This is a genomic window from Pseudomonas sp. AP42 (genome assembly GCF_001728935.1).
Classification (GTDB): Bacteria; Pseudomonadota; Gammaproteobacteria; order Pseudomonadales; family Pseudomonadaceae; genus Aquipseudomonas; species Aquipseudomonas lactis.
On record NZ_LYSO01000010.1, the window covers coordinates 55,779 to 108,515 of the forward strand.

General features: G+C 55.8%; 48 protein-coding genes and 1 pseudogene (1 of these 49 cut by a window edge). 40 read left to right on the forward strand and 9 right to left on the reverse strand.

All coding sequences use genetic code 11. From position 1 onward, the window contains the following. Positions 1-750 carry the 5' portion of a nucleoside-binding outer membrane protein gene (locus tag A7K61_RS06040; protein WP_047710354.1) on the reverse strand. 84 nt of this gene lie to the left of the window's left edge, so 750 of the gene's 834 nt are visible here — the first part of the coding sequence; it begins with the start codon at positions 748-750; the stop codon falls past the left edge of the window. A gap of 157 nt (positions 751-907) precedes the next feature. On the opposite strand from A7K61_RS06040, the gene A7K61_RS06045 reads away from it, so the two are divergent. Beyond that, on the forward strand, positions 908-2,410 hold the full coding sequence (locus A7K61_RS06045) for a nucleobase:cation symporter-2 family protein (protein ID WP_044272949.1): 1,503 nt from the start codon (positions 908-910) through the stop codon (positions 2,408-2,410). 96 nt (positions 2,411-2,506) lie between these two features. Here the strand turns inward: A7K61_RS06045 and A7K61_RS06050 are convergent, their stop codons facing one another. Together A7K61_RS06050 and A7K61_RS06055 are read right to left on the reverse strand one after the other, a co-directional pair. Next, positions 2,507-3,439, reverse strand: coding sequence for a proline iminopeptidase-family hydrolase (locus tag A7K61_RS06050; protein WP_069557158.1), 933 nt, complete (start codon positions 3,437-3,439; stop codon positions 2,507-2,509). A gap of 95 nt (positions 3,440-3,534) precedes the next feature. Beyond that, a complete protein-coding gene (locus tag A7K61_RS06055; protein ID WP_044272951.1) occupies positions 3,535-4,299 on the reverse strand; it encodes a LuxR family transcriptional regulator in 765 nt (254 codons plus the stop codon). 183 nt (positions 4,300-4,482) lie between these two features. Here A7K61_RS06055 and A7K61_RS06060 point away from each other — a divergent pair, with 183 nt between their 5' ends. Genes A7K61_RS06060 through A7K61_RS06085 form a run of 6 tightly spaced genes read left to right on the forward strand, consistent with a single transcriptional unit; the run spans position 4,483 to position 10,643 of the window. Further along, positions 4,483-5,370 (forward strand): proline iminopeptidase-family hydrolase, encoded by an 888-nt coding sequence (locus A7K61_RS06060; RefSeq protein ID WP_003189751.1) that lies wholly within the window; start codon positions 4,483-4,485, stop codon positions 5,368-5,370. Positions 5,371-5,373: 3 nt separating this feature from the next. Beyond that, on the forward strand, positions 5,374-6,321 hold the full coding sequence (locus A7K61_RS06065; protein WP_034135121.1) for an ABC transporter permease: 948 nt from the start codon (positions 5,374-5,376) through the stop codon (positions 6,319-6,321). Then, on the forward strand, positions 6,318-7,175 hold the full coding sequence (locus A7K61_RS06070; RefSeq protein ID WP_034135122.1) for an ABC transporter permease: 858 nt from the start codon (positions 6,318-6,320) through the stop codon (positions 7,173-7,175). Before A7K61_RS06065 ends, A7K61_RS06070 begins: the two co-directional genes overlap by 4 nt. Next, positions 7,172-8,128, forward strand: coding sequence for an ABC transporter ATP-binding protein (locus A7K61_RS06075; protein WP_069557159.1), 957 nt, complete (start codon positions 7,172-7,174; stop codon positions 8,126-8,128). Before A7K61_RS06070 ends, A7K61_RS06075 begins: the two co-directional genes overlap by 4 nt. Next, on the forward strand, positions 8,125-9,096 hold the full coding sequence (locus A7K61_RS06080; RefSeq protein WP_069557160.1) for an ABC transporter ATP-binding protein: 972 nt from the start codon (positions 8,125-8,127) through the stop codon (positions 9,094-9,096). The genes A7K61_RS06075 and A7K61_RS06080 overlap by 4 nt, the downstream gene beginning before the upstream one ends. A gap of 32 nt (positions 9,097-9,128) precedes the next feature. After that, positions 9,129-10,643 carry an ABC transporter substrate-binding protein gene (locus A7K61_RS06085; protein WP_069557161.1) on the forward strand — a complete coding sequence of 505 codons (1,515 nt, stop codon included), beginning with the start codon at positions 9,129-9,131 and terminating at the stop codon, positions 10,641-10,643. A 134-nt stretch (positions 10,644-10,777) separates the two neighbouring features. Here A7K61_RS06085 and A7K61_RS06090 read toward each other — a convergent pair whose 3' ends face one another. The 4 genes from A7K61_RS06090 to A7K61_RS06105 all read right to left on the reverse strand — a co-directional run bounded on the left by A7K61_RS06090 (position 10,778) and on the right by A7K61_RS06105 (position 14,466). Further along, positions 10,778-11,518, reverse strand: coding sequence for a YciK family oxidoreductase (locus A7K61_RS06090; RefSeq protein WP_003189758.1), 741 nt, complete (start codon positions 11,516-11,518; stop codon positions 10,778-10,780). A 177-nt stretch (positions 11,519-11,695) separates the two neighbouring features. Continuing rightward, positions 11,696-12,367 (reverse strand): N-acetylmuramic acid 6-phosphate phosphatase MupP, encoded by a 672-nt coding sequence (gene mupP / locus A7K61_RS06095; protein WP_044272956.1) that lies wholly within the window; start codon positions 12,365-12,367, stop codon positions 11,696-11,698. 4 nt (positions 12,368-12,371) lie between these two features. Then, positions 12,372-13,070 carry a bifunctional 2-polyprenyl-6-hydroxyphenol methylase/3-demethylubiquinol 3-O-methyltransferase UbiG gene (ubiG, locus tag A7K61_RS06100; protein ID WP_003189760.1) on the reverse strand — a complete coding sequence of 233 codons (699 nt, stop codon included), beginning with the start codon at positions 13,068-13,070 and terminating at the stop codon, positions 12,372-12,374. Positions 13,071-13,134: 64 nt separating this feature from the next. After that, positions 13,135-14,466 carry a TRZ/ATZ family hydrolase gene (locus A7K61_RS06105; RefSeq protein ID WP_069557162.1) on the reverse strand — a complete coding sequence of 444 codons (1,332 nt, stop codon included), beginning with the start codon at positions 14,464-14,466 and terminating at the stop codon, positions 13,135-13,137. Positions 14,467-14,575: 109 nt separating this feature from the next. Here A7K61_RS06105 and mtnA point away from each other — a divergent pair, with 109 nt between their 5' ends. From mtnA to A7K61_RS06265, 33 genes and pseudogenes are all read left to right on the forward strand, one after another. Next, positions 14,576-15,646, forward strand: coding sequence for an S-methyl-5-thioribose-1-phosphate isomerase (mtnA, locus tag A7K61_RS06110; RefSeq protein WP_069557163.1), 1,071 nt, complete (start codon positions 14,576-14,578; stop codon positions 15,644-15,646). A gap of 424 nt (positions 15,647-16,070) precedes the next feature. After that, the gene (gene gyrA / locus A7K61_RS06115) at positions 16,071-18,725 is read left to right on the forward strand and encodes a DNA gyrase subunit A (protein ID WP_032892792.1); all 2,655 of its coding nucleotides are present in this window, start codon (positions 16,071-16,073) and stop codon (positions 18,723-18,725) included. A gap of 242 nt (positions 18,726-18,967) precedes the next feature. Beyond that, positions 18,968-20,053: a 3-phosphoserine/phosphohydroxythreonine transaminase gene (gene serC, locus A7K61_RS06120; protein ID WP_069557164.1), complete on the forward strand. Its 1,086-nt coding sequence runs from the start codon at positions 18,968-18,970 to the stop codon at positions 20,051-20,053. Then, entirely contained in the window at positions 20,053-21,147 is a 1,095-nt protein-coding gene (gene pheA, locus A7K61_RS06125) for a prephenate dehydratase (protein WP_003172650.1), read from the forward strand. Before serC ends, pheA begins: the two co-directional genes overlap by 1 nt. Positions 21,148-21,156: 9 nt before the next feature. Continuing rightward, entirely contained in the window at positions 21,157-22,269 is a 1,113-nt protein-coding gene (gene hisC / locus A7K61_RS06130) for a histidinol-phosphate transaminase (protein ID WP_032892789.1), read from the forward strand. Positions 22,270-22,297: 28 nt separating this feature from the next. Continuing rightward, complete coding sequence (locus A7K61_RS06135; RefSeq protein WP_069557165.1) at positions 22,298-24,508, forward strand: bifunctional prephenate dehydrogenase/3-phosphoshikimate 1-carboxyvinyltransferase; 2,211 nt, start codon at positions 22,298-22,300, stop codon at positions 24,506-24,508. Next, positions 24,505-25,194 (forward strand): (d)CMP kinase, encoded by a 690-nt coding sequence (cmk, locus tag A7K61_RS06140; RefSeq protein ID WP_003189772.1) that lies wholly within the window; start codon positions 24,505-24,507, stop codon positions 25,192-25,194. The genes A7K61_RS06135 and cmk overlap by 4 nt, the downstream gene beginning before the upstream one ends. Positions 25,195-25,314: 120 nt before the next feature. Beyond that, complete coding sequence (rpsA, locus tag A7K61_RS06145; RefSeq protein ID WP_003189774.1) at positions 25,315-27,000, forward strand: 30S ribosomal protein S1; 1,686 nt, start codon at positions 25,315-25,317, stop codon at positions 26,998-27,000. Positions 27,001-27,160: 160 nt separating this feature from the next. Then, the gene (locus A7K61_RS06150) at positions 27,161-27,445 is read left to right on the forward strand and encodes a hypothetical protein (protein WP_014717621.1); all 285 of its coding nucleotides are present in this window, start codon (positions 27,161-27,163) and stop codon (positions 27,443-27,445) included. A gap of 130 nt (positions 27,446-27,575) precedes the next feature. Beyond that, positions 27,576-27,872, forward strand: coding sequence for an integration host factor subunit beta (ihfB, locus tag A7K61_RS06155; protein WP_003189779.1), 297 nt, complete (start codon positions 27,576-27,578; stop codon positions 27,870-27,872). A gap of 24 nt (positions 27,873-27,896) precedes the next feature. Further along, positions 27,897-28,127 (forward strand): lipopolysaccharide assembly protein LapA domain-containing protein, encoded by a 231-nt coding sequence (locus tag A7K61_RS06160; protein ID WP_069557166.1) that lies wholly within the window; start codon positions 27,897-27,899, stop codon positions 28,125-28,127. Between the two features lie 321 nt (positions 28,128-28,448). After that, entirely contained in the window at positions 28,449-29,801 is a 1,353-nt protein-coding gene (locus tag A7K61_RS06165) for a Wzz/FepE/Etk N-terminal domain-containing protein (protein WP_069557167.1), read from the forward strand. Positions 29,802-30,235: 434 nt separating this feature from the next. Next, on the forward strand, positions 30,236-31,126 hold the full coding sequence (gene rfbA, locus A7K61_RS06170) for a glucose-1-phosphate thymidylyltransferase RfbA (protein WP_069557168.1): 891 nt from the start codon (positions 30,236-30,238) through the stop codon (positions 31,124-31,126). Beyond that, positions 31,126-31,671 (forward strand): annotated as a pseudogene (gene rfbC / locus A7K61_RS33550) (dTDP-4-dehydrorhamnose 3,5-epimerase); the annotation flags it as partial. The gene rfbA and the pseudogene rfbC, both read left to right, overlap by 1 nt. Before the next feature lie 33 nt (positions 31,672-31,704). Then, the gene (locus A7K61_RS33555) at positions 31,705-32,103 is read left to right on the forward strand and encodes an FdtA/QdtA family cupin domain-containing protein (RefSeq protein ID WP_256557711.1); all 399 of its coding nucleotides are present in this window, start codon (positions 31,705-31,707) and stop codon (positions 32,101-32,103) included. Between the two features lie 143 nt (positions 32,104-32,246). Beyond that, on the forward strand, positions 32,247-33,377 hold the full coding sequence (locus A7K61_RS06180; RefSeq protein WP_069557170.1) for a DegT/DnrJ/EryC1/StrS aminotransferase family protein: 1,131 nt from the start codon (positions 32,247-32,249) through the stop codon (positions 33,375-33,377). Between the two features lies 1 nt (position 33,378). Continuing rightward, positions 33,379-34,638 carry an O-antigen translocase gene (locus A7K61_RS06185; protein WP_069557171.1) on the forward strand — a complete coding sequence of 420 codons (1,260 nt, stop codon included), beginning with the start codon at positions 33,379-33,381 and terminating at the stop codon, positions 34,636-34,638. A gap of 13 nt (positions 34,639-34,651) precedes the next feature. Next, complete coding sequence (locus A7K61_RS06190) at positions 34,652-36,100, forward strand: hypothetical protein (protein ID WP_069557184.1); 1,449 nt, start codon at positions 34,652-34,654, stop codon at positions 36,098-36,100. Positions 36,101-36,156: 56 nt separating this feature from the next. Next, positions 36,157-37,332 carry a hypothetical protein gene (locus A7K61_RS06195; RefSeq protein WP_138762132.1) on the forward strand — a complete coding sequence of 392 codons (1,176 nt, stop codon included), beginning with the start codon at positions 36,157-36,159 and terminating at the stop codon, positions 37,330-37,332. Next, positions 37,307-38,182, forward strand: coding sequence for a hypothetical protein (locus A7K61_RS06200; protein ID WP_069557173.1), 876 nt, complete (start codon positions 37,307-37,309; stop codon positions 38,180-38,182). Before A7K61_RS06195 ends, A7K61_RS06200 begins: the two co-directional genes overlap by 26 nt. After that, positions 38,182-38,871 carry a DapH/DapD/GlmU-related protein gene (locus A7K61_RS06205; protein WP_069557174.1) on the forward strand — a complete coding sequence of 230 codons (690 nt, stop codon included), beginning with the start codon at positions 38,182-38,184 and terminating at the stop codon, positions 38,869-38,871. Before A7K61_RS06200 ends, A7K61_RS06205 begins: the two co-directional genes overlap by 1 nt. An 11-nt stretch (positions 38,872-38,882) precedes the next feature. Beyond that, positions 38,883-39,977: a glycosyltransferase family 4 protein gene (locus A7K61_RS32245; RefSeq protein ID WP_069557175.1), complete on the forward strand. Its 1,095-nt coding sequence runs from the start codon at positions 38,883-38,885 to the stop codon at positions 39,975-39,977. Then, on the forward strand, positions 39,967-41,073 hold the full coding sequence (locus tag A7K61_RS06215; RefSeq protein ID WP_069557176.1) for a DUF1972 domain-containing protein: 1,107 nt from the start codon (positions 39,967-39,969) through the stop codon (positions 41,071-41,073). Before A7K61_RS32245 ends, A7K61_RS06215 begins: the two co-directional genes overlap by 11 nt. Before the next feature lie 2 nt (positions 41,074-41,075). Further along, positions 41,076-42,086, forward strand: coding sequence for an NAD-dependent epimerase/dehydratase family protein (locus tag A7K61_RS06220; protein ID WP_256557710.1), 1,011 nt, complete (start codon positions 41,076-41,078; stop codon positions 42,084-42,086). After that, positions 42,079-43,185 (forward strand): acyltransferase, encoded by a 1,107-nt coding sequence (locus A7K61_RS06225; protein ID WP_069557177.1) that lies wholly within the window; start codon positions 42,079-42,081, stop codon positions 43,183-43,185. The genes A7K61_RS06220 and A7K61_RS06225 overlap by 8 nt, the downstream gene beginning before the upstream one ends. 27 nt (positions 43,186-43,212) lie before the next feature. Continuing rightward, entirely contained in the window at positions 43,213-43,773 is a 561-nt protein-coding gene (locus tag A7K61_RS06230) for a sugar transferase (protein ID WP_069557178.1), read from the forward strand. A gap of 119 nt (positions 43,774-43,892) precedes the next feature. Beyond that, a complete protein-coding gene (locus tag A7K61_RS06235; RefSeq protein WP_171905460.1) occupies positions 43,893-45,890 on the forward strand; it encodes a nucleoside-diphosphate sugar epimerase/dehydratase in 1,998 nt (665 codons plus the stop codon). 195 nt (positions 45,891-46,085) lie between these two features. After that, complete coding sequence (locus A7K61_RS06240) at positions 46,086-47,153, forward strand: carboxylate--amine ligase (protein ID WP_069557179.1); 1,068 nt, start codon at positions 46,086-46,088, stop codon at positions 47,151-47,153. Next, on the forward strand, positions 47,150-48,046 hold the full coding sequence (locus A7K61_RS06245) for an NAD(P)-dependent oxidoreductase (protein WP_069557180.1): 897 nt from the start codon (positions 47,150-47,152) through the stop codon (positions 48,044-48,046). Before A7K61_RS06240 ends, A7K61_RS06245 begins: the two co-directional genes overlap by 4 nt. Continuing rightward, on the forward strand, positions 48,043-48,651 hold the full coding sequence (locus tag A7K61_RS06250; RefSeq protein ID WP_069557181.1) for an HAD family hydrolase: 609 nt from the start codon (positions 48,043-48,045) through the stop codon (positions 48,649-48,651). Before A7K61_RS06245 ends, A7K61_RS06250 begins: the two co-directional genes overlap by 4 nt. 163 nt (positions 48,652-48,814) lie before the next feature. Further along, a complete protein-coding gene (locus tag A7K61_RS06255) occupies positions 48,815-49,147 on the forward strand; it encodes a ComEA family DNA-binding protein (RefSeq protein ID WP_044272981.1) in 333 nt (110 codons plus the stop codon). Positions 49,148-49,290: 143 nt separating this feature from the next. After that, entirely contained in the window at positions 49,291-49,935 is a 645-nt protein-coding gene (locus tag A7K61_RS06260) for a GntR family transcriptional regulator (RefSeq protein ID WP_069557182.1), read from the forward strand. 14 nt (positions 49,936-49,949) lie between these two features. Beyond that, entirely contained in the window at positions 49,950-50,798 is an 849-nt protein-coding gene (locus tag A7K61_RS06265) for a DUF1989 domain-containing protein (protein ID WP_069557183.1), read from the forward strand. An 8-nt stretch (positions 50,799-50,806) separates the two neighbouring features. Here A7K61_RS06265 and A7K61_RS06270 read toward each other — a convergent pair whose 3' ends face one another. Both A7K61_RS06270 and eat read right to left on the reverse strand, forming a co-directional pair. Beyond that, entirely contained in the window at positions 50,807-50,974 is a 168-nt protein-coding gene (locus tag A7K61_RS06270; RefSeq protein ID WP_003172675.1) for a DUF2897 family protein, read from the reverse strand. Positions 50,975-51,085: 111 nt separating this feature from the next. Continuing rightward, a complete protein-coding gene (gene eat / locus A7K61_RS06275; RefSeq protein WP_034135140.1) occupies positions 51,086-52,450 on the reverse strand; it encodes an ethanolamine permease in 1,365 nt (454 codons plus the stop codon). Positions 52,451-52,737 lie beyond the last annotated feature (287 nt).

The following is a 52,737-nucleotide window of genomic DNA, read 5'->3' on the forward strand; positions in this document are numbered from 1 at the left end:
CTCATACCCCACCCCCAGGTACAAGTTCGGCTTGACGCTTTTACCCGGTCGCACCGCCACCATCAGCGCTGTACGCATCAGCGCTTCCGCTGCGGTATCGCGGCCATGGTAATCCTCGCCTTTCTCTCCGACGTAGTTAATGAACCCCTGAAATTTCGCCGCATGGTTACCGATTTCGAACGGTCGCATCCACGTCAGATTGAGCATGTAGGTGTCGTCGAAGGTGTGGTTCGACTCCTGCGCGCCGGGAATGCCGGTGTGGTTCTTTTCCTTGTAATACATCAGGCTCAGGTCCAGTACGCCCACAGTGTTGAACTTCAACGTGGGGCCAATCACCAGGGCGCGCTTCTTGGCGGAAGCGAAGTTGTTGTTGCGGTTGGCGTCGAAGCCCAGGGTCAGCGCGTAATCCTTGATCAGCCCCGTGCCTGGCGGCAGGTCGAACACGCGTGAGGCGTACAGCTGATGCCGGTACACGGCGTACACCTCGCTGCCACCGTGGTCGGTGCCCTTGCGCGGGTCGCTGCTGTCGGACAGGAACACATCGAGGTTGAGGAAATTGCTGCCGTAACGGTAGCCGCTGGCGTGGGTAAAACTGTAGATGCGCTTGCTGAAGTCGTCGGGGTTGTTCGGGTTGGTGAAGTGCTGCCCGTAGCGAAACCCGACGCTGTTGTTCATCCACTCCACCGCAACAGCCTCCCCGCCGCCGAGAAGGGTTAGTGCGACGGTTGCGCCCTGTAGTGCCTTTTTCATTCTTTTTGTCCTTTGGCGTTCTGGCTCGTGACGGCCGGATTGTTTTTGTAACGCCGTTGGAGGGTATCTTGTTCGATTGATTGTATACAACTCTATGGACATACAGTCTGAACATTGCATACAGTGAGCGCACAACAAAAACAGAGAACCCCTCACCATGACTATCCCGAAGGCGTCACCGCAGCGGCCCGAAGATGAAAATCTGGGCGTCGCCGCCAACATGGCTTACGGCCTGCAGCATGTGCTCACCATGTATGGCGGCATCGTCGCCGTGCCGTTGATCGTCGGCCAGGCCGCCGGGTTGTCGCCGGCGGATATCGGTCTGCTGATCGCTGCATCGCTGTTTGCCGGTGGCCTGGCCACGCTTTTGCAAACCCTGGGCCTGCCGTTCTTCGGCTGTCAGTTGCCGCTGGTGCAGGGCGTGTCGTTCGCGGGTGTGGCGACCATGGTGGCGATTGTCGGCAGCGACGGTGCCGGTGGTGTGCCAGCGATTCTCGGGGCGGTGATGGCCGCGTCCTTTATCGGTTTGTTGATTACCCCGGTGTTCTCAAGGATCACCAAGTTTTTTCCGCCGCTGGTGACGGGCATTGTGATTACCACTATCGGCCTGACCCTGATGCCTGTAGCGGCGCGCTGGGCCATGGGTGGCAACAGCCGGGCGGCAGATTTTGGCAGCATGTCCAACATCGGCCTGGCCGCCCTGACCCTGGTGCTGGTGCTGCTGCTGAGCAAAATCGGCAGCGCAACCATCTCTCGCTTGTCGATCCTGCTGGCGATGGTGATTGGCACGGTGATCGCGGTGCTGCTCGGCATGGCGGACTTCTCCGGTGTGATGCAGGGGCCGATGTTCGGTTTCCCCACGCCGTTTCACTTCGGCATGCCCACCTTCCATGTAGCGGCGATTATTTCCATGTGCATCGTGGTGATGGTGACGCTGGTGGAAACCTCGGCGGACATCCTGGCGGTGGGCGAGATCATCGATACCAAGGTCGACTCCAAGCGCCTGGGCAACGGCTTGCGTGCCGACATGCTGTCGAGCATGTTCGCGCCGATCTTCGGTTCGTTTACCCAGAGCGCATTCGCCCAGAACGTCGGCCTGGTGGCGGTGACCGGGGTCAAGAGTCGGTTTGTGGTGGCCACTGGCGGGGTATTCCTAGTAGTGCTCGGCCTGCTGCCATTCATGGGCCGGGTGATCGCGGCCGTGCCCACCTCTGTGTTGGGTGGCGCCGGGATTGTGTTGTTCGGCACGGTGGCGGCCAGCGGGATTCGCACGCTGTCCAAGGTGGATTACCGCAACAACATGAACCTGATCATCGTCGCCACGTCCATCGGCTTCGGCATGATCCCCATCGCCGCGCCGAGCTTCTACGATCAGTTTCCAAGCTGGTTCGCGACCATCTTCCACTCGGGCATCAGCTCGTCGGCGATCATGGCGATTCTGCTGAACCTGGCGTTCAACCACTTCACCGCCGGCAACTCCGACCAGCAGTCAGTGTTCGTGGCGGGGACTGAGCGCAGCTTGTGCTTTCGCGACGTGGCCGCGTTGCGCGATGGGGATTACTACCGGGGCGGGAAGTTGTTTGATGCAGAGGGCAAGGAAATTCCTCTGGTAGCGGATACCTTGAGGAAAACATCCAAGCCTGAGACCAGCGAGGTTTAGCGAGCGACGCCGTATACCCTGTGGGAGCTGGCTTGCCTGCGATAGCGATGGTGAATTCACCGGTGTTATCGCAGGCAAGCCAGCTCCCACGGGGATTCAGCCGGCCTTGAGGGCTTTGTGCGGCAACGAACACGCCTCATCCAGAAACTTCACCACTGTCCCCATGCACGCCTGGCGTTCTTCCACGTGGGGCATGTGGCTGGAGTCTTCAAACAGTGCCCAGCGCACGTTCTCTATCTCATCCAGGAACGGCTTGACCACCAACGGTGTGGCTTCGTCGTGCCGGCCGGAAATCACCAGGGTTGGCACCTTGATCGCTGACAGGCGACCGATCACGTTCCAGTCCTTCAAGCTGCCGATCACGTGGAATTCGGTCGGGCCGCTCATGGCGTGGTACACCGTCGGGTCGGTATCCACCTGGGCGAAGGTGCGTGCCACTTCTTCGGGCCACGGGTTGACCCGGCACACGTGCTGGTCATAGAAAATCCGTGAGGCCGCCAGGTATTCCGGGTCTTGGTAGGTGCCGGCCTGCTCGTGCTTGAGCAGGGTTTCGTGCACGCCTTCAGGCAACAGCTTGCGCAGGCGGTTGGCTTCGCTGACCCAGGTACGCATGCAGGTGGGCGAGTTGGCAGGAATAAACGCGCGCAGGCCCTTGGGTTGCAAGATCGCGTGTTCGCTGCCGAGCATGCCGCCCCAGGATTGCCCGAGGATCGCGTAGTTCTCGCTGATTTGCAGGTGGTCCAGCAGGTTGTTCAACTCGTCGAGGAACAGGCCGATGGTCCAGAACGACGGGTCTTTTTCCGGCAAGTGCGTGGAGCGGCCGTTGCCCAACTGGTCGTAGTGAATCACCGCGTGGCCGCTGGCGGCGACGTCTTTGAAGGCGTCGACGTAATCGTGGGTGCAACCCGGGCCGCCATGGATGATCACCAAGGGCGTGCGGCCTGTACTCAGGTCACCCGTGACGCGATACCAGGTCTGATAGGCGCCAAAGGGCGCGTAGCCTTCGCGAACTTTTTCGATGAATTCCATTTCGTACCCTGCTCTGAAAAAAAAGGATCAGGGTTACGATAGTCTGAACAAAAAGTTTAGGTAACTAGCAAAACAGATAGGTTTTTGCCCAAAGCTCAACCTTCCAGCAAGCGGTAATGGGTGGCGCGAACCACCGCCTGGACACGGTTTTTGGCCCCCAGTTTGTGCATCGCCGAGGCCAGGTGCAGGGTCACCACCGCCAGGGAGCGGCTCAATTGCGTGGCGATTTCAGCGGCGGTTAGGCCTTCAGCCGCCCATTTCAGGCATTCGCGCTCGCGCTTGGTCAGGCGGATGTGCGGATAAGCCCGCATCTCCTTGCTGAACAGCGGGTACGCCGCTTCCTGGAGGGCATGGGTAATCAGGCTGAAATCGGCCAGCGTATGTTGGGCGTCCTTCAATACCGTGCGCGCCTTGCCGGTGCGTAAGCCGGTGAGCGAGGCAAAACCGCCCTTGGGCAGATGAATCGGCACACTGACGCCGCAGGTGAGTTGGCGTTCATGCAGGTAGGAGGAAACGGGGGCGTGGCAGGGGTCGATGATCTTTTGCAGGGCCGTCTCGGTCTTGGCCTCATAGGACCAGACAAACGGTGATACCGAACTCAGTGCCAGGTGTTGCACCGGGTCGATCTGGTAAAACCCTTCGCTGCACCATAAGGCGTGCCAGTCGGCCGGCGTGTTGCGCAGTTGCAACAGCGAGGGGGTGATCAGTGTGCCATTGAGGTCGATGGGCACCGGGCTGTAGTCATACACCAGCGCATCGAAGCCCAGTTGTTGGGCAAGGATAAACGCATTGTCCATCTGTTCATCCAGGCTCCTGCCCGGTATGAGACGATTATTGAAGGCGGTCAGCTTGGCCAGCATCCGTTCTGCTCCCGAATTCATTTGAATCTCGACTTGCTGCAAGTAGAATGCCACGCCCCGGCGAAGGACTGCCAGGCCAAACCTATAAGAAATACTAGGTTATGGACGCACGGCATCCTCGGTAGTGTTGACCTGATAAACGGCCGCTACCCGCCAGGCCGATACAACACAAGGAATGTATGCATGTGGCGTGAAATTGCCCCCGACCAGCAGTACAACGTGCAAGTCGACGGCCATAACCTCGTGGTCTACAGCTTTGGCGAAGGCGATGAGGTGCTGCTGTGTCTCAACGGCGGGCCGGGCCTGCCGTGTGACTATCTGCGTGACGCCCATGGCTGGCTCAAAGCACATAACCTGCGAGTGGTTGCATTCGACCAGCTTGGCACAGGCGCATCAGCCAGACCGACCGATGCCGCACTGTGGGAAATCCGCCGTTATGTCGAAGAAGTCGAGACCGTGCGCCAGGCGCTGGGCCTGGGCCGCGTGCATTTGCTCGGGCATTCCTGGGGCGGTTGGCTGGGCATCGAATATGCCGTGCATTATCCCGGTGCGCTCAAAAGCCTGATCCTGGAAAACACCGTCGGCGACATTCCCCACCTGTCCCAGGAGCTGGAACGCCTGCGCGGCGCCCTGGGCAGCGAAACCGTGGCCATGATGCAACGCCACGAAGCCATGGGCACCCTCGACCACCCGCAGTACCAGGCCGCCATCACCTTGCTCAACTACCGCCACGTGTGCCGCCTCGACGAATGGCCGGAGCCGGTCAAGCGCTCCCTGGGCGACTGGAACATGGGGCCTTACGAAACCATGCAAGGCCCCAACGAGTTCCTCTATATCGGCAACCTCAAAGACTGGAACCGTCTCAAGGAAATGGCCGAGTTCACGATGCCGATCCTGATCACCACCGGCCAGCACGACGAACTTACCCCCGCCTGTGCGATGCGCATGAAACTCGCGGCGCCCCATGCCGAGTTGCATGTGTTCCCCAACAGCAGTCATATGCCGTTTTACGAGGAGCCGCAGGCGTACTTCCCGGTGCTGCTGGACTTCCTCGCTCGCCACCGAGGCTGACGCATGAACCTGGCGCGCTACCGTTTTGTGTTGTCCCGGCCCCTGCAATTGCTGCCGGTGCTGCTGGGCATCAGCCTGATCACGTTCGTGCTGGTGCGCTCGATTCCCGGCGACCCGGCGCGCGCCTTGCTGGGTTCGCGCAGCACGCCGGATGCGCTGTTGAAGATCCGCGCCCAGTTCGGCCTCGACCAGCCCTTGTGGCTGCAATACTTTTACTTCCTGAAAAACCTGCTCAAGGGCGACCTCGGCCAATCGCTGCTGTACAAGGTCGACGCCCTCAAACTGATCGTCACCCGCATCGAGCCGACCCTGGTGCTGGTGCTGGGCAGCGTGGTGCTCGCGTTGTTGATAGCGCTGCCACTGGCGACGATTGCGGCGCGCCAGCAGGGCCGTTGGGCGGACAAGCTGATCCGCGTGTTCACCACGGTCGGCCTGGGCATGCCGGCGTTCTGGCTGGGGTTGATGCTGATCCTGCTGCTCAGCGTGAAATGGGGCCTGTTCCCGGTGTCTGGTTACGGGCGCACCTGGCTGGACAAGGCGCACCACATGCTCTTGCCCTGCCTGACCATCGCCCTGGCGCTGTCGGCGGTGCTGGTGCGCAACCTGCGGGCGAGCATGTTGATGGAGTTGCAGGCGGACCACGTCACCGCCGCACGTGCGCGCGGGCTGCCTGAAGGCGCGGTGTTTCGCCGGCATGTACTGCCCAATGCGCTGGTGCCGGCGGTCAACCTGCTGGCCGTCAACATCGGTTGGCTGATCAGCGGCACGGTGGTCATCGAAAGCCTGTTCGCGATTCCAGGCATCGGCCAGTTGTTGGTACGCGGCATTTTTACCCGTGACTACATGGTGGTGCAGGGCGTGGCGATGGTGCTGGCCTGTGCCACGGTGGTGGTCAACTTCCTGGCCGACCTGGTGACAGTGGCCCTCGACCCACGGGTGAAGATGCAATGAGCAGTCGCCCACTGATCGCCCCGTGGCGCTTGCGCCTGCGCTTTGGTTTTCGCAATGGCCGGCTGACCGCCGCATGGGGGTTGTTGATCCTGTTCGCGTGGTTGGCCCTGGCGCTGTTTGCGCCGTGGGTCGCGCCCTACGACCCTATCGCCCAGGACACCAGCATCAGTTTGCTGGCCCCCAGCCTTGCCCATCCGTTGGGTACGGACAATTACGGCCGGGATATCCTCTCGAGGGTGATCTGGGGCGCGCGCATCGACCTGCAGTTGGCGATTATCGGGGTGATCTTCCCGTTCATCATCGGCACCTTTATCGGTGCGGTCTCGGGTTATATCGGCGGTCGTTTCGACAGTGTCTGCATGCGTGTGATCGATGTGGTGCTGGCGTTCCCGTTCCTGGTGTTGATGCTGGCGATCATGGCCATCCTCGGGCCGGGCTTGCAGAGTTTCTACATCGCCATGGCACTGGTGGGTTGGGTGTCGTACGCGCGCCTGATTCGCTCGCAGATCCTGGTGCTCAAGGAAAGCGAGTTCGCCCTGGCCGCCAAGAGCCTGGGCTTTGGCCATGGGCGCATTCTGTTCCGGCATTTGCTGCCCAATGCGCTGTTTGGCTCCATTGTGTTTTCCATGTCTGACGCGGTGCTGGTGCTGCTCAACGGCGCCGCCGTCAGTTACCTGGGCCTGGGCGTGCAACCACCGACCGCCGAATGGGGGACGATGGTGGCCGAGGGGCAAGCCTTTATCACCACCGCCTGGTGGATCTGCACCTTCCCGGGTCTGGCCATCGTGACCTTGGCCATGGGCTTCAGCCTGCTGGCCGACGGCGTTGCGCAGGTATTGGGGGAGCGTTCATGAGCCTGCTGCAAGTGCGCGACCTCAGTGTGATCGCCGACAACGCTGGGCGTGATATCACCTTGGTGGATCGGGTGTCCTTCGACCTGGCCGAAGGTGAAATCCTCGGCCTGGTGGGCGAGAGCGGTTCGGGCAAGACCATGGCCTGCCGCGGCTTGATGCGCCTGCTACCGTCACCCAATCTGCGCGTGCAGGGTGGCGCCGTACGGTTGGCCGGCCAGGACCTGCTGGCCCTGGATGATGCCGGCATGCGCGCTGTGCGCGGCGGGCAGTTGGGCATGGTCTTCCAGAACCCCAGCAGCCACCTCGACCCGTTGATGCGCATCGGTGAGCAGATCGCCGAGGGCATCCGCCTGCACCAAGGCGCGTCGAAAAAAGACGCGCGCTTGCAGGCGATCGAGGTATTGCGTCAGGTCGGGATTCCCGACCCACAGGCGCGGGTCGACAACTACCCCCATGAGTTTTCCGGCGGCATGCGCCAGCGCGCCATGATCGCCGTGGCCCTGGGCTGCAACCCGAAGGTGCTGATCGCCGACGAGCCGACCACCGCCCTGGATGTGACGGTGCAGGCGCAAATCCTGCGGCTGTTGCTCGACCTGCGCGACCAGCGTGGCCTGTCGATCATCATGATCACCCATGACCTGGGCGTGGTGGCGCAAACCTGCGATGCCATCGCCGTGATGTACGCCGGGCGCCTGTGCGAGCACGGCAGCAAATACGAGTTGCTGGCCCAACCGCAACATCCGTACACCGCAGGCCTGATCGACTGCCAGCCGGCCCACAGCAGCGGGCATGCGTTGTTGCGCACCATTGCTGGCCAGCCGCCGTTGCTCGATGCGTTGCCCGACGGCTGCCGCTTCCACCCGCGCTGCCCGCAGGCCGGCGCCTTGTGCACCGAGTTGCTGCCCCAGGGCGCACGCGTGGCCTGTCACTACCCGTTGGGAGCGCGCCCATGAGCTTGTTACAGGTCAAGGATCTGGAAGTACGCTTTGCCGCGTCCGGCAGCGGCCTGTTTGGCCTCAACCGCCAGTGGGTGAGGGCGGTGAACGGGGTGTCGCTGAACCTCGCCGCCGGTGAAACCCTGGGTTTGGTGGGCGAGTCCGGCAGTGGCGAGAGCACCCTGGGCCGGGCAATTTTGCACCTCAACCCGATCAGCGCCGGGCAAGTGCTGTTCGACGGTATCGACATGGCCCATGGCAGTGACATCGACATTGCCCGGCTGCGGCATGAAACCGCGATGATTTTCCAGGACCCTTATGCCGCGCTCAATCCACGACACAGCATTGGCGAAACCCTCGCCGAAGTCCTGCGGGTACAGCGCAAAGTGGCGGTGGCGCAGATTCCCGCGCGCGTCAACGAACTGCTGGAACTGGTGGGCCTGCGTCCCGAACTGGCGACGCGTAAGCCCGGCTCCCTGAGTGGCGGCCAGTGCCAGCGCGTGGGGATCGCCCGGGCGCTGGCGGTGGAGCCGCGCCTGATCATCGCCGATGAATGCGTGGCGGCGCTGGATGTGTCGATCCAGGGCCAGATCATCAACCTGCTGCTGGAACTGCAACAACGCATGAACCTGGCGATCCTGTTTATCGCCCATGACCTGGCCATCGTGCGGCGCCTGTGCGACCGCGTGGCGGTGATGTACCTGGGCAAGATCGTCGAGGAGGGGCCGGTGGAAGCGGTGTTCACCGCGCCCCGTCACCCGTATACGGCGGCGCTGATCCAGGCCATCCCGGAGATCGATCCGCACCGGCCATTGCCAGCACAGCCGTTGCCCGGTGAGCCGCCCAGCCCACTGAATCTGCCGACAGGCTGTGCCTTCCACCCGCGGTGCCGGTATGCGCAAGCCATGTGTTCCACGGTATTGCCCCCCACCCATTTCCTGCACGAGCATCGGTACAGTTGCGTGCTTGAAGACCCTTTGCTTTGACCCTCTGCCATTCATTAACAAGGAGTTGTGATATGCACTCGCGCCACTTGAAATTGCTCGCCGCCGCTACCCTCACGGCCTGGTCGCTGACCGCCGGCCTGGCCCAGGCCGCCGGTGTGCTCACCATCGGCTGCCGTGAAGACAGCACCACTTTCGACCCGATCAAAAGCGCGCAAAACCGCGACACCTGGGTGTTCGCCAACGTCTACGACACCCTGGTGCGCGTGGATAACCTGGGCACCAAGATGGAACCGGGCCTGGCCGAAAGCTGGGACATTTCCAAGGATGGCCTGACCTACACCTTCAAGTTGCGCGAGGCGAAGTTCTCTGACGGCTCGCCGATCACCGCCGCCGACGCCGCGTTCAGCCTGCTGCGTATTCGTGACAACAAGGCCTCGCTGTGGAGCGACCCGTTCAGCCTGATCAATACCGCCACGGCCAGCGATGCCAAGACCCTGGTGGTCACCCTGAAAACCCCGGCGGTGGCCTTCCTCTCGCAACTGGCGTCGCCAACGGTGTCGATCCTGTCGGAAAAAGCCATGACCAAGATGGGCGAAGACGCCTACTCGGAAAACCCGGTGACCTCCGGCGCGTTTACCGTGGACGAGTGGCGCAAGGGCGACCGGGTGATCCTGAAGAAAAACCCGAATTTCTGGCAGGCCAGCAGCGTGAGCCTGGACGGCGTGGAATGGGTGTCGGTGACCGATGACAACACGCGCATGCGCATGGTGCAGAACAACGAACTCGACACGGCGATCTTTGTGCCGTTCTCCCGGGTGCAAGAGCTGAAAAAAGACCCGAACGTGGTGATCCACGCCGACCCGTCCACCCGTGAAGATCACCTGTTGATCAACCACGAGCACGGTTTGTTGGCCAAGCCGCAAGTGCGCCAGGCCCTGGACATGGCCATCGACAAGCAATCGCTGGTCAAAGCGGTCACTTACGGTCAAGGCACCGTGGCTTATTCCTACATTCCCAAGGGCTCGCTGTACCACTACGCCAACAACCTGCAACGCCCGTACGACCCGGCCGAAGCCAAGAAGCTGCTGGCCGCTGCGGGGGCCCAGGATTTGAAGCTCAACTACGTGGTCAACGCCGGCAACGAGGCCGACGAGCAGATCGCGGTCATCATCAAGGACCAGCTGGCCAAGGTCGGTGTGACCGCCAACCTGCAGAAAGTCGACCCGACCCAAAGCTGGCAGATGCTGGTGGACGGTGAGTACGATATTTCGGTGATGTACTGGACCAACGACATCCTCGACCCCGACCAGAAAACCACCTTCGTGTTGGGCCACGACACCAACCAGAACTACATGACCCGCTACAAGAACGACCAGGTCAAGGCCTTGGTGGCGGCCGCGCGGATCGAGGCAGACCCGGCCAAGCGCGAGCAAATGTATGTGGAGTTGCAGAAGCTGGCCAAACAGGATGTGAACTGGATTGACCTGTACTACAGCCCGTACATCAACATCTCGCGCAAGAACGTAAGTAACTTCCTGCAGAACCCGTTGGGGCGCTTCACCTTGGAGGAAGTGGTCAAAAACTGAGTTTTTAACTACACCACAAAACAATGTGGGAGCTGGCTTGCCTGCGATGCAGACACCTCGGTGCTTCAGTTGCACCGCGGTGATGCTATCGCAGGCAAGCCAGCTCCCACCTTTGTTTTGCGGTGTGTCAGGGCTTATTGCGCATCGAAGGCCTGGCCATTGATGCCGGCACTGTCCGGCCCCATCAGGTACAGGTACACCGGCATGATCTCTTCCGGTGCTGGCCTTTCCATCGGGTTTTCCCCGGGGTACGCCTGGGCGCGCATGCTGGTGCGGGTGCCGCCCGGGTTGATGCTGTTGGCGCGCACTGCGGCCACATCTTCCAGCTCATCGGCCAGGGTTTGCATCAGCCCCTCGGTGGCGAACTTGGACACCCCATAGGCACCCCAATAAGCACGGCCCTTGCGCCCGACGCTGCTGGAGGTGAACACCACCGACGCATCCTGGGACAGCTTGAGCAGCGGCAGCAACGTGCTGGTCAGCATGAACATCGCGTTGACGTTCACGTGCATCACCCGCATGAAGTTCTCGCCGGACAACTGCTCGATGGGCGTGCGTGGGCCGATGATCGAGGCGTTGTGCAACAGGCCGTCGAGGTGGCCGAATGCTTTTTCGATCATCGCTGCCAGCTCATCGTATTGATGGGGCAGGGCGGTCTCCAGGTTGAACGGGATCACCACCGGCTGCGGGTGGCCGGCGGCTTCGATCTCGTCATACACCTGGGCCAGGTTGGCTTCGGTCTTGCCCAGCAACAGCACGGTGGCGCCATGGGCGGCATAGGTTTTTGCCGCTGCCGCACCAATCCCGCGACCGGCGCCGGTCACCAGGATGGTCCGGCCTTTGAGCAGTTCTGGCGGTGCAGAGTAATCAAACATAAAAAGCCTCGACAAAATTCAAGGTGATACACCACTTGAAGTGGAATCCATTTCCTGTGGGAGCTGGCTTGCCTGCGATGGCGGACTACCTGTCGCCAAATGTGCTGGCTGGCAGGCCGCTATCGCAGGCAAGCCAGCTCCCACATTGATCTCAGTGTTGTTGAGATCTTCGAGCCATCAGCAACTGCACAGCGCGTTATCCAGCACCTTGCGCAATTCCAACGGATGATCCACCACCACATCCGCGCCCCAGTGGCGGGGGTTGTCGTCCGGGTGGATATAGCCGTAGGTGACCGCCGCCGTGCGTGTACCGGCGTCGCGGCCGGATTCGATGTCGCGCAGGTCATCGCCCACGAACAGCACGCTGGCCGGGTCCAGGCCGAGCATCTTGCACGCCAGGATCATCGGCTCCGGGTCGGGCTTGCTGTTTTTTACGTGGTCTGGGCAGATCAGCACGGCCGAACGCTCGGCCAGGCCCAGGCGCTGCATGATCGGTTCGGCAAAGCGCACCGGCTTGTTGGTGACCACGCCCCAGATCAGCTTGGCTTTCTCGATGTCTTCCAGCAGCTCGGCCATGCCGTCGAACAGTTTGCTGTGCACTGCGCAATCTTTGAGGTAACGCTCCAGGAATTCCTGGCGCAGTTCCTCAAAGCCCGGCGACTCCGGGTCCATCGAGAAGGTCACGGCGACCATCGCCCGCGCACCACCGGAAATTTCATCACGGATGTGCTCGGGGTTGATCGGCGCCAGGCCACGGTCGGCACGCATGGCCTGGCAGATGGCGATAAAGTCCGGCGCGGTGTCCAGCAGGGTACCGTCCATGTCGAAGAGAACCGCTCGCAACTTCACAGGCTTACTCCTCGCGCAGGGTCTGGATCATGTAGTTGACGTCAACGTCGTTGGCCAGCTTGTAGTGCTTGGTCAGCGGGTTGTAGGTCAGGCCGATGATGTCCTTGACGGTCAGCCCGGCCTGGCGGCTCCACGCACCCAGCTCGGAAGGGCGGATGAACTTCTTGAAGTCATGGGTGCCGCGCGGCAGCAGCTTCATGATGTATTCGGCGCCGATGATCGCGAACAGGTAAGCCTTGGGGTTGCGGTTGATGGTGGAGAAGAACACCTGGCCGCCGGGCTTGACCATACGGAAACAGGCGCGGATCACCGAGGACGGGTCTGGCACGTGTTCGAGCATTTCCAGGCAGGTGACCACGTCGAACTGCTCGGGCATTTCTTCGGCCAGGGCTTCGGCGGTGATCTGGCGGTACTCCACGCTCACGCCGGATTCGAGCTGGTGCAACTGGGCCACGGCCAGCGGCGCTTCGCCCATGTCGATGCCCATGACGGTGGCGCCACGCTGGGCCATGGCTTCGCTGAGGATGCCGCCGCCGCAACCGACGTCCAGCACCTTCTTGCCGGCCAGGTTGACGCGCTCGTCAATCCAGTTGACCCGCAGTGGGTTGATGTCGTGCAGGGGTTTGAATTCGCTCTCGCGGTCCCACCAGCGGTGGGCCAGGGCTTCAAACTTGGCGATTTCGGCGTGGTCGACGTTGCTCATGGTGAATCCTCTGAATCTGATAAGTCGGTTTGTCGTTGCTGAGCTCATGGGTTCAGCAACGGCGTTATTCGCTGTGCCCGCTGATGCGTTGGCCCCAGGCAATGGCCGTGGCGGTCAACTGTTGTTCATCCATGCGGGTCAATTGCCGGTCGTCGAGCAATGGCTTGCCGGCGACCCAAAGGTGTTTCACGCAATCGCGCCCGGTGGCATATATAAGCTGTGAGACCGGATCGTAGATCGGTTGTTGCGCCAGCCCGGAAAGATCAAAGGCGACGATGTCGGCTGCCTTGCCGACTTCCAATGAGCCAATCTGGCTGTCCAGGCCCATTGCCCTGGCACCGTTGAGCGTGGCCATGCGCAAGGCGCGGTGGGCATCCAGCGCAGTCGCCGAGCCGGCCACGGCCTTGGCCAGCATCGCCGCCGTGCGGGTTTCGCCGAGCAAATCCAGATCATTGTTGCTGGCAGCGCCGTCGGTGCCGATGGCCACGTTGACGCCAGCCTGCCACAAGCGTTCCACCGGGCAAAAGCCGCTGGCCAGTTTCAGGTTTGATTCCGGGCAGTGAATGACGCTGGTGTTGCTTTCTACCAGCAAAGCCAGGTCGTTTTCGCTGATTTGGGTCATGTGCACGGCCTGAAAGCGCGGGCCCAGCAGGCCGAGGCGAGCCAGGCGCGCCAATGGCCGCTCGCCGGTCTGCTCGACGGCTTGCTGCACTTCAAAGGCGGTTTCGTGAACATGCATATGGATCACGGCGTCCAGCTCTTCGGCGATCACCCGGATCTTTTCCAGGTTGGCATCACATACGGTGTACGGCGCGTGGGGGCCGAAGCTGATCTTGATGCGCGGGTGGTGTTTGAGGTCGCCGAACAGCTCGATACCCTGGCGAATCGCCTCGTCGGCACTGCTGGCGCCGGGGATCGGGAAGTCGAGGATCGGCAGCGCGATCTGCGCACGCATACCGCTGTTGTGCACGCAGTCACTGGCGACCTTGGGGTAGAAGTACATGTCCGAGAAGCAGGTGATGCCGCCCTTGATCTGCTCGGCAATGGCCAGGTTGGTGCCGTCGCGCACGAACGCTTCGTCGACCCACTTGGCTTCGGCAGGCCAGATGTGTTTTTCCAGCCAGGTCATCAGCGGCAAATCGTCGGCCAGGCCGCGGAACAGGGTCATGGCGGCATGGCCGTGGGCGTTGACCAGGCCGGGGCTGAGCAGCATGCCGGGCAGTTCGCGCACCTCGCGCGCCGCCAGCTTTAACGCCGCGTCCCGTGGCCCGATAAAGGCAATGCAGCCATCGCGGATACCCAGGCCATGCTCCTTGAGCACCACGCCAGCGGGCTCGACGGGTACCAGCCAGGTCGGCAGCAGCAACAAGTCGAGCGGGGCGGCAGTGGAGGTCATCGCAGGCTTCTTCCCAGGCAGCTATAAAAGAAGGGCGAAGTATACCCGAGCGTCCTGGCTGGCGGATCGCTATAATCGGCGGCTTTTGTTCATGAGTGCGGGGTAAGGGATGCGCGACCGACTGTTGGCTGCAGAGAAAGTGAAGGCCATCCAATGGCGTGATGGCGCGCTGCACCTGCTCGATCAGCGTGTTTTGCCGTCCCGTGAGCGCTGGGTAGCCTGCGTTACTGTTGAAGCAGTGGCCGACGCGATTCGCACCATGGTGGTGCGGGGCGCACCGGCTATCGGCATCTGCGCCGCCTATGGCTTGGTGCTCGCCGCCCGCGAGCGCATCGCCGAGGGCGGTGACTGGCAGGCCGCGTGGGAAGAAGACTACGCCTTGCTGGCCCATACTCGACCGACCGCATCGAACTTGTTCTGGGCCTTGCAGCGCATGCGCGACCGCCTCGACCGCCTCAAGCAGCACGCCGACCCGCTGGTGGTGCTGGAAGCCGAAGCCGTGGCGATCCATGAAAGCGACCGGGAGGCCAATGTGGTCATGGCCCAGTTGGGTATGGAGCGGATTCGCAAGCACCAGGGCAACGCCCAGGCGATCCTCACCCATGGCAACGCCGGCGCGTTGGCCTCCGGCGGAGTTGGCACAGCCCTCGGGGTGATTCATGCAGCGTATCTGGAGGGCTTGGTCGAGCAGGTCTATGTCAATGAAACCCGCCCATGGCTGCAAGGCTCGCGCCTGACGGCGTGGGAGTTGGCGGGCCAGGGCATCCCGGTGGCGGTGAATGCCGACTCCGCCGGGGCGCATATCCTCAAGACCAAAGGCGTGACGTGGGTGGTGGTCGGTGCTGACTGTATCGCGGCCAATGGCGATGTGATCAGCAAGATCGGCACTTATCAGCTGGCCGTGTGTGCCATGCACCATGGCGTGCGCTTTATGGTGGTGGCGTCGAGTTCGACCCTGGATTTGATGATGGCTACTGGCGATGATGTTGCGCTGGAGCAGCGCGATAGTGGCGAGTTGCTGGAGGTTGATGGGCAGCGGTTGGATGTCGCGGCGTTTAACCCTGTGTTTGATGTGACGCCTGCGGATCTGATTGATGTCATCGTGACTGAAAAGGGCGTGGTGGAGCGGCCGGATGTGGCCAAGTTGGCCAAGTTGATGTGCCGTAAGCGCCTGCATTGAGTGTGTGGGCGCCTGTGGGGGCGCTATCGCAGGCAAGCCAGCTCCCACATTTAACGGTGTTCACAAATCAAAGGTGGGAGCGGGCTTGCCTGCGATTGGCCCTTGAAGTCAACAAAACTCCTGCATTCCACCCTCAAAAAAAAGCACCACCGCGCCTCTGAGCCCCTCTCGTCCCCTTCAAGCCTGTCATCCGTCAAATTACTAGCCTCCATGCGCATCAGGGGGATAGGTGCGTGGCGGCGATTGTGATAACATCCGGCGGTTTCCAGGGCTGCCCCGAGGGGTGGCCTATAACGTGCAGATCCGTGTCATAACTCGTTGATTTGTCGTAAGTCGTTGTCAGGCACCGTGCCGGCAGCGGCGAGCTTCGTTCGTCCCGAATGGATGTGACGAGGTTTCACCCGAAAAAGGAATCAGGCTTCTCATGGGCGAACTGGCCAAAGAAATCCTCCCGGTCAATATCGAAGACGAGCTGAAACAGTCCTACCTCGACTACGCGATGAGCGTAATTGTCGGTCGGGCACTGCCTGATGCGCGCGATGGCTTGAAGCCCGTGCACCGGCGTGTGCTGTTCGCGATGAGCGAGCTGGGTAACGACTGGAACAAGCCGTACAAGAAATCTGCCCGTGTTGTCGGTGACGTGATCGGTAAGTATCACCCTCACGGCGACACTGCGGTGTACGACACCATCGTTCGGATGGCGCAGCCGTTTTCCCTGCGCTACCTGCTGGTAGACGGCCAGGGCAACTTCGGTTCGGTGGACGGCGACAACGCCGCGGCCATGCGATACACCGAAGTGCGCATGACCAAGCTGGCGCACGAATTGCTGGCTGACCTGCACAAAGAAACCGTGGACTGGGTGCCGAACTACGACGGCACCGAAATGATCCCGGCTGTCATGCCCACCAAGATCCCCAACCTGCTGGTCAACGGTTCCAGCGGTATCGCCGTGGGCATGGCCACCAACATCCCGCCGCACAACCTCGGTGAAGTCATCGACGGTTGCCTGGCCCTTATCGACAACCCTGAGCTGACCGTCGATGAGCTGATGCAATACATCCCCGGCCCGGACTTCCCGACCGCCGCGATCATCAACGGTCGCGCCGGCATCATCGAAGCCTACCGTACCGGTCGCGGGCGTATTTACATGCGTGCCCGCTCGATGATCGAAGACATCGACAAGGTCGGTGGCCGCCAGCAGATCGTCATCACCGAACTCCCGTACCAGCTGAACAAGGCACGCTTGATCGAGAAGATCGCCGAGCTGGTTAAAGAGAAGAAGCTGGAAGGCATCACCGAGCTGCGCGACGAGTCCGACAAAGACGGTATGCGCGTAGTAATCGAGCTGCGCCGTGGTGAAGTGCCAGAGGTGATCCTCAACAACCTCTACGCCCAGACCCAGCTGCAAAGCGTGTTTGGTATCAACGTGGTTGCCCTGATCGACGGCCGCCCGCGCATCCTGAACCTCAAGGACCTGCTGGAAGCCTTCGTGCGTCACCGCCGCGAAGTGGTGACCCGCCGCACCGTGTTCGAACTGCGCAAGGCCCGCGAGCGCGGCCATATCCTGGAAGGCCAGGCGGTTGCGTTGTCGAACATCGACCCGGTGATCGCCCTGATCAAGGCCTCGCCAACCCCGTCGGAAGCCAAGGAAGCGCTGATCAGCACGCCGTGGGAATCCAGCGCCGTGGTCGCGATGGTTGAGCGCGCTGGCGCTGACTCGTGCCGCCCGGAGACCCTGGACCCGCAATACGGTCTGCGTGAAGGCAAGTACTTCCTGTCACCAGAACAGGCCCAGGCCATCCTGGAGCTGCGTCTGCACCGCCTCACCGGCCTTGAGCACGAGAAGCTGCTGGCCGAGTACCAGGAGATCCTCAACCAGATCGGCGAGTTGATCCGCATCCTCAGCAGCGCCGTGCGCCTGATGGAAGTGATCCGCGAAGAACTGGAAGTGATCCGCGCCGAATACGGCGACGTACGCCGCACCGAAATCCTCGATGCGCGTCTGGACCTGACCCTGGGTGACATGATCCCGGAAGAAGAGCGCGTGGTGACCATCTCCCACGGTGGCTATGCCAAGACCCAACCGCTGGCGGCTTACCAGGCCCAGCGTCGTGGCGGTAAAGGCAAATCGGCTACCGGCGTGAAGGATGAGGACTACATCGCTCACCTGCTGGTCGCCAACAGTCACACCACGCTGCTGCTGTTCTCCAGCAAGGGCAAGGTGTACTGGCTCAAGACCTACGAAATCCCGGAGGCCTCCCGCGCTGCCCGTGGTCGTCCGTTGGTCAACCTGCTGCCGCTGGACAGTGATGAGTACATCACCACCATGCTGCCGGTCGAGGAATACACCGAAGGTCACTTCATCTTCATGGCCACCGCCAAAGGCACCGTGAAGAAGACCCCGCTGGAATCCTTCAGCCGTCAGCGCAGCGTGGGGCTGATCGCCCTGGAGCTGGACGAAGGCGACGTACTGATTTCCGCAGCCATCACCGACGGCGAACGCGAAGTCATGCTGTTCTCCGATGGCGGCAAGGTCACACGCTTCAAGGAATCCGATGTACGTGCCATGGGCCGTACTGCCCGCGGTGTACGCGGCATGCGCCTGCCAGAAGGGCAGAAGCTGATTTCGATGCTGATCCCGGAAGAAGGCAGCCAGATCCTCACCGCTTCCGAGCGTGGTTATGGCAAGCGCACCGCCATCAGTGAGTTCCCGGAGTACAAGCGTGGCGGCCAGGGCGTGATCGCCATGGTCAGCAACGACCGCAACGGCCGTCTGGTAGGCGCGGTACAGGTGCTCGATGGCGAGGAAATCATGCTGATTTCCGACCAGGGCACCCTGGTGCGTACCCGTGTGGCAGAAGTCTCGAGCCTGGGCCGTAACACCCAGGGCGTGACCCTGATTAAGCTGGCCAAGGACGAAAAACTGGTCGGCCTGGAACGTGTGCAGGAGCCTTCGGAAGTCGAAGGCGAAGAGCTCGAAGGTGAGGAGTTTGAAGGCGAGGTGATCGCAGCCGGCGATGACAACGTTGACGAGCCAACCCTCGACGCTGCCGCAGACGAAGAAGAACCGCAGGAATAAGCGGACACACAGGGGGCGGATGAAGATTCGCCCCCTTGTTGTTTGTCCCCTATGAAACACAGCGCCCTTTGCCTGGACGCGGTCCACGTGGGAGCTGGCTTGCCTGCGATGCAGGCGCCTCGGTCATTCAGTGATACCGCGGCGCTGCTATCGCAGGCAAGCCAGCTCCCACAGATGCCCGCTTCAGAATGAGGGCGTTGCTGACATGATTGCAGCCCCACCAGATCAGAGTGAGATTGGATGTGAGCAAGAGAGCCTATAACTTCTGTGCCGGTCCCGCGGCGCTTCCTGAAGCAGTCCTGCAGCGTGCGCAGGGTGAACTCCTCGACTGGCATGGAAAAGGCCTCTCCGTGATGGAAATGAGCCATCGCAGCGATGAGTTCGTGTCCATCGCCAACAAGGCCGAGCAGGACCTGCGCGACTTGCTGGACATCCCATCCAATTACAAAGTGCTGTTCCTGCAAGGCGGCGCGAGCCAACAGTTCGCCCAGTTGCCGCTGAACCTGCTGCCCGAAGGCGGTACTGCCGACTATATCGACACCGGTATCTGGGGGCAGAAGGCTATCGAAGAAGCCTCGCGCTACGGCCATGTCAACGTGGCAGGCACCGCCAAACCCTACGATTACTTCGCCATTCCCGGTCAGAACGAGTGGACGCTGTCCAAGGACGCGGCCTACGTTCACTACGTCGCGAACGAAACCATCGGTGGCCTGGAATTTGATTGGGTGCCTGAAGTCAGTGACGTGCCACTGGTGTGCGACATGTCTTCGGACATCCTCTCGCGCCCGATCGACGTGTCCAAGTACGGCATGATCTACGCCGGCGCGCAGAAGAACATCGGCCCGAGCGGCATCCTGGTCAATATCATCCGCGAAGACCTGCTGGGCCGTGCCCGTTCGCTGTGCCCGACCATGCTCAACTACAAGGTCGCAGCCGATAACGGCTCGATGTACAACACCCCGCCGGCGTTTGCCTGGTACCTGTCGGGCCTGGTGTTCGAATGGCTCAAGGAGCAGGGCGGTGTCGCGGCCATGGGCAAGCTCAACGAAGAGAAGAAGCGCGTCCTGTACGACTTCATCGACGCCAGCGGCCTGTACAGCAACCCGATCAACCTCACTGACCGCTCGTGGATGAACGTGCCGTTCCGCCTGGCTGACGACCGCCTCGACAAGCCGTTCCTGGCTGGCGCCGACGCGCGCGGCCTGCTGAACCTCAAGGGCCACCGCTCGGTGGGCGGCATGCGCGCCTCCATTTATAACGCCGTCGACATCCACGCCATCAATGCGCTGGTTGCCTACATGGCAGAGTTCGAGAAGGAACACGGCTAATGTCTGAGCAAGAACTAAAGGCCCTGCGCGTGCGCATTGACAGCCTGGACGAGAAAGTCCTGGAGCTGATCAGTGAGCGTGCGCGCTGCGCCCAGGAAGTGGCACGGGTAAAGATGGCCTCCCTCGCGGAAGGCGAAGTGCCGGTGTTCTACCGCCCCGAGCGTGAAGCGCAGGTGCTCAAGCGTGTGATGGAGCGCAACAAGGGGCCGTTGGGCAACGAAGAGATGGCGCGGTTGTTCCGTGAAATCATGTCTTCGTGCCTGGCGCTGGAGCAGCCGCTGAAAGTGGCCTACCTCGGCCCTGAAGGCACCTTCACCCAGGCGGCGGCCATGAAGCACTTCGGCCACGCGGTGATCAGTAAGCCGATGGCGGCCATCGACGAAGTCTTCCGTGAAGTCGCGGCCGGTGCGGTGAATTTTGGCGTGGTGCCGGTGGAAAACTCCACCGAAGGCGCGGTCAACCACACCCTGGACAGCTTCCTCGAACACGACATGGTGATCTGCGGTGAGGTGGAACTGCGTATCCACCACCACCTGCTGGTGGGTGAAAACACCAAGACCGACAGCATCAGCCGTATCTATTCCCACGCCCAGTCCCTGGCCCAGTGCCGCAAGTGGCTGGACGCCCATTACCCGAATGTCGAGCGCGTGGCGGTGTCCAGCAATGCTGAGGCGGCCAAGCGGGTCAAGGGTGAGTGGAATTCGGCGGCGATTGCCGGCGATATGGCCGCGGGCCTGTACGGCCTGACGCGCCTGGCCGAGAAAATCGAAGACCGCCCGGACAACTCCACGCGCTTTTTGATGATCGGCAGCCAGGAAGTGCCGCCCACTGGCGACGACAAGACCTCGATCATCGTTTCCATGAGCAACAAGCCCGGCGCGCTGCATGAGCTGCTGGTGCCGTTCCACGATAACGGGATTGACCTGACGCGCATCGAGACTCGTCCTTCGCGCAGCGGTAAGTGGACCTACGTGTTCTTTATCGACTTCATCGGCCATCACCGCGACCCGCTGGTCAAGGGCGTGCTGGAGAAGATCAGTCAGGAAGCCGTGGCACTCAAGGTGCTGGGCTCTTACCCGAAAGCGGTTTTGTGAGGCTTTGACATGAGTGGCAACTTCCTCGCCCTGGCGCAGCCGGGCGTGCAACAACTCTCGCCTTACGTTCCAGGCAAGCCTGTGGACGAGTTGGCCCGTGAGTTGAATCTGGACCCGTCCAAGATCGTCAAACTGGCGAGTAACGAAAACCCGCTGGGGCCGAGCCCTAAAGTGTTGGCAGCGATTCGTGAAGAGCTGGCCGAGCTGACCCGCTATCCCGATGGCAACGGCTTTGCGCTCAAGTCTTTGCTGGCGGACAAGTGCCGGGTCGAGCTGAATCAAGTGACCTTGGGTAACGGCTCCAACGACATCCTTGAGCTGGTCGGCCGTGCCTACCTGGCGCCAGGTTTGAACGCGGTGTTCAGCGAACACGCGTTTGCGGTCTACCCGATCGTGACCCAGGCGGTGGGGGCGGATGCTCGCGTGATTCCTGCCAAGGACTGGGGCCATGATCTGCCGGCGATGCTGGCGGCCATTGATGAGCACACCCGCGTGGTGTTTATCGCCAACCCGAACAACCCGACCGGCACCTGGTTTGACGAGCAGGCACTGAACGAATTCCTGCAGGATGTGCCGGAGCACGTGTTGGTCGTGCTGGACGAAGCCTACATCGAGTACGCCGAAGGCAGCGACTTGCCCGACGGCCTGGATTTCCTCGCGGCCTACCCGAACCTGCTGGTGTCGCGTACGTTCTCCAAGGCTTACGGCCTGGCGTCGCTGCGGGTCGGTTATGGCTTGTCCACGCCCGTGGTCGCCGATGTGCTGAACCGCGTGCGTCAGCCGTTCAACGTCAACAGCCTGGCCCTGGCGGCCGCCTGTGCGGCGGTGAAGGATGCCGAATACCTGGAAGAAGGCCGTCGCCTCAACGAAAGCGGCATGCTGCAGTTGCAGGAAGGCTTTCGTGAGCTGGGCCTGGGCTGGATTCCGTCCAAGGGCAACTTCATCTGCGTCGACCTCGGCCAAGTGGCCGCGCCGGTGTTCCAGGGCTTGCTGCGCGAGGGCGTGATTGTGCGCCCGGTGGCCAACTACGGCATGCCGAACCACCTGCGTATCACCATCGGTTTGCCGGCTGAGAACAGCCGCTTCCTTGAGGCGCTGGCCAAGGTTCTGGCCCGTGGTTGATGTCACTGCATTGCAACCTGCTGTGCCTATGATCGGTCGCCTGGTGGTGGTCGGACTGGGGTTGATCGGTGGCTCCTTCGCCAAGGGCCTGCGTGAAAGCGGGCTGTGTGGCGAAGTGGTGGGTGTGGACCTCGACCCGCAATCGCGCACGTTGGCGGTGGAGTTGGGGGTGGTGGACCGCTGTGAGGCGGACCTGGCTGTTGCGTGCCAGGGCGCGGATGTGATCCAGCTCGCCGTGCCGATCCTGGCCATGGAGAAATTGCTGGCGGTACTGGCGGGTATGGACCTGGGGCAAGCAATTCTTACCGATGTGGGCAGCGCCAAAGGCAACGTGGTGCGCGCTGCACAACGGGCGTTTGGTGGCATGCCGCCGCGCTTTGTGCCGGGCCATCCCATCGCGGGTTCCGAGCAGAGCGGGGTGGAGGCCTCCAATGCGCAGCTGTTCCGTCGGCATAAGGTGATCCTGACGCCGCTGGCGCAAACCGACCCAACAGCGTTGGCAGTGGTGGATCGTCTCTGGCGCGAGCTGGGCGCGGATGTGGAGCATATGCAGGTCGAGCGTCACGACGAAGTGTTGGCTGCCACCAGCCACTTGCCGCATTTGCTGGCATTTGGCTTGGTGGATTCTTTGGCCAAGCGCAACGAGAACCTCGAGATATTTCGTTACGCGGCCGGCGGCTTCCGCGATTTCACGCGGATTGCCGGCAGCGATCCGGTGATGTGGCATGACATCTTCCTCGCCAATCGCGAAGCGGTGTTGCGCACCCTGGACACCTTCCGCAGTGACCTCGACGCCTTGCGCGACGCGGTGGATGCGGGAGACGGCCATCAACTGCTGGGCGTGTTCACCCGGGCGCGGGTGGCGCGTGAACATTTTAGCAAGATCCTTGCGCGCCGGGCCTATATGGAAACCGCAGTGAACACCGATGTCCTGACCTTCATCGCCAGCCCGGGTGGCCGCTTGAGCGGGTGTATCCGCGTGCCGGGTGACAAGTCGATCTCTCACCGTTCGATCATGTTGGGTTCGTTGGCCGAGGGTGTGACCGAGGTGGAAGGCTTCCTTGAGGGTGAGGACGCCCTGGCGACCTTGCAGGCCTTTCGCGACATGGGTGTGGTGATCGAGGGGCCGCACCATGGGCGCGTGACCATTCATGGCGTCGGCCTGCAGGGCCTGAAGGCTGCGCCGGGGCCGATCTATGTGGGTAATTCCGGCACGTCGATGCGTCTGTTGGCAGGCGTATTGGCGGCGCAGCGCTTCGACAGCGTGCTGACCGGCGATGCCTCGCTGTCCAAGCGCCCGATGAACCGCGTAGCCAAGCCGCTGCAGGAAATGGGCGCAATCATCGAAACCGGGCCGGACGGGCGTCCGCCACTGAGCATTCGTGGCGGGCAATCGCTCAAAGGCTTGAACTATGTATTGCCCATGGCCAGTGCCCAGGTGAAATCCTGCCTGTTGTTGGCGGGGTTGTACGCTGAGGGCAAAACCTCGGTGACCGAGCCTGCACCGACTCGCGACCACACCGAGCGCATGCTGCGCGGCTTTGGTTACCCGGTGGCGGTGCAGGGCGCGACGGCGTCGCTGGCGTCAGGGCATGGGTTGATCGCTACGCGTATTGAAGTGCCGGGGGATATTTCGTCTTCGGCGTTTTTCCTGGTGGCGGCCTCGATTGCCGAGGGCTCCGAGCTGCTGCTGGAGCATGTCGGTATCAACCCGACCCGCACCGGGGTAATCGATATCCTGCGGCTGATGGGGGCTGATATCGCCCTCGAAAATCAGCGCGAGGTGGGCGGCGAGCCGGTTGCGGATCTACGTGTGCGTGCCGCCGCGCTCAAGGGCATCGAAATTCCAGAGGCCCTGGTGCCGTTGGCGATTGATGAGTTCCCTGTGCTGTTTATTGCCGCAGCCTGCGCTCAAGGTCGCACTGTTTTGCGCGGTGCCGAGGAGTTGCGGCTCAAGGAGTCCGACCGTATCCAGGTGATGGCCGACGGTCTGTTGGCCCTGGGCGTGAAGTGTGAACCCACGCCTGATGGGATTATCATTGACGGTGGCCCGATGGGCGGCGGTGAAGTGCATGCCCATGGCGATCACCGGATTGCCATGGCGTTCAGTGTGGCTTCCCTGCGGGCGATGGCGCCTATTCGTATCCTTGACTGCGCCAATGTTGCTACGTCTTTTCCGAACTTTCTGACACTGTGTGCCCAAGTCGGCATCCGTGTTGCCCAAGAGGCTCAATTGTGAATATCAAAGCACCGGTGATTACCATCGACGGGCCTAGTGGCTCGGGCAAAGGCACAATCGCTGGCATTCTGGCCAAGCGCCTGGGTTGGTGCCTGCTGGATTCTGGCGCGCTGTACCGCCTGCTGGCGTTTGCCGCGCACAATCATGGTGTGGACCTGACCAACGAAGAATTGCTGACCAAACTTGCCGCCCATCTGGATGTGCAGTTCATTGCGGCGACCGAGGGACAGTTGCAGCGCATTATTCTGGAAGGTGATGAAGTCAGCGATGTGATTCGCACCGAGAGTATCGGCGCGGGGGCCTCCCAAGTGGCCGCGCTGCCTGCCGTACGCGAGGCGCTGCTGCAGCGCCAGCGCGCATTCCAGGAAGCGCCGGGCCTAGTGGCCGATGGCCGCGACATGGGCACGGTGGTGTTTCCCGAGGCGCCGCTGAAGATTTTCCTGACCGCCAGCGCCGAGGAGCGGGCACGCCGCCGTTACTTGCAGTTGAAGGGCAAAGTCGATGGTGTTAGTCTGTCGAGTCTGCTAGATGAGATCCGTGCACGCGATGAGCGTGATACTCAGCGTGCGGTAGCCCCGCTCAAGCCGGCGGCTGACGCTATACAGCTGGATTCCACGGAGCTGTCCATCGAGCAGGTGCTGGAACGCATCATGAGTGAAATCGCCATTCGCGATATCGCCGGGTGATCAAGAAGGCCGCAGGGGACCAGTCATAGTCCTGCGGTGGCTTCTTTTAACTGAAACTGACCCACACCGTCTGGGGTGTGGAGATGGGCGTATTCTTCGCCCTTATCAACAGGAATTAAAATGAGCGAAAGCTTTGCGGAACTCTTTGAAGAAAGCCTAAAAACCCTGAACCTTCAGGCAGGCTCCATCATCACCGGTGTTATCGTTGATATCGATTACCAAGCTCGCTGGGTAACCGTTCACGCTGGTCTGAAGTCTGAAGCTCTGATCCCGCTGGAACAGTTCTACAACGATGCTGGTGACCTGACTATCAATGTCGGTGACGAAGTTCACGTTGCTCTGGACTCGGTTGAAGACGGTTTCGGTGAAACCAAGCTGTCCCGTGAAAAAGCCAAGCGCGCTGAATGCTGGATTGTTCTCGAAGCAGCCTTCGCAGCTGAAGAAGTGGTCAAGGGCGTTATCAACGGTAAGGTTAAAGGCGGCTTCACTGTCGACGTTAACGGCATCCGTGCGTTCCTGCCAGGTTCTTTGGTCGACGTTCGTCCAGTGCGCGACACCACGCACCTGGAAGGCAAAGAACTCGAATTCAAAGTCATCAAGCTCGACCAGAAGCGCAACAACGTTGTCGTTTCCCGTCGCAGCGTGCTGGAAGCAGAGAACTCCGCCGAGCGTGAAGCTCTGCTGGAATCCCTGCAGGAAGGCCAACAAGTCAAAGGTATCGTCAAGAACCTCACCGATTACGGCGCATTCGTCGATCTGGGTGGCGTCGATGGCCTGCTGCACATTACCGACATGGCTTGGAAGCGTATCAAGCATCCTTCCGAAATCGTCAACGTTGGCGACGAGATCGATGTCAAGGTTCTGAAGTACGATCGTGAGCGTAACCGCGTTTCCCTGGGCTTGAAGCAGCTGGGCGAAGATCCATGGGTTGCTATCAAAGCTCGTTACCCAGAAAGCACTCGCGTCACCGCGCGTGTTACCAACCTGACCGACTACGGCTGCTTCGCAGAGCTGGAAGAAGGCGTGGAAGGCCTGGTACACGTTTCCGAAATGGACTGGACCAACAAGAACATCCACCCTTCGAAAGTCGTACAAGTCGGCGACGAAGTGGAAGTTATGGTTCTGGACATCGACGAAGAGCGTCGTCGTATCTCTCTGGGCATCAAGCAGTGCAAATCTAACCCATGGGAAGATTTCTCTGGCCAGTTCAACAAGGGCGATAAAATCTCCGGCACCATCAAGTCGATCACCGATTTCGGTATCTTCATTGGTCTGGACGGCGGCATCGACGGCCTGGTTCACCTGTCCGACATCTCCTGGAACGAAGTTGGCGAAGAGGCTGTTCGTCGTTTCAAGAAGGGCGACGAGCTGGACACCGTTATCCTGTCGGTTGACCCAGAGCGCGAGCGCATTTCCCTGGGCATCAAGCAACTGGAAAGCGATCCGTTCTCCGAGTACGTTCAAGAGAACGACAAAGGCGCTATCGTTAAAGGCACTGTGAAAGAAGTTGACGCCAAAGGCGCCATCATCGTTCTGGCCGACGATATCGAAGCGACTCTGAAAGCCTCCGAAATCAGCCGTGACCGCGTTGAAGACGCGCGCAACGTTCTGAAAGAAGGCCAGGAAGTAGAAGCCAAGATCATCAGCGTTGACCGCAAGAGCCGCGTGATTCAGCTCTCCATCAAGTCGAAAGACGAAGTGGAAGAGAAAGAAGCTATCCAGAGCTTGAAAGAAGCTGCTCCGGAAGCTGCTGCTGACACCACCATGGCGGCACTGCTGCGCCAGGCAATGGCTAAGCAGAACTAAGTTCTGTAAAGCTGTAGAAAAAGGGCGACTTCGGTCGCCCTTTTTTGTGCCTGAAATTTGATGAAGCAACTGCACCGAACCAAGGCATTCAGCCCAATGTCAGAACTGACTATAGTCTTAAAAACGGCTATTTCGCGTTGCTGACTCAATAAGGGTTTGAATGAACAGAATTATCGTAATACTCGCCTTGCTAGTGCTTGCAGGCTGCTCCTCCACCAGCGCCAAGACCCACGCCAAGCGTGGCGTCAGCGGTATAGAGGTCGACTGCTCTGGCCTGGGCAACAAATGGGAGAAGTGCGAAAAGCGCGCCGCCCGTGAGTGCAAGATGCAGGGCTACAAAGTCATCACCCGCTCCAGTGATGCCGAGGACGAAGAGGGCGACTACCTGTTCGGCTGGAACCCTGCTGGCGCGGTGACGCGGACCATGTTGGTGATCTGTAAGTAAGGGGTTGACCGCTCGCTGAGCATGTTTATTCAACCCCAGATAAGTTGATATATGGGCTGTTCAAATTCATCAACTCATGCTAAAACCTTCGGAGCGCTTTTCCTAGCTGCTTGAAAAAGAAGGGAAAAATATGACGAAATCGGAGTTGATCGAACGAATTGTCACCCATCAAGGGCTGCTCTCATCCAAGGATGTGGAGCTGGCTATCAAGACCATGCTTGAGCAAATGTCCCAATGCCTCGCCACCGGAGATCGCATTGAAATCCGCGGCTTCGGCAGCTTCTCCCTGCACTACCGCGCACCCCGCGTAGGCCGCAACCCAAAAACCGGCCAATCCGTCAGCCTTGATGGCAAATTCGTACCCCACTTCAAACCGGGCAAGGAATTGCGCGATCGGGTGAACGAAGAAGAGGAAGAAGGCGTCTGAGTGTCTTTGGGGAAGGAGAAGGGTATGCGTGGGGTTAAGCGCGTTGTTGCGGTATTGATTGCAATGCTGGCGGCTTTGGTGATTTTGGCGTTTGTGCTGGAGAACCAGCAGGGCGTGGCGTTGTCGTTCCTGGGGTGGAGTACTGCGCAGATGCCGGTGGCGGTGTTTGTGGTGGTGGCTTTGATTGTGGGGATGGTGATTGGGCCGGTGTTGGGGGTGGTTATGCGTAGGCGTCGGGGTAAGGCGGTGGTTTAGGGTTTAGTTTTAGGAGAAAGGGAAGGGCGGGCGACCGTTTGTCAGAAACCATGCCATGTCGCGCGCTTTGAACTGCCTACCTACCTAGCCCTGTTGGTTGCGACAGTTCTCCTAGAAAATCAGAATCGCCTGACAGACATGTCAAGACTTGTAATATGCCAAAGAGATGGCAGAATGGAATCTGTTCTCGATAACAGGCATTTTGTGCACTCAAAATTTGGCAGAGACGCTGGGTTTTGGCGGTCAACCAATTAGAATAAAAAAACGCAATTTTGTCTGCATAACGAGCCCGCAGTTTCTCTTTGAAGGCAGGTTTTTGTTGTGAGTAGTAGCTTCCGCGTTCCTTCTGTACCTCCCTCTGGCGAAGTTGATATTGCCGCAGTTTTTCAAGCTGTTTGGCAGCAGAAATTCCTTGTTTTATTTGTGTCCGTGGGGGTAACACTGGCTGCGGCAGCCTATGCCTTCACTGCGAAACCTGAATACCAAGTAAGTAGTGTGTTGCGTCCTGCGGCCATTAACGAACTGGATGCCTTGAATCGGTCGGAAGTCTACCAATTGCCGCCAGGTGATGCGCTCATCAAAGTAGGTGCGTCGTTAGAGTCCTATGAGACCCGACTCAATTTCTTCAGGGCCAACCAGGCGTTGTTCAAGCCTTTCGAGCGACCAGGGCGCACGCTTGAACAAAGCTTTGATGCCTTTAATCGCGACTCCCTCAAGTTGGTTCTGCCTGACCCGAAAAAATCTGATTCATTAAGTGCGTACATTGGGCTTGGACTCAACTACCCGAAAGGTATTGATGGCGTCAGCGTGCTTAACAAATTCGTTGATTATGCTATCGATGCCGAGCGTGAACAGATCGCCGCTGATTTGCGGGTAATTGTAAAAAATCGCCTGACCGAGCTGGAAGGAAAGATCGAAGCTGCCCGGTCCAGCTACAAGACAGATAAGGATGCGCGAATTGCGACGCTCCAAGAGGCTGATAATCTTAAGCGAGCACAGTTGCAGGACGAGTTGAAAGCCTTGCGTCAGCAGATCAAGACTGCGCGGCAAGACCGGATTGCGCAATTGGGCGAGGCAATCGCGATTGCCAAATCTCTCGGCATCGAGAAGCCGACGACACCGTCCGCGCTGGGTGAAAAAACGGGTGGTTCCAGCGAGAGCAGCAGCGTGATGCGAACAGAGATTAATAACCAGCAGATACCGCTGTATTTCATGGGTGTCGAAGCACTGTCGGCTGAGCGCACGGCGTTATTGCAACGCAAGTCTGATGATTTTACTGAGGGCCGAATTGCCCAAATTGCTCGTGAGTTGCAATTGCTGCAGAGCAATCGGGAAATTGAGGTGTTGAAGCAGCGTCAGAACGAAGACCTGTTTCTTTCGGGGGTCGAGCCCCTGAGGGCCGAAGTCGTACGCCTGAAAAATTTGGGCAATCTCGATATCAGCAATATGAAGCTGGTCACAATAGATCGTAAAGCGCTTGAGCCACTCAGGCCTGTGAGCCCCAATAAAATATTGATACTGGCCATTGGAGTATTGGTGGGGGGGATCCTGGGTGTTCTAGCCGCACTGATCAGGCATTTTATCATCAGTGGTCGTCGCGCCAAACAGCAAGAGGTCACGCCTGTGCTTGCTGGTGCTGCAGGTAAGTCATTGCACGAGAGGGTGATATCGTAATTGCGCCCCTCGCGCACCTAGCAAGCCATGATCGTAGAGGTCATGGCTCACTATTGACCCCGGTCTAGCTTTTACTGGGTACCTTCATTTGCGATTCAATAACAACTCATCTCCCTGTGTTTAGCCCTTGCTGTCCTCCAAGGCGTTTTTGGTCCGGCATGCGTGACCTGTGTCACGCCAGGAGATGGCATATTGCCATTTGTTCGGTCGGCCTCTACCCCCTACAAGACTTTTCACTGTTCGTTTTGTTGGTGGGGGGGAGCGCTGTATCATCACGTTCTTTGTGGCGCTCGTGAATGCTGTGTCGGTATAGGAAGGACTTGCTCTGACATGGTGTCAGATGTGGCTTGGGATGAGTCGTATTTTGTCGGTAATAATCGAGTAAACCTCTGCCCGAATGGGGGGGATCTGAACGTTAAGGATGTGTTTTAGATATGACAATGTTGAAGCGTAAGGGGATCATTCTTGCCGGAGGTGCGGGTACCCGTCTGTACCCACTGACGCTGGGAGTGTCTAAGCAAATGCTCCCCATTTATGACAAACCGATGATTTTTTATCCGCTGTCGGTGTTGATGCTGGCAGGCATCCGTGAAATTTTGATTATCTCGACGCCCGATGACCTGCCAGGATTCAGGAAATTGCTGGGTGATGGCAGCCAGTATGGTGTGCAACTAAGTTATGCAGAGCAACCCAATCCCGATGGCTTGGCACAGGCGTTCATCATCGGCGAGAAGTTTATCGGCACAGATCCCGTATGCCTGATCCTTGGCGACAATATTTTCTACGGCCAGCATTTTTCCGACAACCTACGATCTGCCATGTCGCAGACATCCGGCGCCACGGTCTTTGGCTATCACGTATCAGATCCAGAACGCTTTGGCGTGGTTGAGTTTGACCAAGCCGGGCGTGTACTCAGCATCGAAGAGAAGCCCGCCAAACCCAAGTCGAACTATGCGGTCACGGGGTTGTATTTTTACGATAACCAAGTGGTGGAGGTCGCTAAAAGTATTCGCCCCTCATCACGTGGTGAACTTGAAATTACCGATGTGAACCGTGTTTATCTTGAGCAAAAAAGTCTGACTGTTGAAATGTTGGGCCGAGGCTTTGCTTGGCTGGACACTGGGACACATGAGTCACTGCTGGAAGCGAGTCAGTTTGTGCACACTATTGAGCACCGGCAGGGCTTGAAGGTGGCTTGCCTTGAAGAAATCGCTTTCAATGCCGGCTGGATCTCGCCAGAACAATTGGCGACCCAAGTGCAGCACTTGAGCAAGACGGGATACGGCCAATACCTGCGGAACCTTCTGACTGAGCATAAGAGCTGATGAAGTTTATAGAAACCAAGCTGGCCGGTGTGGTTATCATTGAGCCCAAAGTATTCGCGGATGACCGTGGATGGTTTATGGAAAGTTTCAATGAGCCGTTGTTTCATGAACAACTCGCCGAGTTTGGTCACCCCATCCCGCGACCATTTGTGCAAGACAATCACTCCTGCTCAAAAAAGCACGTCTTAAGAGGGCTTCATTTTCAGCGTGATCCTCATGCCCAGGGCAAATTGGTACGAGTTACCGCAGGTAGCGCCTATGACGTGGCGGTGGATATCAGAAAGGGCTCGGAAACATTTGGTCAGTGGCTGGGGGTTGAACTCTCCGCAAAAAATGGCCGGATGCTTTGGATTCCAGAGGGGTTTGCACACGGCTTTTTGGCGTTGGAGGACAATACTGAGTTTCTCTACAAGACCACAGATACCTATTCCAAGGCTTGTGAGCAATCGATCAACTGGAATGACCCCGCCATTGGCATCCAATGGCCAGTGACTGAAGGGTTGATCATCAGTCAGAAGGATGAAGAGGCACCGTTGCTCTCGCAAGTAGTGTGCTCTGTTTCGGCACTGACGGGCAATGTGACGTCGAGTGAGTTGCAAGTAATTGGAGATGACCGTGGCAGCCTGATTGCCCTGGAGCAAGGGCGTGATATCCCGTTCGACGTCAGGCGAGCCTATTATATTTTCAATACCAAGGCGGGCATCAGCAGAGGCTCGCATGCGCATTTCAGGTTGGAGCAGTACATTATCTGCTTGTCAGGCAAATGCAGAATTCTGATCGATGACGGCGTGAAGCAGGAATCGATATGGCTGGATGCCCCGAATAAGGCCATTCACATCAAGAAACTGATTTGGCGCGAGATGCACGACTTCAGTGAAGATTGCGTTTTGCTGGTATTTGCAAGCAATCATTACGATGAAGGCGACTATTTGCGAAATTACGATGATTTCATGCGTGCGGTGAAACGATACGCTTGATTGAGCAAGACGCTTGATGCGATCCGGGGTTGGAAAGCCAGCCTTAAATAACGCGGGCCCATCAAGCGGCTACAGATTGCGGGGCGCAGCAACCGCTGCGCCTTCATGCACCCATAACGAAGCACCGACGTCAGGTATTTTTGATGATTCCATTTCTCGATTTAAAAGCATTGAACGCGGCTCATCGTGAAGAGCTCATTGAAGCGGCGACACGTGTCATTGATTCGGGTTGGTATATTCAAGGCGAATGCCTCAAGCGCTTCGAGGAAGAGTTCACGGCGTACACCGGTGCCCGTCACACGGTGGGGGTTGCGAACGGTCTGGATGCATTGATTTTGACCATCCGTGCGTGGAAAGAGCTGGGGAAGCTCAAAGATCACGATGAAGTGATAGTGCCAGCCAATACCTACATTGCCACATTACTGGCCATCACCGAGAACGAGCTGACGCCGGTTTTGGTTGAGCCTGACGCAGACACCTATAACTTGTGCCCCAAGAATATAGAGCGAGCGTTGACTGACAAAACTCGATTGATCATGCCTGTCCACCTCTATGGACAGTTGGCTGACATGCCCGCAATAGATGCAATTGCCAAGCGTGAGAACCTGCTGGTACTAGAAGATTCTGCTCAAGCTCACGGAGCGCAAGTGGCAGGCAAGAGTGCGGGCAATTGGGGTGATGCGTCAGGATTCAGTTTTTACCCGGGCAAGAACCTAGGGGCGTTGGGAGATGCAGGGGCCATTACCTCCAGTGATGCCGAACTGGTCAATATGATTCAGGCACTTCGAAACTATGGTTCTCATGAGAAATACAAGAATCTGGTGCAGGGCGTAAACAGCCGGCTGGACGAGATTCAGGCTGCTATGTTGAGCGTGAAGCTCAAATATTTGCAGGGTCAGATCGAGGCGCGTCGACGCGTTGCCGCTATCTACATGGCGGGAATAAAGAATCCGTTGATCAAACTGCCATTGGATTCCAGTGTTGATGTGATGAATCATATCTCGCACGTGTGGCATCTTTTTGTAGTGCGATCCGAGGTGCGAGAGGCGCTGCAGAGTCATTTGACTGAGTCAGGTGTTCAAACATTAATTCATTACCCAATACCACCTCATCAGCAACAGGCTTATGCGAAGTCGGACTTTTTCAATAAATCATTTCCTATCACAGAACGTATCCACCGGGAAGTATTAAGCTTGCCGATCAGTCCGGTGATGACCGACGCTGACGCTCAGCGTGTCGTTGAGGCCTGCAATAGCTTTTCTGTAGACGCCTGATATGACGCTGCTTCGAACTAGCTTCCTCAACGGTATTGCCGTCATTATCAAGATGCTCACGTTGCTGGGCATTAACAAAATGCTCGCCATTTATGTGGGACCTTCCGGGTATGCTGCGTTAGGCCAGTTTCAAAATGCTGTGCAAATGGTAACGACGTTTTCGACGGGCGCTATCAGCAATGGGGTGACTAAATACACTGCTGAATATAAAGACGATGAAGACGCACAGCGTCGGGTGTGGCGTACTGCGGGAACGATTGCGTTAATCGGCTCGGTTGTAACTTCCATACTGATTGTCTGTTTCAGCAAGCCGCTGGCGGTGTGGTGTTTTAATGATGAGTCTTTGTACAGCGTCTTTATTTGGTGCGCTGCTACAGTTGTATTTTTCTCGTTCAATACCTTGCTGCTCGCCATTCTCAATGGCAAAAAGGAAATCAGCCGATATATCCTGGCCAATATCGGCGGGAGTCTCCTTTCCTTACTGGTCACTATCATCATGGTCGTACAATACGGTCTCTATGGTGCATTGATCTCCCTAGTGCTCTATCAATCCATCGCCTTTTTTGTGACGTGTTTACTGTGCTATAGAACACCGTGGTTTCGGTTTTCGAATCTGCTCGGTCGGTTGGACAAGCAAATTGCCATAAATTTGACCAAGTTTACCGCCATGGCACTCACTACGGCGGCATGTGTGCCAGTCAGCCATATTTTGGTGCGGAACTATCTCGGATCGGAGTTTGGTTGGGAGACCGCTGGATATTGGGAGGCCATGTGGCGTCTCAGTACCGCCTATCTGCTGTTGGTGACAACAACGTTGGGCTTGTATTTTCTGCCTAAGTTGTCAGAACTGATCAATCCGGAGGATATCAGGAAGGAGATCGTGCAAGGCTATAAGCTGATTTTGCCCGTTGCGATGATCTGTGGATTGGTGATTTACCTCTTGAGAGACTTCATTATCGGCTTACTGTTTACCAGTGCATTCAGCCCCATGAGAGACTTCTTCGCATGGCAGATGCTGGGCGACACGCTGAAGATCGCTAGTTGGATACTTGCCTACCTGATGCTGGGCAAGGCGATGGTTAAGATGTACATCGTTACAGAAGTGATTTTTGCGTTCGGGTTTTATCTGCTGACAATCGTGTTGACAAAGGTAGGTGGGCCGATTGGCGTAACGTGGGCTCATGCGGTTAACTACGGTTTTTACTTGGTAGTCATGTACTTTCTTATTTATAGAAAGCTAAATCAAAATAATGCTGTATGAGGTCTTTTTGCCCATGAGTCGCTTGCTATCCTCACTTCGCGATTTAATTTTAACGCAAAAAGATATCAATAAGAGTATCGAGTTGGCCGAGGCCTATGGCGCCATACTTTGGGCGGTTGATAAAGGCATCTACGATGATCCAGAACTGGAGATTTTACTAGCCGGCAGGTGCATGAGCTTCGTTCATGAAGATGACGTTGACGCACCTTCGAAAGATTGTATTCATGTGATATCCGAGCCTTATTTGATCGGAGGGCATACCCGGCTGATGGAGCAGCTTGCTACGATGCACTCGGAAAAGCCTGACCTGTTGATAACCCGCCAAAGTGATGAAGCTGCGATTGAGCGTACTCGTGTCTTTTTTAATGAGTGCACTGTCTTACAGTTTCATACGCCGTTGCAAAAAATCACTGAAATTATCGAGTGCCTGAAGGCCTATAAGCGGGTGGTTTTGCATATCCATCCGGACGACATGACTACGGTCATTGCCTGCAATATTCTAAAAGGCATGACGAATGCAAAAGTCTTTTTTGTAAATCATGCGGATCATGTATTCACTTACGGCAGTTCGGTTGCTGACGTCTATTTCGAAATCAGCACGTTTGGCCAGCAGCGGGATAAAAAGAAAAGTATTTCAGGATCGAAGTCCTTTTTGGGCATCCCGTTGAACACTCGCTTAGTCAAAAAAGCACATCGTCTGCCTGCGAAAGGTGATGCATTGAACTTTTTTAGCGCGGCGTCCCCCTTCAAATTCAAACCAGTCAAACACTATGATTCAAGGCCGACGATTCACCGGGTTTTGTCAGAGTTTAAAAGCGCCACTTTCTGGATAGTTGGAGCTAATCCCTATACCAATATTTGGTGGTGGCCGTTAAAGCTTAAGTATTGGCGGCGCTTTAGAATTTTATCGTCAGTGCCGTATGAAAGTTATCTGAAACTTCTGGAAGGCGCTGACTTTTACGTGGATAGCTATCCTACACCCGGCGGTACCGCATTTGCGGAGCAGCTCGTGAGCGGTCGTCGCTGCGTGGGTCTTCGCGCGCCGATACAAGGTTATTCGCCTGCGGACAATCTTAAAAGTAAGAACGTAGACGATTTAATGACGAGTATTCTCCAGTGTGACAATGACCCTGCGGTAATTGAGTCAGTTTACGCCGTGAATGGCTATGACGCCGTTAAGGCCCGCTACCTAGCGTGTCTCTATGACGATGTGTTATGCGCTAACGAGATGGAGCACTATGTTGCATGGTCGGGGGATGTTGCTGCCTATGAACAGGCAGGGAAAATTACCTCAGCTATTCCCCCAGTGGTAATTGCAAAGTTGATAAGTTTCGATAAGGGATTTTTGTTGGCTGTGTTGCGTGAGTTGAGTGCAGTGCAGAAAATTAAGATGGTATTTAAGTTGCTAATTTTGAAGATTAAAAGTTTAGCCGGGAAAGCCGTAGGGTCGGTTAAGGTATGAGGGCGTTAGCGCTGCGTTTTTTTATAATATTGCTCTTGTTTTCGGATTACCTTATCTTGACCTTCCATGCGCCTGCTGTTTTTGCGGCCTGGCGCGAGGGCGCGGTACTGTTCTATATTCTGCTGACAGTGCTGATCGTGTTTTTTCAGGCCGGTACTCAGCATTCGATACCGCGCAAGTATAAAGAACAGTTGCTGATATTTGCTTTTTTTCTCATATTTTATGTGCTGTGCGGTGAGCTTACCGATGGATCATTTCGCATGTTTCGCTCCTTTGCCATGCCTATTATTTTTGCGCTGATGGTGAATGCGATATGTCGGGATTTAGAGCTTGAAGTAAAACTGAGGTTGATGTTTTCCACGCTGGTGGCCATGACTTTTGTTTGTGGTGGTTATGCCGTTTATCAATTTCTCACTATCACTGATGCTGAGCAGTTCTGGTATTGGCCACTGCTAACGGAAAAAGGATTTGAATTGGAGGCGTACAACTCCATGAGGGAGGGGAGTGCCAGGATGTCCGGGTTCTTTACCGGTACCCTTGAATTCAATGCCTTTGTTTTGAATACTGCACTATTTGCCAGCTGTCTGCTCGTGCAGGCAATCAGGAAACGAAAGTACACCTTAAGTTTAATCGGGTATGTGCTGGTCGCTGTTTTTTCGATGCTGGTGATTTGTTACGGCTCAGTCAGAACTGCCGTTATCGGAATGGTATCTGCGATATTCTTTTTGATCGTATTACAGTTGTTCAAGCGGAAACGGCTTATTAGCGCGTTGGGCTACAGCTATTTCGTGATGTTTACAAGTTCCATATTTCTGTACCTGGCCTTGGGGTACACCGACGATTTATCCGCCTTGGACCGCGTAAGGCAGTGGTACGTGGTTCTCGAATCATTGGGCTCCATGCCGTTGGGCCTGGGCTTCGGTGCCATAGGACCTGGTCAGGCACACTGGTATGATTCGTTGTGGTTGAATCTCCTGGCTTCCGCCGGCTATCTTGGTCTGACCATTATGATCGGCCTGATCCTATTTTACGCTAAGGTCGTCGCGGTGACGCAGCAGTTACGTGCAGGAGGAAGCGCGTTTATGTCTGGCGTCGCTGACTATCTAGTGATCAGCTACCCATTTTTCCTTAGCAGTTTCTTCTTCCAGTCCTACACCAATAGTGTCGTATTGTATCTATTTGTGCTGGTTATAGTGGTGGTAATGTATGACTCAAAATATCGTAAAATCTAAGCTTTCGATATTGATTGTTCTTTATAAGCGGCATTATAAGGATTCGTCTGCTATAACAACATTGCTGCAGAGCGCCAGCTATTTTTGTGAAAAAGGCATTGAAGTTGATTTTTTTGTGTGGAATAACACGCCACAGTGTTCGCCCCGTTTGGTTAGGGATGGGTTGACTTGGCTGGAAGGTAATAATGAAGGGTTGTCTCATATCTATAATCGTGTTGCCGCTCAGGCGTTTGCGGCCGGTGCGACACATTTCATGATTTCAGATGATGATACTGATTATTCCGCGGAGAATTATGTTGGCGAGATTGCCAGTGCAATTGAATTTGAAGCGAAGTCGTCACCGGATGCATTTGGTATAATGCTGCCTAAGATTTACTCGGAGGGCAAACTCGTGAGTCCGGGTGCGCGGTTCTGGTTTTTTGGCCGATTGTTACTGGCAGTTGAAAGTGGGATGAACACATCACTTAATAAACTTGGCATCAACAGTGGTTTGATTTTCACCAAAGCTTGTTACGAAAGAATGACGCCGCTCTTTGATGAGCGGCTAAAGTTCTATGCAACTGACACAGAGTTTTTTGTGAGGTACGAGACCTACTATTCACATTTTTATGTGCTAGATACTGTCTTGCAGCATGACCTTTCTGAGCATACGTCGGATAGTCCTGGGCGCGCTATTTTTCGATTTCAGGAAATGATTCGAGGTTTCCGAGTTATGTTCGAACGAAAAAGTTTCCTGTTTCACTGTGTGGTGGAAGCTTACTTGGTTGTTTCCTCAGTGAAGAAAAGTGTTTCGTACAGAGATATCGGATTTATTCGCTCATACATGTCATCTTTTAAAGAGAAAAAATAATGTTGATAGAGTTGGTTGAATTTCTTTCTTTAAAGGTAAGGAAACGGGGCATCAAAATTGATAGGCGCATTCCTGACGGCTACCTCTTTGATTTCGTCTTATCTAAAGCGTACATGGCGATCAACGGATTCCTGAAATTTAGGCGGCTATCAGTCACTCTGGTGGGAAAGCGTGTCACGGTGAAGGCAAGGTCGATGATCTTCGGTGGCAAAGGGCTTGTCATAGATGATGGGTGCTATATCGATGCTTTGGCGGTCCAAGGGATCACGTTCGGTAGCGGGGTTTCTTTAAAGAAAAATGTTACTATTGAGTGCACCGGTAGTCTGACCAATTTGGGCAAGGGGCTTTCTATTGGAAACAATGTTGGCATCGGCAGCGGTAGCTTTTTGGGCTGTGCGGGTGGTATTTCCATAGGCAATGACACAATCATTGGTAACTACGTGTCCTTCCATTCGGAAAATCATAATTTTGCTGAACCTTCGACGCCTATTCGTCTTCAGGGTGTGAGTCATGTAGGGATTCAAATAGGTAACAATTGCTGGCTCGGTGCTAAAGTGACCGTGTTGGATGGTGTTATCCTTGAGGAAGGTTGTATTGTTGCGGCCGGAGCAGTATTAAAAGCGGGACGATACGGCGCTAATTCAATTTACGCTGGTGTGCCTGCAAAGCGAATAAAAGAGCGTAGTTAAAAGGATCTGTAGTGAAAAAAATTATATTCTTTCATTTGCTTAACGATTACAGCGGCAGCCCAAAAGTCCTTTCTCAAGTTATTGATACGGTATCAGGTAAGGGGGTTGATGCTGAGTTGTATTTAGGAGGCAAACGTAATGATGGTTTTCTTTCGTCCGTTCCTTGCGTTCAAAGGCGCTATTTCTACAAGCGGTTTGAAAGTAAATATCTCACATTGCTAAGCTATACATTTTCGCAGGTTGTTTTGTTTTTTAAACTTCTGAAATACAGAAATTCTTCAGCGGTATTTTATATTAACACTTTGCTGCCTTTTGGTGCTGCGTTGGCCGGCAGGGTTTTAGGCGTTCAGGTTGTTTATCATATTCACGAAGCATCTATTCGTCCAAAACCGTTAAGGTATTTTTTGCGTTGGGTGGTTAAAATAACTGCAAGTCATAATATATATGTTTCAAATTTTCTAGCGCAAACAGAAGCTGTTCCAGCTATTAAAGGTAGTGTTGTTTACAACTCCATTCCGCGCAGCTTGAGTTGCATCGCAGCGGCTTATGTTTACCAGTCTTTGCCAGGCGGGAAATTTAGTGTGCTGATGATTTGCTCTCTGAAAGGCTATAAAGGCGTCAATGAATTTGTACGGATTGCTCATCTGCTCAACGGTCGCCAAAAAATTGATTTTACGCTGATTTTGGGTGCTACTAAAACGGAGATTTCCGACTTTTTTTCTAACACTAAGCTGCCTGAAAACTTGACGATAGTTTCTAATTGTACTGACGTTGCATCGTATTATAAAAAGGCTAGTGTTCTGCTCAGTCTGTCAAAGCCAGATGAGTGTGTGGAGACGTTTGGACTAACCATCCTTGAAGCCCTTTCATTTGGGATTCCATGTATAGTGCCGCCAGTAGGAGGGCCCATTGAACTGGTGTCCGAAGACTCTGAGGGGTACTTAATGGCTTCTGATCGAGTCGAAGATATTGCTGCCAAACTGGTATTTCTCCAAGAAAACCCGGATGTTTGTTACCGCCTATCTGAAGCGGCGAGGGTGAAGTCACTTAGTTTCTCAAGTGAACAATTTGAAAGTGGTGTGCTCGGGGTGTTTGATGAGATTTAAATTTGCAGTCATTGGCACGGTTGGCCTTCCCGCACAATACGGTGGGTGGGAAACGCTGTCAGAGCAACTAGTGACCTACCTGGATCGTGAGTACGAGATTTCGGTGTATTGCAGCTCGAAATCCTACGTGTCTCAACCGAAGAAGTACGGCAATGCTGATTTGATTTATGTACCGTTGAAGGCCAATGGTGTGCAAAGCATTCCCTATGACATAGTCAGCATGTTGCATGCTTATCGAAAAAATGATGTGTTGGTAATTCTCGGGGTTTCCGGTTGTATTGCACTTCCATTCATCAAAATGCTGACGAAGAAAAAGATCGTCGTCAATATTGATGGCTATGAATGGAAGCGGGCAAAGTGGTCGCCCCTGGCCAAGAAGTTCTTGAAGTTTTCGGAGGCTGTGGCAGTCAAGTATTCTGACGCCGTGGTCACTGATAATCAGGTTCTTCAGGACTATGTGCGTAGCGAATACGGTCGAGAAAGTACCCTTATTGCCTATGGTGGTGATCAGGCCAAAACTCGTGCATTGACTGACGAAGATCGGGCACGCTATCCGTTTCTAAAAAATCCCTATGCGTTTTCTGTCTGCAGGATTGAACCTGAAAATAATATCCATATTGTTGTCGAAGCCTTCCACACGAGCGGACTTCCCCTGGTCATCGTCGGCAATTGGAAGCAGAGTGAATATGGCAAGGCGCTCCAAGATAAATACTCAGGCGCAGAGGACCTCCACCTGCTGGACCCCATCTACAACGGTGATGAACTGAGCCCGTTGCGCAGCAATGCCACTATTTATATTCACGGTCACAGTGCAGGTGGAACCAACCCGTCCCTGGTGGAGGCAATGTGGTTGAGCCTGCCGATCATCGCATTCGATGTGTCGTTCAACCGTGCATCTACCGAGGACGGTGCCAAGTTCTTCGCTTCCAGTGAGTCGCTTATAGATCATGCTTCCATGCTATTCGCTGACGAAGCGGCGCGGGCAGAGCTGAGTAAAAAAATGCATGAGATTGCAGTTCGTCGTTATCGTTGGGAAGGGGTATCTTCTCAATACGATAAATTATTCAAACAACTGCTGTCATCCGATAGGGCTTGATCATGTCCGATGGTTTGAGTGGCACCACAATTTCTCAAATGCCGAAGACTCTTCTAACCGGCGGCACAGGTTTTGTAGGACGCCCCCTGCTTGAGGCCTTGGTCAATGCCAACTACCCGGTTGTCAACGTGACGCGAAAACACGCGGCCACTGTGCTCCCAGGTGTTCAGCATTGCATTATTTCATCGCTGTCAGAGGACAACGACTGGAGTGTCGCATTGCAGGGAGTGGAAGTTGTAATCCACTCCGCGGGTCGTGCTCACATCATGAACGAAACGCATAGCAATCCGTTGCAGGCCTTTCGACAGGTGAACGTTGATGCCACGCTCAATCTCGCCCGGCAGGCCGCGCAAGCTGGCATTAAGCGATTCATCTATATCAGCTCTGTCAAGGTCAACGGTGAGGAGACCGACGGCCGCCGTGCTTTCAAGCCTTCGGATGCCCCCGCACCGCTTGACGATTATGGCTTGTCCAAGCTCGAGGCCGAGCAGGCATTGATGGCGCTGGCGGGGAAAACCTCAATGGACGTGGTAATCATCAGGCCTGTGTTGGTGTACGGCCCGGGTGTAAAGGCAAACTTTGAAAAGATGTTAGCTACCGTTAGCAAAGGCCTTCCTTTGCCACTGCGTACAATTAATAATCGTCGGAGTCTGGTGTTTATCGATAATTTGATCGATTTGATTTGCGTGTGCATTCATCACCCCAAGGCAGCTAATCGCGTCTTTCTGGTCAGTGATGGTGAAGACTTATCGATAGGCCAGATCCTGGAAAAGCTTGCTGTGGCGATGAACAAAAAATCCCACATATTTGCGTTCCCGCAATCTCTCTTGGGGCTGGCCGCATCGATGGTGGGCAAGAAAGAATTTTTTCAACGCCTGTGCGGGTCGCTTCAAGTAGATATTACGGATACGCAAGAAATTTTGGACTGGGTGCCGCCTGTCAGCGTTGATGAAGCCTTTGCTATTACGGCTCGTTATTATCAAGATGCGCATAATGGAATCTCCCATGGCTAATCTAGAAGAGAGCCTCAACGACAGGCATAATAACTTCAATTTTATCCGCATGGTTGCGGCCTCTTTTGTTCTGGTTTCTCACGCCTATCCGCTTTCGCGTGGGCCCGGCGAGGTCGAGCCGCTGGTAGCTCAACTTGGTATCTCGCTTGGAGGGCTAGGCGTATTTACCTTTTTTTGTATTTCTGGATTTTTTATATCGCTGAGTTATCAGCGATCAAAAAGTGCGGTTGATTTTGTCGTTGCGAGATTTTTACGGCTGTATCCAGCGCTGCTGGTGGTGCTGGTTTTAAGCGCCTGTGTCATAGGCCCGATTTTTTCAACTCTGAACGCCCATGATTATTTCTCCTCATCGGAAGTCTATAGTTATGTGACGGCCAACTTGAAATTGAAGAGTATTCAGTTCCAGTTGCCTGGCTTGTTCCAGGACAATCCATACCCGGGGATCAATGGGTCGTTGTGGACGCTGTATTATGAAGTCTTGCTGTACGCCTTGGTTTTGGTACTGGGGATCTTGGGTCTTTTGAAAAGGCTACGCCGTATTTCAGTGTTTTTTGTGGTGTACTTCTTATTTTATTTTACATTTAAATTTTTGCTGCAGGCGGAATTTATCAGTCCAGGTTTCCAGACGCGTACATGGGTGCAGTGGAGTTTCGCATTCGTGATAGGTATGCTGCTTTATGCATACAGGTTCAATATTCGCCTAGATTATCGTATAGTCGGCACCTGTTGGTTAGTGACGCTTTTCTTATACGCGTCGCCTGTTTTTGTTGAGGCTTTTGTAGCGGCCTGGAGTTACTCAGTATTCTGGGTCGCCTTCAATACGCAATGGTTTGCTCGTCAGTTTAATCGGTGGGGAGACTATTCTTATGGCCTTTATATCTACGCCTTTCCAACGCAAGAGATTTTAGCGCACGTCTGGAAGGGTATATCGCCAGTGACGATGATCCTGGTGGCTTTGCCACTAGCGCTTATTCCCGCAGTACTTTCCTGGCACTTTATTGAGCATCCTTGTATTTTGCGTAAAAAGGCAATCGCCGAGCGATTGTCTCAATCACTCGCCAACGTGGCGAGAATGGTTACTCAGTACTCAACTCGATAGCTCTGAATTTAAAGGTTGGTGTTCAACATGAAGCGTTTTTTTGATCTTTTGCTGAGCTTTTTTGCATTGCTCATACTCCTCATCCCGATTGTACTTGTTACCGTCGCGGTAAAGTTGACGTCAAAAGGACCTGCTCTGTATTGGTCCGATCGGGTGGGGATGAATAATGCCGTCTTCAAGATGCCAAAGTTTCGCTCAATGCGCACGGGAACCCCAGCGGTCGCCACGCATTTGCTGCAGGACCCGGCTCAGTACCTTACGCCGATTGGAAATTTCCTAAGAAAGTCCAGTCTGGATGAGTTGCCTCAGTTGTGGAGCATCATTGCGGGTGACATGAGTTTTGTCGGGCCTAGGCCGGCGCTTTTCAACCAGGCAGATCTTATTGCCTTGCGTACCGAACAAGGCGTACATCTCATCCGGCCGGGTCTCACAGGCTGGGCGCAGGTGAACGGACGGGACGAGTTGCCGATACCGGTTAAGGTTGGCTATGATGCCTATTACGCCAAAAATATGGGTTTGCTTTTCGATCTGAAAATCCTGTTTTTGACAGCTTTGAAGGTGCTCAAGCGCGATGGCGTTTCCCATTGAAGCTGTAGGACGTATATGGCTGGCTTGTTCAGGCAGGCACCGTACAGTGTGTTTTTTGTTCTGCGTTTATTGCGCGGTCGACAAGAATTTTGATCTAACGCAAGGACCGTAGGTGAATCATGATTAACCGGTTGCGCACTTGGCTATTGAAACTGCCTCGTCACAAGAAACGACTGATACAGGTAGTTGCGGACGTTGTCCTGGTTTTTCTGGCGCTGTGGATGGCGTTTGTTGTTCGCCTCGGCATTGATGAGATGATCAACCCGGTCAAAATGCATCTTTGGCTGTTCTTGGCTGCACCGGTGGTGGCTATTCCGCTTTTTATTCGCTTTGGTATGTATCGTGCTGTCATGCGTTATTTTGGCAATGATGCACTGGTAGCGATTATCAAGGCTGTCAGTCTTTCATCACTGATTCTAGGTGTCGTGGTCTATTGGTATAGCAACCATCAAAATGTCGTGCCCCGCTCGATCATCTTCAACTATTGGTGGTTAAGCTTGATCATGGTCGGCGGTTTACGCTTGACCATGCGCCAATACTTTTTGGGCGATTGGTTTGCGGCGGCACAACATGTGCCTTTTACCAACCGTGAAGACGGTCTTCCGCGTGTCGCGATCTATGGTGCAGGTGCGGCGGGCAATCAACTGGTCGCAGCATTGCGCATGGGGCGCGTTATGCGGCCAGTGGCGTTCATCGATGACGATACCACTATCTCCGATCGTGTCATTTCCGGGCTTCAAGTCTATAAGCCCAAGCATATCCAGCGCATGATTGATGTCACGGGAGCGCAGGAAGTTCTCTTGGCCATTCCATCGTCAAGCCGCGGGCGGCGCCGTGAGATTCTTGGTTTTCTGGAGGGCTTCCCCCTCCACGTTCGCAGCGTTCCCGGTTTCATGGACCTTGCCAGCGGCCGAGTCAAAGTTGACGATATTCAAGAAGTCGATATCGCTGACTTACTCGGCCGTGATTCGGTGCCTGCTCAAGATGAACTGCTTGAGCACTGCATCAAAGGGCTGAATGTGCTTGTAACTGGGGCGGGCGGGTCAATTGGTTCTGAGCTGTGCCGGCAAATTCTCGAACTCAAGCCTATGACCCTGCTGTTGTTCGAGCACAGTGAGTTCAATCTCTACAGCATTCTTTCTGAGCTGGAACAGCGTATTACCCGCAATTCATTGCCGGTCAAATTGCTCCCTATATTGGGGTCCGTGCGTGATCAGGCAAAGTTGCTTGACGTGATGAAGACCTGGCGTGTCGACACGGTTTACCACGCGGCGGCGTATAAGCATGTACCCATTGTCGAGCACAACATTGCAGAAGGTGTGTTGAATAATGTTATTGGCACACTGAACACCGCCCAAGCGGCACTTCAGGCTGGCGCATCGAATTTTGTCCTGATCTCGACGGATAAGGCTGTTCGACCAACCAATGTCATGGGTAGCACCAAGCGTCTGGCTGAACTCACCCTTCAAGCTTTGAGTCGTGAGCTTGCCCCCGTGCTGTTCGGTGACAATTCCAATGTCTCCCGGGTGAATAAAACCCGCTTCACGATGGTGAGATTCGGCAATGTCCTGGGCTCTTCCGGCTCTGTAATCCCGTTGTTCCACAAGCAGATCAAATCTGGCGGTCCGTTAACGGTTACCCACCCGAAAATAACCCGCTACTTCATGACCATTCCCGAAGCGGCGCAACTGGTCATACAAGCTGGCTCCATGGGCCTTGGAGGGGATGTGTTCGTCCTCGACATGGGCGAACCCGTGAAGATTGTCGAGCTGGCCGAAAAGATGATTCATCTGTCCGGGTTGAGTGTACGTTCCGACAAGAACCCTCACGGGGACATCGCTATCGAGTTCTCGGGCTTGCGTCCTGGTGAAAAACTGTACGAAGAGTTGTTGATCGGTGACAACGTGGTGGCAACGCAGCACCCAATGATCATGAGCGCCAACGAGGATCATTTGCCTTGGGAGGCGCTAAAGGTCAAGTTGACGGAGTTGCTCACAGCAGTTGAGCAGGATGACTATGGCCGGGTCCGCCAGCTGTTACGTGACACTGTCAGTGGCTATACTCCGGATGGTGAGATTGTTGATTGGATTTACCAGCAGCGGCGATTGGACCCCTAGTGTTTTAGCGTGCAATGCTTAAGCCAGGCGTGTGTCTACACTAGTGTTCCAGTAACATACGCCTCTCAGGCGGGTATCTTGAATTACCCGGTTGTCGGAATTACATGTACATCGCTGGCTCCAATTTTTATTGGTCATTAAAAGAATTTATTTTTGCGCAGTTCAAGTGCTGTGCTTCACAGATGGGAGTCTCAAATGTCTAAAATACTTATCGCAGGGGCCGGTGGCGCACCTTCTGAAGGCGTTATTAACTCCCTTATGATGGGCCGCAAAGGCGAGACTGTCATCGGTATGGGATCCGAACCTTCTGATCTTGCATTATCCAAAGCGAGCAAAAAGTTTTATATTCCATACGCCAACTCTCCAGAGTACAAGCAGAAGTTGCTGCAATTGCTTGAGGCCGAAAAGCCTGACCTAGTGCATTTCCAGAATGATTTAGAGATCTTTCATGCCTCTTTGATACGCGATGATATATTGGCAACGGGCACCAAGCTTTTCATGCCAGACCACGACGTCATTGATACCTGTGTGCATAAGCACAAGTCGTATGAAGCATTCAAACAGGCAGGCGTGCCTGTACCTCGTAATATTATGATCAATGACGAACAGGATCTTAAAGAGGCATTTAAAGCACTGGGTAACGCGGATGGGAAAATTTGGTTGCGTGCATCTTCTATCGGTGGTGGCGGTAAGGGGGCCATACCTACCAATGACTTTACACTGGCGAAGGCCTGGATTGATCATTACAAAGGGTGGGGCGACTTCGTCGCCGCTGAGTTGCTTACACCAGATACTATTACATGGCTTTCTATATGGCATGAGGGTAACTTGATTGTTGCACAGTCTCGTGAGCGTCGCAGCTGGACACACGGCAACCGAAGTATCTCCGGTGTTACTGGCGTCACCAAAGTCGGAGTGACGTGTACCAATGACCAAGCCACTGACATTGCTATTAACTGTGTCAAATCGGTTTCGAAAAAACCACATGGGATATTCGGTGTTGACATGGCTTACGGGTTTGATGGTGTTCCAAACCCTACAGAAATCAATATTTCACGATTTTTTACAACGGTTCAGTTCTTTACAGAAGCTGGTTTGAATATGCCCGAGATCTTTAAGGACATCGCTCTGTATAATGAGTTTCCGCAGCTCGAAACGAAGATCAACCCTTTACCCAATGACTTGATGTGGCTCCGAGGTATGGATACTCGCCCGGTATTGACGACTGAGCAGGGCATTCGTGATGAGATCATATTCTTATGAAAGTTCTGATTACTGGATCGTCAGGCTTTATCGGGGGACGTCTGCTGGATGCTGCCATAGCGAAATGGGGCAGTACGCACGTAATCGCATTCAGTTCGCAGGCCACCAGTAAATGTCAGAGCGTCGTCTATGACGCGCGGTTGCCTGACTTTGGTCTTGGTCAACAGGACTTCGCCAAGATTCAAGATGTCGAGGTTGTCATTCATGCTGGTGCTTACACCCCCAAGAATGGGGGTGAGGCAAATGTCATCGCAGCCTGCAATGAAAATATCTCATTCACTGAAAAACTGCTGAACCTGCCTTTTAATGCACTGCGAAAAATAGTATTTACGAGTACGCTTGATGTTTACGCTGCAGACACGGTTATCTCTGAGGCCACAGCGACTGTACCTGCTACTTTATATGGCTGGTCGAAGCTGTACTGTGAGCAGATGATCTCTGGATTTGCACGAGATCAACATATTGATCGGCAAATTTTGCGTGTTGGTCATGTGTACGGCCCGGGTGAAGAGAAATATGAAAAATTTCTCCCCAAAACCATCAAGCGTATCTTGGATGCTCAACCTGTCGAGCTGTATGGTGACGGTGCCGAGTTAAGAAGCTTCATTTATATTGATGATGTTGTGCAGTCAATTCTTGCCGCTGTTGAGTTAAATGAGAATGTGGGTGTGGTGAACCTCGTCGGAGGTCACGCGGTGTCAATCAGGGCCGTATTGGATCAGTTGATCCTGCTCAGCGGCGCGCAGGTTGAGATTGTGCAGCGTGAGTTCAACGGTACCAAAAGAGACTTCGTTTTCGATACAACGCGCTTGAAGAAATATTTGTTGCCCAAAGAGATTGATTTTACATTGGGCTTGAGTACCGAAATTGCCTACTTTAAGAGTCTCATGTGAATATAATCTTCGATCTCGATGGAACGCTAATCGATTCCAAGCCGCGTCTGCATCAGCTTTTTCAACACTTGGTTCCTGAGTCCAAACTCAGTTTTTCCGAATACTGGGAACTTAAGTTCGCTGGGCATTCCAACGAAGCGATAGTGTCAGATCAATTCGGTTTCAATGCGGGCGCTGTCACTGAATTTAGGCGTGATTGGATGGCGCTGATCGAAAGTCCTTCTTTTCTAGAAATGGACGCCAATTTTACAGGCATGCATGAAACATTGGAAGAATTAAAAGAGTCAGCGCGGTTGTATGTATGTACGGCTCGTCAGTTTGTCGACCCTGTTTATGTGCAGTTGGAAACGTTGAATTTACTCGAGTATTTTGACGAGGTGATGGTGACCGAGCAGAGAAATACCAAGGAGTTTCTGATTGCTCAAAAGGTGCCCAATTTAACTCCGAATGATTGGGTGGTGGGCGATACAGGAAAAGACGTCCAGGTGGGTATGGCCCTTGGAGTCAATACCTGTGCAGTCCTAACAGGATTTATGACAGCGGACGCTCTGTCGCGTTACTCTCCTAAAATAATTCTCGAGTCCGTTATCGAATTCAAGCTTTAGCGCTCCTGTATATGTTTGGCTTGCGACTCGCACAAAGATGGGCAAGGCTAAGTTACACGTTGTTACCCACTCACTTTTGACTCTCTCCCAGCATCATCTAATTTTGAAAAGCAGCTTCGGAAAAGCTGCTTTTTTCTCTTACCGATGTCATGGAGCGTCACCAATGCAAAACCTCTACCTCTCATCCCTCATCTTCGCCTTCCTCACCAGCCTCTCCGTCGCCACCACCGCTGCGCCGTCCATCAAGCCAGAGCCCCCAACCCCCATCTCCACCCAGATGACCAAGACCGAACAATCTTCCAAGGTCAACCTCAACGCTGCCGACGCCGAAACCCTGCGTCGTGATCTGTTCGGCATTGGTGCTTCCAAGGCGAAGGCAATCATCGCCTATCGCGAGAGCAACGGCCCGTTCACAGCGGTGGATGAGTTACTGGAGGTGAAAGGCATCGGCAAGGCATTGCTGGAAAAGAATCGCGACAGGCTGGTTATTAATTGAGGATCTGAAAAGAGCGCGGAGGGCCGGTCATACACCGGCCTTTCCTTTAACTAACGGACCTTGCGATTTCCTCACTGACGCAGCATTGGCACGAAACGTGGTCACCTCTTCCTCAGTGATTGTTCAACAATCTCGAGGTAACGATGCCACTCACCCTATCTTTAGCCGACCAGATCGCCCTGGAACTGCGCGCCGACATCATCGGTGGCCGCTTGTTACCAGGCATGCCGCTGATCGAGGTGGACCTGGTCAAGGTCTACAGCGCGTCCCGCAATACAATTCGCGAGGCGCTGCATCGTCTAGGCCAGGAGGGCCTTACTCGCTATGTCCGCAACAAGGGCGTCATGGTTCGCCGCCTGGAGCAAGCAGAAGTACGCGACCTCTTCGTAGTCCGCCGCACCCTGGAATTGCAGGCCATAGCCCAAAGCGGCCCGCTGACGGACGCTCAATCGACACGTATGCAAAACGCCATCGACGCCACCACCCTGGCGCGGGAGCGGGAAGATTGGCGAGCCGTGGCCACCCACAGTCTTATGTTTCACCAACAGATCGTCGCGTTGATGGGCAGCCCGTTGTTCGACGAGTTCTTCGCCCAGGTAATAGCCCAGCTGCGTCTGGCGTTCTGCGCCGCGCCGGATGAGCAGCGGTTTCAGTCACCCTGGCTGGAGCGTGACCATGAGATATACACACTGCTAACCCACAACCAAACCCAGGCCGCCAGCGAGGCGATGAGTCTGTACCTGGATGACTCGGAACACCTTTCCCTCGCCCTGTTTGATCACCCATGATGGAGGATTGCCCCATGTACAAAGACTATCCCGCCGCGTACCAGGTCAGCAAAGGTTCGGCGTTGCAGGTGGATACGGCGTTTTATGAGCGTATTCGTGATCAGAAAGGCCAGCGTACGTTGATCGAACAGTTCGAGGTGCCGATTCGAACGGGGAGGGCGTGGAAGGTGCCGGCCGGGCATGTGTTTCGGGTGACCACGCCGGTGGGACCACAGGTGGGGGATTTCAACGTGTGGAACGCCAACGACCCGCGCGAACGCTTGTGGGCCGCGCGCACTCGGCAGCTTCAAGGTGCCCATGTCAGCACCCATGATCGGTTGTGGTCGAACCTGCCTTTTCTAAGGCCCTTGGTCACGATCACCGATGACAGCCTGGCCAGCTACGGCATTGATGAGCACGGTGGGCGTTTGCACGATTTGTTGGGCACGCGGTGCGACCCCTATGTGAACCGTATGTTGACCGGGGAGGACTTTCACCACCATTGCCACTCGAACCTGACCCGTGCGGTATTGCCCCATGGGCTGACGGAATTCGATGTGCATGACGTGTTGAATATTTTCCAGTGCACCGGGCTCAATCACGATGACATGTACTTTATGAAAGCCTGTCCGGCGCAGAAGGGCGATTACTTGGAGTTCTTTGCCGAGATAGATCTGTTGTGTGCGTTGTCGACGTGCCCGGGTGGGGATTTGTCGTTGCCGATGTGGGGGCCGGAGGCGCAGGACCCGTTGACGGTGTGTCGGCCGTTGGGGGTTGAGATATATAGGCTGGAGGATGACTTGCTCAATGGCTGGAGCCAACCGGAACGTGCTGCCTACAAAGGGCAGCACGGCTTGCATATTGCCAGGGCGGATTGGGAGTAACCCAATATTCAGCGATCCTGCGCATCCTTGGCATCTGCCTGGGCATTGCGCTCGGCTACGCGTTTACGTTGTTCGTCGGTGAGTTCCACCTTGTTGGCGCTGTCACGCAGCATCATCAGGCCACCGACGATCGATCCGATCGCTACTACCATAATCAACCATGCATACCACGGCATAAGACGCTCCTTGAGGCAGAGGGTCGTGGGAGAATTTTCCCACGGTAATCACTGCTTTGAGTGACGGGCTTTCTGAGTAGTTCAGTGTAGGCCCGTTCTGCCTCGTAGGCGCTATTGTCCGGTCAACATTGCATCCGCCGGTGCATCGACGCGGTCTTGTGCGGTCATCTGGAAGTAGATGAAACCCACCGCCATGAAGCCCAGGAAGATCAGCCCGATCAGGGCATTGAACCAGGCCATCGCTACCAGGCACACCACGGCCAGTACTAATGCAATGCCTGGCACGATGGGGTAGCCCGGCGCGCGGAAGGTGCGTTCCAGCAGTGGCTCGGTCTTACGCAGTTTGAACAGGCTGAGCATGCTCATGATGTACATGACGATGGCGCCGAACACCGCCATGGTGATCATCGCGGCGGTCAGGGTCATGCCGCCCAGGTTGATCAGGCCGTCGCTGTAGATGGCGGCGATACCCACCACGCCGCCGGCGAGGATGGCCCGGTGCGGCGTCTGGAAGCGTGAGAGTTTGGCCAGGAAGGACGGCAGGTAACCGGCACGGGCCAGGGCGAAGAACTGGCGCGAGTAGCCGAGGATGATGCCGTGGAAGCTCGCCACCAGACCGAACAGGCCAATCCATACCAGCATGTGCAACCAGCCGGAGCTGTCGCCCACCACGGTTTTCATCGCCTGGGGCAGTGGGTCGTTGATGTTCGACAAGGTGCGCCAGTCGCCTACGCCACCGGCGAAGAACATCACGCCCATGGCCAGGATCACCAGGGTGAGGATGCCGCTGATGTAGGCTTTTGGAATCGTGCGCTTGGGGTCCTTGGCTTCTTCGGCGGCCATGGCGGCGCCTTCGATGGCGAGGAAGAACCAGATGGCGAAGGGGATGGCGGCAAACATCCCGGCAATCGCCGGGGCACCGAAGGTGTCGGAACCGGCCCAGCCGTTGAGGGCGAAGTGGCTGAAGCTGAAAGCCGGGGCGACTACGCCCATGAACACCAGCAGTTCGGCGACGGCGAGTACGCACACCACCAGCTCAAAGGTGGCGGCGAGTTTCACCCCGAGGATATTCAGGCCCATGAACACGATATAGGCGCCGACAGCGGCGTGCTTGGGGTCGAGTGCCGGGAATTGCACGTTCAGGTACGCACCAATGGCCAGGGCAATCGCGGGCGGGGCAAAGACGAATTCGATCAAGGTGGCCAGGCCGGCAATCAAGCCGCCTTTTTCACCAAAGGCGCGACGGCTGTAGGCAAAGGGGCCTCCGGCATGGGGAATCGCGGTGGTCAACTCGGTGAAGCTGAAGATAAAGCAGGTGTACATCGCGGCGACCATCAACGAGGTCACCAGAAAGCCCAGGGTACCGGCGACGCCCCAGCCATAGCTCCAGCCGAAATATTCGCCGGAGATCACCAGCCCCACGGCGATGCCCCATAGATGCAAGGTGCCCAAGGTGGGTTTGAGTTGTGTGTTCATTTTGCTGCGCTCCCTGAACCGTTTGGAATGATTCAAGGTGTTGCAGTGGCTATGCCAAGCCTCAGAACTATGTCGTAAAGCAGTGCCTATGTCGCCGGGGGGACGGTTTGGCGTTTGAATGTGGCATGAGTTGCACCACATGAGTGCGGTGGTGACTTGGCGGGCGCATTCGCGGGCAAGCCCGCACACACTTGACCGAGTGTTAACTGAAAAGAACGCAGTCGAATGTGGGAGCCGCTCTTGATCTTGCTCTTGATCTGCTTGTGATCTTGGTCTTAAGCGCCCCG

Coding starts and splice junctions, on each gene's coding strand:
- A7K61_RS06045 (WP_044272949.1), top strand. CDS start 908: ATGACTATCCCGAAGGCGTCACCGCAGCGGCCCGAAGATGAAAATCTG.
- A7K61_RS06050 (WP_069557158.1), bottom strand. CDS start 3,439: ATGGAATTCATCGAAAAAGTTCGCGAAGGCTACGCGCCCTTTGGCGCC.
- A7K61_RS06055 (WP_044272951.1), bottom strand. CDS start 4,299: ATGCTGGCCAAGCTGACCGCCTTCAATAATCGTCTCATACCGGGCAGG.
- A7K61_RS06060 (WP_003189751.1), top strand. CDS start 4,483: ATGTGGCGTGAAATTGCCCCCGACCAGCAGTACAACGTGCAAGTCGAC.
- A7K61_RS06065 (WP_034135121.1), top strand. CDS start 5,374: ATGAACCTGGCGCGCTACCGTTTTGTGTTGTCCCGGCCCCTGCAATTG.
- A7K61_RS06070 (WP_034135122.1), top strand. CDS start 6,318: ATGAGCAGTCGCCCACTGATCGCCCCGTGGCGCTTGCGCCTGCGCTTT.
- A7K61_RS06075 (WP_069557159.1), top strand. CDS start 7,172: ATGAGCCTGCTGCAAGTGCGCGACCTCAGTGTGATCGCCGACAACGCT.
- A7K61_RS06080 (WP_069557160.1), top strand. CDS start 8,125: ATGAGCTTGTTACAGGTCAAGGATCTGGAAGTACGCTTTGCCGCGTCC.
- A7K61_RS06085 (WP_069557161.1), top strand. CDS start 9,129: ATGCACTCGCGCCACTTGAAATTGCTCGCCGCCGCTACCCTCACGGCC.
- A7K61_RS06090 (WP_003189758.1), bottom strand. CDS start 11,518: ATGTTTGATTACTCTGCACCGCCAGAACTGCTCAAAGGCCGGACCATC.
- ubiG (WP_003189760.1), bottom strand. CDS start 13,070: ATGAGCAACGTCGACCACGCCGAAATCGCCAAGTTTGAAGCCCTGGCC.
- A7K61_RS06105 (WP_069557162.1), bottom strand. CDS start 14,466: ATGACCTCCACTGCCGCCCCGCTCGACTTGTTGCTGCTGCCGACCTGG.
- mtnA (WP_069557163.1), top strand. CDS start 14,576: ATGCGCGACCGACTGTTGGCTGCAGAGAAAGTGAAGGCCATCCAATGG.
- gyrA (WP_032892792.1), top strand. CDS start 16,071: ATGGGCGAACTGGCCAAAGAAATCCTCCCGGTCAATATCGAAGACGAG.
- pheA (WP_003172650.1), top strand. CDS start 20,053: ATGTCTGAGCAAGAACTAAAGGCCCTGCGCGTGCGCATTGACAGCCTG.
- hisC (WP_032892789.1), top strand. CDS start 21,157: ATGAGTGGCAACTTCCTCGCCCTGGCGCAGCCGGGCGTGCAACAACTC.
- A7K61_RS06135 (WP_069557165.1), top strand. CDS start 22,298: ATGATCGGTCGCCTGGTGGTGGTCGGACTGGGGTTGATCGGTGGCTCC.
- rpsA (WP_003189774.1), top strand. CDS start 25,315: ATGAGCGAAAGCTTTGCGGAACTCTTTGAAGAAAGCCTAAAAACCCTG.
- A7K61_RS06150 (WP_014717621.1), top strand. CDS start 27,161: ATGAACAGAATTATCGTAATACTCGCCTTGCTAGTGCTTGCAGGCTGC.
- ihfB (WP_003189779.1), top strand. CDS start 27,576: ATGACGAAATCGGAGTTGATCGAACGAATTGTCACCCATCAAGGGCTG.
- A7K61_RS06160 (WP_069557166.1), top strand. CDS start 27,897: ATGCGTGGGGTTAAGCGCGTTGTTGCGGTATTGATTGCAATGCTGGCG.
- rfbA (WP_069557168.1), top strand. CDS start 30,236: ATGACAATGTTGAAGCGTAAGGGGATCATTCTTGCCGGAGGTGCGGGT.
- A7K61_RS06180 (WP_069557170.1), top strand. CDS start 32,247: ATGATTCCATTTCTCGATTTAAAAGCATTGAACGCGGCTCATCGTGAA.
- A7K61_RS06185 (WP_069557171.1), top strand. CDS start 33,379: ATGACGCTGCTTCGAACTAGCTTCCTCAACGGTATTGCCGTCATTATC.
- A7K61_RS06190 (WP_069557184.1), top strand. CDS start 34,652: ATGAGTCGCTTGCTATCCTCACTTCGCGATTTAATTTTAACGCAAAAA.
- A7K61_RS06200 (WP_069557173.1), top strand. CDS start 37,307: ATGACTCAAAATATCGTAAAATCTAAGCTTTCGATATTGATTGTTCTT.
- A7K61_RS06205 (WP_069557174.1), top strand. CDS start 38,182: ATGTTGATAGAGTTGGTTGAATTTCTTTCTTTAAAGGTAAGGAAACGG.
- A7K61_RS06215 (WP_069557176.1), top strand. CDS start 39,967: ATGAGATTTAAATTTGCAGTCATTGGCACGGTTGGCCTTCCCGCACAA.
- A7K61_RS06220 (WP_256557710.1), top strand. CDS start 41,076: ATGTCCGATGGTTTGAGTGGCACCACAATTTCTCAAATGCCGAAGACT.
- A7K61_RS06225 (WP_069557177.1), top strand. CDS start 42,079: ATGGCTAATCTAGAAGAGAGCCTCAACGACAGGCATAATAACTTCAAT.
- A7K61_RS06230 (WP_069557178.1), top strand. CDS start 43,213: ATGAAGCGTTTTTTTGATCTTTTGCTGAGCTTTTTTGCATTGCTCATA.
- A7K61_RS06235 (WP_171905460.1), top strand. CDS start 43,893: ATGATTAACCGGTTGCGCACTTGGCTATTGAAACTGCCTCGTCACAAG.
- A7K61_RS06240 (WP_069557179.1), top strand. CDS start 46,086: ATGTCTAAAATACTTATCGCAGGGGCCGGTGGCGCACCTTCTGAAGGC.
- A7K61_RS06245 (WP_069557180.1), top strand. CDS start 47,150: ATGAAAGTTCTGATTACTGGATCGTCAGGCTTTATCGGGGGACGTCTG.
- A7K61_RS06255 (WP_044272981.1), top strand. CDS start 48,815: ATGCAAAACCTCTACCTCTCATCCCTCATCTTCGCCTTCCTCACCAGC.
- A7K61_RS06260 (WP_069557182.1), top strand. CDS start 49,291: ATGCCACTCACCCTATCTTTAGCCGACCAGATCGCCCTGGAACTGCGC.
- A7K61_RS06265 (WP_069557183.1), top strand. CDS start 49,950: ATGTACAAAGACTATCCCGCCGCGTACCAGGTCAGCAAAGGTTCGGCG.
- A7K61_RS06270 (WP_003172675.1), bottom strand. CDS start 50,974: ATGCCGTGGTATGCATGGTTGATTATGGTAGTAGCGATCGGATCGATC.
- eat (WP_034135140.1), bottom strand. CDS start 52,450: ATGAACACACAACTCAAACCCACCTTGGGCACCTTGCATCTATGGGGC.